The sequence below is a fragment of the Myxococcus sp. XM-1-1-1 genome (genome assembly GCF_020037095.1).
In the GTDB taxonomy this organism is placed as follows: Bacteria; Myxococcota; Myxococcia; order Myxococcales; family Myxococcaceae; genus Myxococcus; species Myxococcus fulvus.
Genome location: NZ_JAIQDH010000012.1, coordinates 172635 through 230305 on the forward strand (window position 1 = coordinate 172635; position 57671 = coordinate 230305).

Below are 57671 nucleotides of genomic sequence, written 5' to 3' on the forward strand. Positions count from 1 at the left end.
TCTGGAGCTGCTGCGGCAGGGACAGGCCCGCGGTGTGGTTCAACGCCACCGCGCGGCTGTCCGCCACCATCCGGTCGATGAACTTCAGCCGCTCGGGCTCGAGGGTGATGGAGCCGTAGCGCTCCTCGAGCATCTCGCGCTGGGCGGCCGGAAGGCGCGCGATCATGTCGTCGAGGATGTTGTCCTCGTGGAGCGCGACCACGCCCAGGCGCCAGCCGGTGCACCCGAAGTGCTTCGAGTACGAGTAGACGAGCAGCGTGTTGTGGGGCAGCTCCGCCGCGAGCGAGCGGAAGCCGTCCACGAACGTGCCGTACACGTCATCCGTCAGCAGCAGCAGGTCCGGCCGCTTCTTCCGGACGATGTCCACCAGCAGGTCCAGCGACTCACGCCGCATCGCCGTCGCGCCCGGGTTGCCGGGGTGGACCACGAAGAAGGCCTTGATGCGCGGGTCCTCCAGCTTGCGCAGCTCCGACTCCGGATACTGCCATGAGTGCCGCCCCTCCTCGGTCATCTCGCTCTGCCGGATGTCCACCGTGCGCAGGTCGAACTCCTCCAGGCGCGGAATCTCCAGGTAGGGCGTGAAGATGGGCGTGCCCAGGGCGATGGTGTCCCCCTTCTGGAGCAGGCCGTTCACCATCAGCGAGCGGAAGATGTACGTCATCGCCGCGGTGCCGCCCTCGACGGCGAACAGGTCGAAGCGCCCCGGCGGCGGACGGCCATCACACATCTCCTTCGCCAGATAGGACTGAACGATTCGCTCCGCGTGGACGAGCATCCGGTCCGGCACCGGATAGTTGTCGCCGATGGCCGCGTCGGTGAGCTCCCAGACGAACGCGTCCTCGTCGAAGCCCAGCTCGCGCACGCCGTGCTCCAGCGAGTCGCGCAGGAGCCTCACTGCCGCGCTGTCCTCCTGTGCGTCCAGGAAGCCGCGCAGCCGCCGGGCGATGCCCGGTGACTTCGGCATGCCCGCCAGCCCCACCTCGGGCTCGTTCCAGGTGCGGCGGCTCTCGCTCAGCGCGAACTGCCCCATCAGGAAGAACGCCTCGCGCGGCGTGGTGGCAATCCAGTTGGGGTTGCCCCGCCCCGCGTTGAGCATCACCGCCGCGCGCGTCTTCGCGGACTCGTCCGCCATCTCGATGAGCGTGTCCTTCAGCTCGAAGGGGCTGAGCTTGTGGAGCTCGCGGGGCGTGGTGGTGTCCGTCTGCTCCCTCACGCGCGTCTCCGTCTCGGTCCTCGTCTCCATGAGCCCCTCCTGCACGTTGGCGACAGGACGTTGTCCACGCGTGCACACGCCGCCAATCCGAAGGCGGACACGCCGCGGGCGCTCGCAGGTCCGGGTGCCTCCGAGCGCCCGGGGCCCCTCGGTCGCCCCGCCCCGCGGGGCCCGGTTGTCCCGCGCGACGAAGCCACCCAGCTTGCCGCCTGGGGCCACGAGCGTGCCCCTCCACCGGTGTGGACAGACGAAGAGCGAGGCGGCGGATGAGCGTGGATGTCGTCGGTGAAACCCAGGGCCTGCAGTCCCCCGTCTCGCGCAACGAGGTGGCGGAGAAGGACGCACCCGCCATGGACCTGGTGTGGATTCCGGGCGGCACCTACTGGATGGGCTCCGACCATCACTATCCCGAGGAGAAGCCCGCGCACCAGGTGACGGTCAGCGGCTTCTGGATGGACCGCCACACGGTGACCAACGCTGACTTCGCGCGCTTCGTCGAGGCCACCGGCTACGTCACCGTCGCCGAGCGTCCGCTGAATCCGGACGACTTCCCCGGCGCCACGCCGGAGCTGCTCGTGCCCGGCTCACTCGTCTTCCGCAAGACGGCCCGGCGCGTGAGCCTGAAGGACCTGACGCAGTGGTGGGCCTATACCCCCGGCGCCTGCTGGAAGACCCCGGAAGGGCCCGGCAGCACGTGGCTCGGCCGCGAGCGCCACCCGGTGGTCCACGTCGCCTATGAGGACGCGGAGGCCTACGCCACCTGGGCCGGCAAGGCCCTGCCCACCGAGGCCGAGTGGGAGCGCGCGGCCCGCGGCGGCCTGGACCGCAAGGTGTACGTCTGGGGCGACGAGTTCTCTCCGGGAGGCCAGCAGATGGCCAACATCTGGCAAGGAGAGTTCCCCTGGCAGAACCTGAACACCGATGGGTTCGAGGGGACCTCGCCAGTCGGGAGCTTCCCACCCAACGGGTATGGGCTCTTCGACATGGCGGGCAACGTGTGGGAGTGGACCTGCGACTGGTATCAGGAGCGCCACCAGGGCAACGGCGGCAAGGCGTGCTGCATCCCCGTCAACCCGCGCGGCCCCGCCTCCAGCGGCAAGAGCCTGGACCCGAGCCTTCCGCACGTGAGCATCCCCCGCCGCGTCCTCAAGGGCGGCAGCCACCTTTGCGCGTCCAACTACTGCCTGCGCTACCGCCCCGCCGCGCGCTCGCCGCAGTCCATCGACAGCGGAACCTCGCACATCGGATTCCGATGTGTCGTCCATGTCTCGGACGCGTGAGACGCCAACGTTCCGCCCGGAAAAAACGACCGGGTTCCGCTGGGTTGGGCCCCCCCTGTCGTGAACACGAAAGCCCTGCTAGTTTGCGCTCCCATTACAGAGCTGTGTTATCAGCAGATCCTGTTTCGCGAGTCAGCGACTGAAACAGCGGATTGGCCCAGGGGACACTCGAGTGAAGAGCGACGCGACACGGACACTGTTGGTGACTCGGGCGGACCTGCGCTGCATCGTGGAGGCAGTGGGTGCGGACGCGCTGATGGACGAGCTCATCCGCGCGCTCACCGACGCGCTGCGCACGTTCGACGGAGAGCTCACCGAGGTGCGCAAGCGGGATGGCTTCCTGACGGAGCATCCGCGCCAGCCCGGGTGTCTCGAGTGGATGCCGGTGATGCAGAAGGGCGGCGCCGTCACCGTGAAGATGGTGAGCTACAGCCCGTTCAACCCCGAGGAGCAGGGGCTGCCCACCATCATCGCGACCAACAGCCTGTATGACTCCAGGACGGGCCACCTGGTCGCGCTGATGGACGGCGTGTTCGCCACGGCGCTGCGCACGGGCGCGGCCTCCGCGGTGGCCACACGCTGCCTGGCCTCGCCGGACAGCCGCGTGCTGGGCCTGGTGGGCTGCGGCGCGCAGGCGGTGACGCAGCTGCACGCCATCAGCCGCGTGTTCCCGCTCACGGAGGTGCTCGCGTACGACACGAACCCGGAGGCGCAGGCGTCGCTCGCGCGTCGCACGGCGTTCCTCGGGCTGGACGTGAAGCAGGTGTCGCTTTCGGAGCTGGAGGAGCGCTCGGACATCATCTGCACCGCGACCTCCATCGCCGTGGGCGCCGGCCCCGTCATCTCCGGCAAGGCGCTCAAGCCGCACGTGCACGTCAACGCCGTGGGCTCGGACCTGCCGGGCAAGACGGAGCTGCCGCGCGCGCTCCTGGAGAAGAGCCTGGTGTGCCCGGACTTCACCGTGCAGGCGCTGGTGGAGGGCGAGTGCCAGCAGTTGAAGCCCGAGCAGGTGGGCCCGGACCTCGTCACGCTGGTGAAGAACCCGGACCGCTACGAGTCCTGGCGCCAGAAGGCCACCGTGTTCGACTCCACCGGGTACGCGCTGGAGGACCAGGTCGTCACCGCGCTGTTCCTGCGTCACGCGGAGCGGCTGGGGCTGGGCACGTCGGTGGGGCTGGAGACGGTGGGCGGCGACGCGCTGGACCCGTACTCGCTCCTGCACGAGCCGGGGGCCGCGGCCCGCGGCAACCTGCGCCGCGCCACGGGGAGCTGAAGCCACCGCCTCAGAGCTCCAGGAGGATCTTCCCGAAGCTCGCGTTGGATTCCATGTACCGGTGCGCGTCCGCCACGCGCGCCAGCGGGAAGGTGGTGTCGATGACCGCGCGCACGCGGCCGTCGACGAGCCGGGGCAGCCAGCGCTCGCGGAAGCGCTGGACGACGGCGACCTTGGCGGCCAGGGGCAGCGGACGCAGCGCCATGCCCTTGAGCTGGAGGCGGCGCAGCACCACCTGCTTCAGGTCCAGGTCGCCGCGGATTCCGTCCATCAACCCCACGAGCATCAGCGTGCCGCCGAAGCGCAGCGCGCGCAGGTTGCGGCCCAGCGCCGCGCCTCCGACGAAGTCCTCCACCACGTCCAGGCCGCGGCCCTTCGTCCACTCGGGCACCGCGTCCGCGAAGTTCTCCCGCGTGCGCACCACGCCCGCGGAGGCGCCCAACGCCAGACACCGGCGCAGCTTCTCGTCGCTGCCCACGGTGACGAAGACGGTGGCGCCCACCTCGCGCGCCACCTGGATGCACGCGGTGCCGATGCCGCTGCCCGCGGCGTGGATGAGCACGGACTGACCGGGCCCCAGTCCGCCCAGCTCGACGAGCGACTCGTGCGCGGTGCAGTACGCCTCGGGCGCGGCCGCGGCCTCGACGAAGGACCAGCCCTCCGGAATCGGGAGGGCCATCCCCTCCTCCATCAGGCACGCCTCCGCGTAGCCGCCGCCGTCCACCAGCCCGAAGACGCGCGCGCCGGGCTGGAAGGCGCGCACCTCGTGGCCCACGGCCTCCACCTCGCCCGCGACCTCGATGCCGAGCAAGGGACTGGTGACGCCGGGAGGCAGCGTGTAGCCGCCGGCGCGCTGGCTGGTGTCTCCGCGGTTGAGGGCGGAGGCGCGCACGCGCACGAGGAGCTGACGGGGGCCGGGGACGGGCCGGGGTCGGGTCTCCAGGTGGAGCTGCTCCGGACCGCCTGGAGTCCGCACGACGACCGCGGTCATCACCTCAGTAGTTCGCATCCACGTCCACGCCATGGCGCCGCAAGGGCACGAGGAAGGAGCGCTCGAAGGTCATCACGACGGTGCCGTCCGCCTTGAGGCCCCTGGTCTCCACGGTGACCACTCCCTGTTTCGCGCGAGAGCGGGACCTCCTCTTGGCCAGCACCCGGCTCTCCGCGTACAGGGTGTCCCCCACGAAGACGGGGGCCGTCAACCGGATGCGGTCCCACCCGAGGTTCGCCACGCCCTTGGCGCTGGTGCTGTTCAGACTCATCCCCCCGACGATGGCCAGGGTGACGAGGCTGGACATCAGCGGCCGCTTCCACTCGGTCTTGCTGGCGTAGACGGCGTCGATGTGGAGCGGGTGGGTGTTGAGGCTGAGCAGCGACTGCCACATGTTGTCCACGTCGGTGAGGGTGCGGCCGGGGCGGTGCTCGAAGACATCGCCCACCTCGAAGTCCTCGTAGAACAGCCCGTGTGTCTCGCGGTAGCGCTGCTTGCCCACCTTCTTGTGGGCGGCCACCATCTTCTTCATGAGTCCCCGCTCCCGGAGCCCGCGCGAAGGTGGACGGGCGCCATGGCCTCGTCATGCTGGACGCTCGCCAGCACCCGCCGCGCCACCGTCACGAGCGGGGGGCCAATCATGCTCCCTCCGACCACGTGGATGCCGCCCTTTCCGTCACCCGCCTGCGCGAGCACCCGGCGCGCGTGGGCCACCATCTGCGGCGTGGGCCGCAGCGCCGCGTGCACCACGCCCACCTGGTCCGGGTGGATGACGATCTTCCCGGTGTAGCCCAGCGCCCCCACCTTGCGCGTCTCCTCCTCCAGCCCCGACAGGTCTCCCAGGCCGAAGTACGGCGAGTCGATGGCGTTGAGCCCCGCGATGGCCGCCGCCATGGCGATGCGCGAGCGCGCATAGAGCATGGGCTCCCAGGACAGGGACACGCCCATCTGCGCGGACAGGTCCGCGGCGCCGAAGATGAGGCCGCGCAGGCGGGGCGCGGACAGGGCGATGGCGTCCACGGCCTCCACACCGCGCGCCGTCTCGATGATGGCCAGGAGCGACAGCTCCGGGAAGCGGTCTCCCAGGAGCGCGTCCAGCTGCTGGATTTCGGCGGGCGACTCCACCTTGGGCAGCAGCAGGGCATCCAGTCGCGCGTTGGAGTCCAGCAGCGCGAGCACGTCGCGCAGGCCCGCCTCGGTGCGCAGGCTGTTGATGCGCAGGCACAGCGGCCCGCGTGGGCGGGAGGAGGACAGATAGGACAGCGCCAGCCGGCGAGCCTCCGACTTCAGGGCGTGGGGGACACCGTCCTCCAGGTCGAGCAGTCCCATGTCCGCGCCCACCTCCACCGCCTTGTCGAAGCGGGAGGGGTCGATGGCGGGCGTCACCAGGAAGGACCTGCACTGCAAGGGCATGGTCATGATGCGAGTGGCTCCGAGGTCCCGGGCGCCGCCAGCTCCAGCACTGCGTCACACAGCCGCTGGAGGTCCTCGGTGGACAGGTTGGAGCGCAGCATGATGCGAAGCCCCGCCCGCCCCTTGGGGACGATGGGGAAGAACACGGCGGAGGAGTAGAAGCCCGCGGCCATCAACCGCCGCGAGCGCTCCACCGCCAGGGGCTCGGGCCCCACGTCGATGATCTTGATGGGGAAGTCCTCGCCCGCGGTCCGCGTGGGCACGCGCTCGTCGAAGTAGCGCACGTTGGCCCGGAGGGCGCGCTGTCGCTCGGCCAGGTCGGCGCCCCCGTGCAGCCGCGCCGAGGCCAGGCTCGCGCCGATGGCCGGAATCGACAGGCTCTGGGACCAGCCCAGCGGCCCCGCGAAGCGGCCCACCAGGTCCGCGTGCTGCTGGGGCCCCAGCATGACGGCCCCGCCCGCCGTGCCGAAGCCCTTGCCCAGCGAGCCGATGATGATGGTGCGCGAGTTGACCTCGCCGCCCATCGTCGCGCGCACGTAGCCCTCGCCCGACGCGCCGTAGATGGAGAGCGAGTGCGAGTCGTCGAAGTAGAGGAACAGCCCGTACTTGTCCTGCAGGTGGAACAGGTCCTTCACGATGGCCACGCCGCCCATGGAGTAGAAGCCGTCCGCCACGTACGCGACGCGCGCGTGCTTGCGGCAGAGGTCCTCCAGGAAGTCCAGGTCGTTGTGCGGCGCGGTGATGACGTGCGTCTCATCCGCGCAGATGGGCTTGATGAGGTTCATCGAGAAGTGCGCGGACTTGTCGAAGACCAGGATGGGCTTGTGCCCGTCGGGCAGCAGGTGGCCGGACGCGATGAGGGGCAGGAGGCCCGCGCTGGCGGAGCTGGCGGAGTTGGTGACGATGGTCTTCGCGCGCCAGCGGTGGCTCAATTCCTCCTCGAGCGCGTCCAGGTCCGCCAGCCGGATTCGCAGCCGGGAGATGGACATGCACAGGGTGCGCTCGCGCTGGAGCACGTCGATGGCGCCCTGGAGCACGTCCGGGTGCGAGTCCAGCCCCAGGTACGAGCACGAGCACATGTTGATGAACTCACGGCCATCCGGCAGTGCCAGCGTGCCGCGTCCGGTGTTGTGCACGGACAGGTCCAGCAGCCCCGCTTCCTTCGCCGACGTGAACGACGGGTTGCCGTGGCCGATCATCGACTCCGTGTTGCGATAGCGATTCTTGAGTTCCATGACGGCTCACTCCTGCCCTTCGAATCCTGGGATGACCGCGTCGATTCCGACCCGCATGTCCGGCGTCGCCAGCGCCGCGTCGAGGAGCGCGGAGAAGGCGTCACACAGTCGTCGTGCGGTGTCGGGCTCGAACAGGTCGGTGTTGAACTCCAGCAGCCCGGAGAACCCGTCCTCCTGCTCCTGGAGCGAGAGCGTCAGCTCGTAGATGGAGGCACCGCGATCCGACGGCATCGGCATCAAGGTCAGCTCCGGCAGTTCCAGCGATTCTGCGGGAGTGTTCTGGAGCACGAACATCACCTGGAAGAGCGGCGCCCGGTTCTGCTGTCGCTGGGGGACGAGGGTGTCCACCACCTGATCGATCGGCACCTCCTGGTGCGCGTAGGCGCCGAGGGTGACGTCGCGCACCCGGGCCAACAGCTGCCGGAAGGAGGGATTGCCGCGCACATCCACGTTCAGCGCGACGGTGTTGACGAACAGGCCGATGAGGGACTCCACCTCCGGGAGCGCGCGGTTCGCGATGGGAGAGCCGATGACCAGCTCCTCCTGTCGAGCCCGGCGGCAGAGCAAGGTGCCGAACAGGGACAGCAGCGCCATGAACGGCGTCACGCGCTCGCGCTGGCACAGCAGGTTGAGCGCGTCACTGCGCGCGCGGCCCAGCGACACGGGAATCCAGGTGCCGTTGAACGTGCGAGTGGGAGGACGGGGCTTGTCGAGAGGCAGCTCCAGCAGCTTCGGCGCCTTCGCCAGGGCGTTGCGCCAGTAGGACAGCCGGGACTCCAGCTCGACACCGGACAGCCAGCGGCGCTGCCAGGCCGCGTAGTCGGGGTATTGAATCACCAGCGGAGGCAGCGACGGCGCCGAGCCGCGCGCGAAGGCGGTGTAGAGGTGGACCACCTCGCGGGTGATGACGCTCTCGGACCAGCCATCCGAGAGGATGTGGTGCTTGCTGAAGATGAACAGGTACTCGTCGTCCGCCAGGCGGATCAGACCGCCGCGCACCAGGGGCCCCTGCGTGAGGTCGAAGGGCTTGCGCGCGTCCTCGGCGATGCGACGGAGGACTTCTTCTTCCCGGTCCTCGCGGGCCCGGAAGTCCTCCAGCGGCAGGTCGATTCGCAACGTCGCGGCGACCTTCTGGACGGGCTGACCGGCTTCCTCGGTGAAGGTGGTGCGCAGGGACTCGTGTCGGTCCACCAGGGCCTGGACCGCGGCCCGGAGCGCATCCGGATTCAGCGCGCCCTTGAAGCGGTACGCCGCGGGCTGGTTGTAGGCCGTGGACTGGGGGTTGGCCTTGAACAGCTTCCACAGGCGCTCCTGCGAATAGGACAGCGGCACCGACTTGTCGCGTGATGCGGGGACGATGGGGGGCAGGGTCGCCAGCGGCGCGCGCGGCGCGGCCTCGATGCGTCGGGCCAGCGCGGCCACGGACGGTGCCTCGAAGAGCGTCGTCAGGTGGATGTCCGCCTTGAGCCGATGGCGGATGCGCGCCACCACCTGTGTCGCCAGCAGCGAGTGACCGCCGAGGCTGAAGAAGCTGTCGGTGACGCTGACCCTCGGCAGCTTCAGCACCGACGCGAAGGCCTCCGCCAGCTGCGTCTCCAGCGTGTCCCTCGGCGCCACGAAGGGCGCCACGCCCCTCAGGCTCGCCAGGTCCGGCGCCGGCAGCTTCGCCCTCGCCACCTTCCCGCTCGGCGTCAGCGGCAGTGCCTCCAGTCGCACCAGCGCCGGCGGCACCATGTACTCCGGCAGCTTGCGCCCCAGTGCCTCCTTCAGCCCCTCCGGCTCCCACGCCGCCCCCGCCCTCGGCACCACGTACCCCACCAGCCTCCTGTCCCCCGGCGTCTCCTCGTGCACCCCCACCGCCGCGTCCTTCACTCCCTCCAACTCACGCAGCGCCGCCTCCACCTCCGCCAGCTCAATCCGGTATCCGCGCACCTTCACCTGCGCGTCCAACCGCCCCAGGAACTCCACCACCCCGTCGCTCCTCCACCTCGCCCTGTCTCCCGTCCGGTACAGCCTCGCCCCTACCTCCCGCGCATACCCGTCCGGCACGAAGCGCTTCGCCGTCAGCTCCGCCCTCTCGTGGTACCCCTGCGCCAGCTGCGCTCCTCCAATGTGCAGCTCTCCGGCCACCCCCACCGGACACAGCCTCCCCTTCTCATCCAGCACCAGCAGCTTCGTGTCCGGCAGCGGCACCCCAATCGGCGGCAGCCTCGGCCAGCTCCCCGCCGGCCCCTTCAGCCGGTACGCACTCACCACGTGCGTCTCCGACGGGCCGTACTGGTTCTCCAGCACGCACCCCGGCAGCTTCTCGAAGAAGGCCACCACCGCCGGCGTCACCTGCAGCTGCTCTCCCGCCGTCACCACCTCTCGCAGCGACTCCGGCACCCTCGCCCCGTGCGCCACCGCGTCCGCCAGCGCCTGCAGCGCCACGAAGGGCACGAAGAGTCTCTCCACCCCCTGGCTCGCCATGAAGTCCAGCAGCGCAGGCACGTCCTGCCTCAGCGCCGCGGGCGGCACCACCAGCGTCCCTCCCGCGCTCCACGTCGCGAAAATCTCCTGGAATGACACGTCGAAGCTCAGCGACGCGAACTGCAGCGTCCTCGCCTCCGCCTTCACCGAGTGCGCCCTCTGCCACAGCAGCAGGTTGCACAGCGCCGCGTGCGACAGCGCCACCCCCTTCGGCTTCCCCGTGCTCCCAGACGTGTACACCACGTAGCACGTGCCACCCGGTGGCACCGCCCTCGGCGGCGCAATCTCCGGCCTGCGCGCCACCTCCCCCGCCTCCTCGTCCACGCACAGCGCCTTCTTCTTCACCCCCGCCGGCAGTGCCCCCAGCTGACGCTTCGTCGTCAGCACCCGCGCCACTCCCCCATCCTCCACCATGTACTCCAGCCGCTCCGCCGGGTACTTCGCGTCCAGCGGCACGTACGCCGCCCCCGCCTTCAATATCCCCAACAGCCCCACCAGCTGCTCCAACGAGCGCTCCATGCACAACCCCACCCGCTCCCCCGCCCCCACTCCCAGCGCCCCCAGGTGCCACGCCAGCTGATTCGCCCGACGCTCCAGCTCCGCGTACGTCAGCGCCTCCCCTCCCCACACCACCGCCACCGCCTCCGGCGTCCTCCTCGCCTGTGCCTCCACCAGCTCGTGCGCGCAGACCTCCCAGCGAGGCCCCGTGCTCGTCGCGTTCCAGTCCTCCAGCACCAGACGGCGATCCGCGTCGGACACCAGCGGGAGCTCGGAGACGCGGTGGAGCGGATTGGCGACAGCGCCCTCGAGCAGTCGCTCCAGGTGCACGACGAATCGCTCGGCCGACGCGGGCTCGTACAAGTCCGTGCGGTACTCCAGCGTGCCCGTCAGGCCCGTGGGCGTCTCCCGGAGCATCAGCGTGAAGTCGAACTTGGACGTGCCGCTGTCCACGTCCATCGCCTCGAAGGAGAGCCCCGGCGTGGACAGCTCCATGGGCGGGGTGTTGAGCAACACCATCGCCACCTGGAAGAACGGCGTGTGTCCCGGCTGTCGCTCCGGCTGGAGCACCTCGACCAGCTTCTCGAAGGGCACGTCCTGGTGCGAGTACGCGCCCAGCGTCGTCTCCCGCACCCGCCCCAGCAGCTCGCGGAACGTCGGGTCTCCGTCCAGCCTCGTGCGCAGCACCAGCGTGTTCACGAAGAAGCCGATCAACCCCTCTGTCTCCATCTGCTGGCGCCCGGCGATGGGAGCCCCCACGCAGATGTCGTCCTGTCCCGAGTAGCGCGCCAGCAGCGCCTGCAACCCCGCGAGCAGGCCCATGAACAGCGTCGCCCCTTCCCGCTGGCACAGGCTGACGAGGGAGCGGGTGAGCTCACGCGAGAGGTCCACCTTGAGCACCGCGCCCGGGTTGCGAGCCTCCACGGGGCGCGGCCGGTCCGTCGGCAGCTCCAACATGGCGGGAACCCCGTCGAGCTGTTTGCGCCACCAGTTCAGCTGCCGCTCGAGCACATCGCCCTGGAGCCACTCGCGCTGCTGGACAGCGTAGTCCGCGTACTGGATCGCCAACTCGGGCAAGGGGGACCGCCGGCCTTCACTGAAGGCCTCGTAGAGCGTGACCACCTCGCGGATGAGCACGGCGATGGACCACGCGTCCGCGATGATGTGATGCAGCGTCACGAGGAGCAGATGCTCACGCGCCCCCAACCGGAGCAGCGCCGTGCGCAGCAACGGCCCGCGTGTCAGGTCGAAGGGGCGACGGGCCTCGGCCCACGCCCGGCGGTGTGCTTCAGTCTCTCGCTCCGACTCGGAGAGCGGGGCCAGGTCCTGCACCGAGAGCAGGATTCGCGGGGGCGCGCTCCGGGAGATGACCTGCATGGGCCTGCCCTCGCGCGACTGGAAGACGGTGCGCAGGGACTGGTGACGCCGCACCAGCTCCGTGAAGGCCTGCTCCAGCGCGGGCACATCCAGCGCGCCCTTGAGCCGCAGCGCCGCGGGGATGTTGTAGAGGGGGCTGCCGGGCCTGTACTGGTCCAGGAACCACAGTCGCTGCTGGGCAAAAGAGAGCATCTCTTCCTCCGTGTCGCCCTGCTCGTTCTCGTTTCGGAATCTCGTCCGCGCCCGCATCGGCGTCGGTGCGCGGCTCTCCAGCGGAGGCATCTCGGCCTCGATGCGTCGGGCCAGCGCGGCCACGGACGGCGCCTCGAAGAGCATGCGCAACGGGAGCTCCCTGCGCAGGTGATGACGGATGCGAGCCATCGCCTGTGTCGCCAGCAGCGAGTGGCCGCCGAGGCTGAAGAAGCTGTCGGTGACGCTGACCCTCGGCAGCTTCAGCACCGACGCGAAGGCCTCCGCCAGCTGCGTCTCCAGCGTGTCCCTCGGCGCCACGAAGGGCGCCACGCCCCTCAGGCTCGCCAGGTCCGGCGCCGGCAGCTTCGCCCTCGCCACCTTCCCGCTCGGCGTCAGCGGCAGTGCCTCCAGTCGCACCAGCGCCGGCGGCACCATGTACTCCGGCAGCTTGCGCCCCAGTGCCTCCTTCAGCCCCTCCGGCTCCCACGCCGCCCCCGCCCTCGGCACCACGTACCCCACCAGCCTCCTGTCCCCCGGCGTCTCCTCGTGCACCCCCACCGCCGCGTCCTTCACTCCCTCCAACTCACGCAGCGCCGCCTCCACCTCCGCCAGCTCAATCCGGTATCCGCGCACCTTCACCTGCGCGTCCAACCGCCCCAGGAACTCCACCACCCCGTCGCTCCTCCACCTCGCCCTGTCTCCCGTCCGGTACAGCCTCGCCCCTACCTCCCGCGCATACCCGTCCGGCACGAAGCGCTTCGCCGTCAGCTCCGCCCTCTCGTGGTACCCCTGCGCCAGCTGCGCTCCTCCAATGTGCAGCTCTCCGGCCACCCCCACCGGACACAGCCTCCCCTTCTCATCCAGCACCAGCAGCTTCGTGTCCGGCAGCGGCACCCCAATCGGCGGCAGCCTCGGCCAGCTCCCCGCCGGCCCCTTCAGCCGGTACGCACTCACCACGTGCGTCTCCGACGGGCCGTACTGGTTCTCCAGCACGCACCCCGGCAGCTTCTCGAAGAAGGCCACCACCGCCGGCGTCACCTGCAGCTGCTCTCCCGCCGTCACCACCTCTCGCAGCGACTCCGGCACCCTCGCCCCGTGCGCCACCGCGTCCGCCAGCGCCTGCAGCGCCACGAAGGGCACGAAGAGTCTCTCCACCCCCTGGCTCGCCATGAAGTCCAGCAGCGCAGGCACGTCCTGCCTCAGCGCCGCGGGCGGCACCACCAGCGTCCCTCCCGCGCTCCACGTCGCGAAAATCTCCTGGAATGACACGTCGAAGCTCAGCGACGCGAACTGCAGCGTCCTCGCCTCCGCCTTCACCGAGTGCGCCCTCTGCCACAGCAGCAGGTTGCACAGCGCCGCGTGCGACAGCGCCACCCCCTTCGGCTTCCCCGTGCTCCCAGACGTGTACACCACGTAGCACGTGCCACCCGGTGGCACCGCCCTCGGCGGCGCAATCTCCGGCCTGCGCGCCACCTCCCCCGCCTCCTCGTCCACGCACAGCGCCTTCTTCTTCACCCCCGCCGGCAGTGCCCCCAGCTGACGCTTCGTCGTCAGCACCCGCGCCACTCCCCCATCCTCCACCATGTACTCCAGCCGCTCCGCCGGGTACTTCGCGTCCAGCGGCACGTACGCCGCCCCCGCCTTCAATATCCCCAACAGCCCCACCAGCTGCTCCAACGAGCGCTCCATGCACAACCCCACCCGCTCCCCCGCCCCCACTCCCAGCGCCCCCAGGTGCCACGCCAGCTGATTCGCCCGACGCTCCAGCTCCGCGTACGTCAGCGCCTCCCCTCCCCACACCACCGCCACCGCCTCCGGCGTCCGCCTCGCCTGCGCCTCCACCAGCTCGTGCGCGCAGACCTCGACGCGAGTCTCCGACGGCGCGGGGTTCCAGCTCTCCAGCGCGAGCCGCCGGTCCGACTCCGTGAGGAGCGACAGTTCGGACAGCCGGACATCGGGCGCGAGCACCGCGCGCTCCATCAACCGCTCCAGGTGCGCGACGAGGCGCTCGGCCGACGCGGGCTCGTACAAGTCCGTGCGGTACTCCAGCGTGCCCGTGAGCCCCGCGGGGGACTCACTCAACGTCAGCGTGAAGTCGAACTTCGACGTGCCACTGTCGACATCGAGCGGACGGAAGCGCAGCCCCGGGCTCTCGAGCGCCGCCATGGGCGTGTTGACCAGCACCAGCGCGACCTCGAAGAAGGGCGTCCGCTTCGGCTGTCGCTCCGGCTGGAGCACCTCGACCAGCTTCTCGAAGGGCACGTCCTGGTGCGAGTACGCACCCAGCGTCGTCTCCCGAACCCGCTTCAGGAGCTCACGGAACGTCGGCTCCCCCTCCAGCTTCGTGCGCAGCACCAGCGTGTTCACGAAGAAGCCGATCAACCCCTCCGTGTCCGCGGAGGTCCTCCCCGCCACGGGAGCCCCCACGCAGATGTCGTCCTGCCCCGAGTAGCGCGCCAGCAGCGCCTGCAGCCCCGCGAGCAGGCCCATGAACAGCGTCGCGCCCTCCTGTCGGCAGAAGCCACGCAGCATCCGCACCAGCCCCACCGGCAGCGTCACCTTGATGACCGCGCCCGGGTTCGACGTGTCCTCGCCGCGAGGGTGGTCCGTCGGCAGCTCCAGCGAAGGAGGAGCTCCGTCCAGCTGCTTGCGCCACCACTCGACCTGACGCTCCAGCGCCTCGCCACGCAGCCGGTCGCCCTGCCGCACCGCGTGGTCCACGTACTGGATGGGGAGCTCGGGCAACGGGGACGCGCGGCCCGCGCTGAAGGCCTCGTAGAGCGCCACCATCTCCCGGATGAGCACCGCGATGGACCACGCGTCCGAGACGATGTGATGCATCGTCACCACCACCAGGTGCTCGCTCTCCTGGAGCCGCAGCAAGCGCGCGCGCAACAGCGGCCCTCGCACCAGGTCGAACGGCTTGCGCGCCTCCTCGCGCACCGCGCGCAGCCCCAGCGCCTCGCGCTCCGACGCGGGCAGGTAGCGCAGGTCCTCCACCTCCAGCGCCATCGGCGCGTTGCCCGCGTGCGCCACCACCTGCAACGGCCGCCCATCCCGCGCCGGGAATACCGTGCGCAGCGACTGGTGCCGACACACCAGCTCCGTGAAGGCCCGCTCCAACGCGGCCACATCGAGCGTGCCCTCCAACCGGATGGCCGCCGGCAGGTTGTAGAGCGCGCTGCCCGGCGCGTACTGGTCCAGGAACCACAGCCGCTGCTGCGCGAAGGACAACTCCGCCTGCCGCTCGCACGGCACCAGCGACGACGGCCGCTCCCGCGACGCGCGCACCGGCTCCAGCACCTCTCCGGGCCGCAGCGCCACCAACGCGTCGATGCGCCCCGCCAGCGCCTCCACCGTCCCCAGGTCGAACATCTCCTGGAGCGACACCTCCACGCGCATCACCGTCCGGATGCGTGACAACACCTGCGTCGCCAGCAACGAGTGGCCCCCCAGCTCGAAGAAGCCATCGAGCGCGCCCACTTGCTGAATGTTCAATACCTCACTCCAGATGAGCGCCACCGCGCGTTCGGTCTCGGTGCGGGGCTCCATCGCACGGGTGACGCTGCGCTCAACGCGGAGGTCCTGGGAGCGTGGCTGGGTCATGAGAGAGGGGCCTGGGAGGGGAGTCCAGGTAAAACATGTCTTACATACAAAACCGGTGTAATTGCACGCAGCCTCCCCACAAGGACGTGCGGTTCACACTTCCGAGCGTGGTGTGCGCGGGACCCGGGCTGAAGCGTTCGCGTCAGGGCACTCGGAAAATTGCCCCACACCTGGATACGCGACCCGTGCGGGCACGTCCGACGCGATGCGTGTGACGCGCCCGCACATGACTCGAGCGATCAACCAGGCTCAGCGCTGAACGGAGGCGCGCTTCACTCCGACGGGTTGACGATGACGTCCATCGTCCGGTGCATGCGCTCCAGCCCCAGGCTCACCAGCGCACGACGAATCTCCGCCTGTCCCCAGAAGAACTTGCGGAACACGTCACGGTCCAGGCGCAGCAACGTGCACGGCGTCAGCGTCTTCACCGTCGCCGTCGCGAGCCGTCCTCGCAGCAACGACACCTCGCCGAAGATGGCGCCCTCCCCCATGTCCGGATACGGGGTGACACGACCATCCGGGTGCGTGTGGAAGACAGCGCACCTGCCGCGCAGCAGGATGTAGAGCGCCTCGCCGGGGACGCCGCGCGTGAGCAGCGTCTCCCCCGCGCCGATGGAACAGGGCACCAGCGCGCTGCCCAATTGCGCCCACAGCTCCGGTGACAACCCGCGCAGCAGCGGGCTGCTCCGCAACGCATCTTCCAGCAACCGCTCGCGGCATCGCATCTCGACCACCGGCGCCTCCAGCCCGTGACGCGCGCCCATCAGCACCAGCCCCGTCCGGGTCAGCTCGCGTAGCACGGTGCGCTCCATCGTCACCACGCTCGCGGTCCGCGGACACTTCGTCATCAGCGCCAGCTCGCCGAAGAAGTGCCCCCCCGACAGCTGCCCCACCATGCGCGCCTCGGCGCCGGCGGGCTCCCGGTACACCCCCACCCGCCCCTCCAGGATGACGAACATCGACGAGCCCGGGTCTCCCTCGCGCACCCCCCCCCGCCCCGCCGGCAGGAACCGCGTCCACACGGGGAGTGGAGCCCGCCCCACCGGCTCCCGGTCTCTTGAAGGGATGGTCGGCACCGCCGGAGGCCCCTCTCCGTCATTCTCGGGGTTCCGAGAATCCGGAGACACGACTGGCAATGCGGTGGACCGGCTCATCGTCATGCCCCCCTCGGACACAGAGTGGATACGTATGACAGACGTCTCCACCGTCCGGAATTGTCGTTGGGAAGAAAACTTCCTCCCAGCAGCCCACCGGTACTACGGGATTCCCACATGCATTTCCCGCCCGCCGCGGGACGCCAACCCCCATCCCTTCCCTCGGGAGGACGGCCCGGCCGAGGCTTTGTTGACGGTTGCCGCCGGGTCCTCGGGCGTCAAACGAAACAACGCGGGGATGACAGACACCACCGCCCCACGTCCCGGTGATGGAAGACAACCTCACACCGGAAGGCGCCCCGAAATACTCCGCAACCTTCGCGCACCGTGTCACCACCCTTGACACCTTCGTTTGCGCATGGCACTTAGACGTCCAATAACGATAATGAGAACCATTCTCATTATCCCACTCTCTGGACGGACCCTCGGGCCCAGGACGAAGGAGACGGACTCGATGGGAGACACACCGCGGGTGGCACTGGTGACGGGCGCGGCGCGGGGCATCGGCGCCGAGGTCGCGCGGGTGCTGGCCCCCGAGGCGACCATCGCCGCCCTCGACACGAACGCCGAGGGGCTGCTGGCGCTGGTGGCGGAGCTGCGGGCGCGGGGCCAGAAGGCCAGCGCGTGGCCGGTCAGCGTCAGTGACGCCGCGGCGGTGGAGACGGCGGTCGAGCGCATCGAGAAGGAGCTGGGCCCCATCCACATCCTGGTGAACGTGGCGGGCGTGCTGCGCATGTCCTCCATCGTGGACCTGAGCGACGAGGACTGGGCGACGACCTTCGGGGTGAACACGAACGGCGTGTTCCATGTCTCGCGCGCGGTGGCGCGTCGCATGGTCCCCCGGCGCGAGGGGGTCATCGTCACCGTGGCCTCCAACGCCTCCAGCACGCCCCGGCTGCGGATGGGCGCCTACGCCGCGTCCAAGGCCGCCTCCACCATGTTCACCAAGTGCCTGGGCCTGGAGCTGGCGCAATACGGCATCCGTTGCAACGTGGTGTCTCCGGGCTCCACGGACACCGACATGCAGCGGGGCATGTGGAAGGACGCCAACGGCGCCCAGGCCGTCATCGCCGGCTCCTCCGAGAGCTTCCGCGTCGGCATCCCGCTCAAGCGCATCGCCGACCCGCGAGACATCGCCCACGCGGTGCAGTTCCTGGTGTCGGACCGCGCGCGCCACATCACCCTGCACGACCTGTGTGTCGACGGCGGCGCCACCCTGGGCACCTGAGCACGTGCCCGCCCCCGCCGGGCACCCGTGGTTCTCTGTTCGACTTGTTACCTTTGTTTCACGATTGAAACAGTGGAAGGCCACGGGAGTCGCGTCCGATGCGTGCTCCGGGTCCTCCGCGACTGGAGGTTGGCTGTGAAGACGACCGAAGTGGCACCCCAGAAGCTGGCGGCGCAGTTGCTCGAGAGCTACGAGGCCGGCTCCTCCTTCTTCTTCGCCTCGCCACGCCGGACGTTGTTGGCGCGGGGCACCTTCGCCACGGTGCCGCACGTGGGCGGCCAGAGCTCGCTGGAGCGGCTGGGCGAGCGCGTGGCCAAGGTGCTGAGCGACGCGCGCCAGGCGGACCATGACATCCCGGTGGCGGTGGGCGCGGTGCCCTTCGTCGGCCGCGCGCCCGCGCAGCTCGTGGTGCCGATGACGCTCCAGCGCGCCGGCCCGCTCGTGTTCGACGACGTGGCCATGCCGCACCCCGTCCTCCCGCAGAGCTACACGGTGCGCCCGGTGCCGGAGCCCGCCGCGTACCTGGACGGCGTGGCCCAGGCGCTCAAGCTCATGCAGAGCGGTCCCCTGCGCAAGGTGGTGCTGTCGCGCTCGCTGCACCTGAGCGCCACCACGCCCATCGACCTGCAGCGGCTGCTGCACAACCTGGCCCGCCGCAACCCGTCCGGCTTCACCTTCGCCGTGGACCTGCCCGGCGCCAGCGCGGGCGAGGGCCGGCGCACGCTCATCGGCGCGAGCCCCGAGCTGCTCGTGTCTCGCAACGGGATGCAGGTGGTGGCCAACCCGCTGGCGGGCTCCGCCGCGCGCAGCCCGGACCCCGTCGAGGACCAGGCCCGGGCGGCCCGCCTCCTCGAGTCCCCCAAGGATCTGCATGAGCACGCGGTGGTCATCGACGCGGTGGCGGAGGCGATGCGTCCGTTCTGCAAGACGCTGGAGGTGCCGGCCCGGCCGTCGCTCGTCAGCACGCAGACGATGTGGCACCTGTCCAGCCGCATCGTCGGGGAGATCGCCGACCCGTCCATCTCCTCGCTGACGCTGGCGATGGCGCTGCACCCCACGCCGGCCGTCTGCGGCTTCCCCACGGAGCTGGCGCACGAGGCCATCGGCCACATCGAGCCGTTCGACCGGGGCTACTTCACGGGCACCGTGGGCTGGTGCGACGCCAACGGCGACGGGCAGTGGGCGGTGACCATCCGGTGCGCGGAGGCGGACGAGAGCTCGCTGCGGCTGTTCGCGGGCGCGGGCATCGTCGCGGGCTCCAAGCCGGAGTCGGAGCTGGCGGAGACCGAGGCCAAGTTCCGCACCATGCTCCAGGCCATGGGCCTGGGCCAGGGCGCCGAGGTGAAGCCATGAGCACGACCGCGTCCCGGCTCTCCGGCTGCCCCACCTGGCCGGAGGACTATGCCGCGCGCTACCGCTCCGCGGGCTACTGGCGCGGGGAGACCTTCGGCAAGCTCCTGCGCGAGCGCGCCGAGCGCCACGGCGACCTCACCGCGCTGGTCTCCGGCGCCGAGCGGCTCACGTACCGGCAGCTCGACGCGCGCGTGGACCAGCTCGCCGCGGGCCTGCACGGCCTGGGCATCCGCGCGCAGGACCGGGTGGTGGTGCAGCTGCCCAACATCGCCGCGTTCTACGAGGTGTGCTTCGCGCTGTTCCGGCTGGGCGCCCTGCCCGTCTTCGCCCTGCCCGCGCACCGCGGCTCGGAGATCGGCTACTTCTGCGAGTTCACCGAGGCGGTCGCCTACGTCATCGCGGACCGCCACGGCGGCTTCGACTACCGCAACCTCGCCTCCGCCGTGCAGGCGAAGACGCCCACGCTCAAGCACGTCCTCGTCGTGGGCGACGCGGGCCCCTTCACCTCGCTGGAGAGCCTGTACGCCGCTCAACCCGTGGCGCTGACCGAGCCCCGCCCCGACGACGTCGCCTTCTTCCAGCTGTCCGGCGGCAGCACGGGCGTGCCCAAGCTCATCCCGCGCACGCACGACGACTACATCTACAGCCTCCGGGCCAGCGCGGAGATCTGCCAGCTCGACACCTCCAGCGTGTACCTGTGCGCGCTGCCGGCGGCGCACAACTTCCCCATGAGCTCGCCGGGCGTGTTCGGCACGTTCTACGCGGGTGGCACCGCGGTGCTGGCCCTGCACCCCAGCCCCGACGTGGCCTTCCCCCTCATCGAGAAGGAGAAGGTCACCATCACCGCCCTGGTGCCGCCCCTGGCCATGGTGTGGATGGACTCGGCCAAGGCGCGCCGGCATGACCTGTCCAGCCTGCGCGTGCTCCAGGTGGGCGGCGCCAGGTTCAGCGCCGAGGCCGCCGCGCGCGTGAAGCCCACGCTGGGCTGCACCGTGCAGCAGGTCTTCGGCATGGCCGAGGGCCTGGTCAACTACACGCGCCTGGACGACTCCGAGGAGCGCATCGTCAACACCCAGGGCCGCCCCATCTGCGTGGACGACGAGCTTCGCATCGTCGACGAGGACGGGCAGGACGTCGCGGTGGGCGAGACGGGCCAGTTGCTCACGCGCGGGCCGTACACCATCCGCGGTTACTACAAGGCGGAGACACACAACGCGCGCGCCTTCACCCCCGACGGCTTCTACTGCACCGGAGACCTGGTACGCATGACGGCGGACGGCTACCTGGTGGTCGAGGGCCGCGCGAAGGATCAGATCAACCGCGGCGGTGACAAGGTGGCGGCCGAAGAGGTGGAGAACCACCTGCTGGCGCACCCCGCGGTCCACGACGCCGCCGTCGTGTCCATGCCGGATGCGTTCCTGGGCGAGCGCACCTGCGCGTTCGTCATCCCGCGCGGCACGCCGCCTCCGGCCACGTCGCTCACCGCGTTCCTGCGGGAGCGGGGCCTGGCGGCCTTCAAGATTCCGGACCGGGTCGAGTTCCTCGACGCGTTCCCCAAGACGGGCGTCGGCAAGGTCAGCAAGAAGGCGCTGCGCGAGAAGCTCAGTCAGCCCAACGCGCCCCGCTGAAGCCCACTCCCCCACGTCCGCACCAGAAAGGCTCTTCCCCCATGGCGCTCCCCGCCATCTCCCCCTACCCGATGCCCGGCGCCGCCGACCTGCCCAAGAACAAGGTCGCCTGGAAGCTCGAGCCGAAGCGCGCGGTGCTGCTCATCCACGACATGCAGCACTACTTCGTGAACGCCTTCACGCCGGGCCAGTCGCCCGTGAAGGAGCTGGTCCCCAACATCCAGCGGCTGCGCCAGCACGCCCACTCGATGGGCATCCCCGTGGCGTACTCCGCGCAGCCCGGAGGCCAGACGCCGGAGCAGCGCGGGCTCCTGCTGGACTTCTGGGGGGGCGGCATCCCCGACGCCCCGGAGCAGAAGAAGATCATCGACGAGCTGACGCCCACCCACGTCGACCTCCAGCTCACCAAGTGGACCTACAGCGCGTTCCGCCGCACGGACCTGCTGAACACGATGCGCGCGCTCGGGAGGGATCAGCTCATCATCTGCGGCATCTACGCGCACATCGGCTGCCTGCAGACGGCCAGCGACGGCTTCATGAGCCACATCCAGCCCTTCCTCGTCGCGGACGCGCTGGGTGACTTCTCGCTCGACCACCACCACCTCGCGCTCAACTACGCCGCGAAGCTGTGCGCGGTCACCACCACCACGCAGCAGGTCCTGGAGATGCTGGGCGCGCCCGGGCCGACGACGCTCCCGCGCCTGACCCGGCAGCAGATTCGCGCGGAGGTCGCGGAGATGCTCCAGCAGTCGGTGCAGGAGGTGGATGAGGACGCGAACCTGCTCGAGCTCGGCCTGGACTCCATCCGCCTGATGAGCCTGGTGGAGCGCTGGAGGAGCTACGGCTTCGAGTCCTCCTTCGTGGAGCTGGCCGAACGCCCCACGCTGACCGAGTGGTACTCGATGCTCGGCGCCATGACGCTCCCGCTCCCGGACGCCAGCAGCGTCCAGGTGTCCGCCCGCTCGTAGTGCACCGCTGACGGAGCGAGGCCTCCCCCACCTCGCTCCCGCTCGACGTCCCCCCAGAAGGATCTGGCGATGCCCGAATCACACGCCGCACCCTGGCCGCTCTCCGCGGCGCAGCACGGAATCTGGGTCGGTCAGCAGCTCGACCTCGCCAGCCCCATCTACAACGCCGGCGAGTGCATCGAGCTGCGCGGCGCCATCGACCCCGCGCACTTCGAGGCCGCCGTCCGGCAGACCGTCTCCGAGGCCGAGGCCCTCCACGCGCGCTTTGAGACCACCGAGGCGGGCCCCTCGCAGCAGGTCACGCCGCGGGTGGACTGGGCGCTCCAGCACGTCGACCTGACGTCCGCCGAGGACCCGTGGGCCGCCGCCCAGGCGTGGATGCGCGAGGACCTGACGCGCACCGTGGACCTCACCCGTGGTCCCCTCTTCGCGCAGGTCCTGTTCAAGGCCGGCCCCGAGCGCTGGTTCTGGTTCCAGCGCGTCCACCACATCGCGATGGACGGGTTCGGCTTCTCGCTGCTCGCCCGCCGCGTGGCGGACCTCTACACCTCGCGCGTCACGGGGAAGGCCGCGCCCGCGGGCTTCGGCCCCCTGCGCCCCGTGCTGGACGAGGACGCCGCGTACCGCGCGGGGCCGCAGCTCGAGAAGGACCGTGAGTTCTGGGTCGGCCGGCTCACGGACGCGCCCTTGCCGGTGACGCTGGCCCCGCCCGCGCCCATGTCCGCCACCTTCGTCCGCGCCACGCGGCAGCTCGAGAAGGTCGACGTAGAGCGGATGCAGGCCGTGGCGAAGCAGGTGGGCCTGACGTGGCCGGACCTGGTGCTCGCCGCGGCCGCCGCGTGGATCCACCAGCGCACGGGCGCGCCCGAGGTGGTGCTGGGGCTGCCGGTGATGACGCGGCTGGGCTCGGCGGCGATCCGCGTGCCGTGCATGGCGATGAACATCGTGCCCCTGCGCGTGCCCGTGGCGGCGGACGCCTCGCTCGCGTCGCTGGCGCGCGACATCGCCGCGGAGCTGAAGGCGTCCCGGCCGCACCTGCGCTACCGCTACGAGCAGCTGCGCCGCGACCTGCGCCGCGTGGGTGGTCAGCGCAAGCTGTTCGGGCCCGTGGTCAACATCATGCCGTTCGACTACGGCCTGCGCTTCGCGGGGCTGCCCGGCATCGCGCACAACATCTCCGCGGGCCCGGTGGAGGACCTCTCCATCGGCATGTACGCCCGCTCCGACGGCGGCGGCCTGCGCGTCGACTTCGACGCGAACCCCTCCTGCTACGACGCGCGCACGGTGGACAGCCACCAGCGCGAGTTCCTCCAGGCGCTCGACACCTGGCTGGGCGCGCCGGATGCGCCCGTGCGTGGCCAGGGCGCGGGGGTATCCTCCGCCGAGGCCTCGCTGCTCGACGGCGGCCCGCTCCCCACGGCGCCCCGGCCCGTCCTCGAGCTGATGGAGCAGCAGGTCCGCGAGCAGCCGGACGCCATCGCCGTGGAGCACGGCGGGTTCCGGCTCACATACCGCGAGCTGTGGGAGTCCTCCGGAGCGCTCGCGGCCCGGCTCACCGAGCAGGGCGCGCGCGCCGACACCCCCGTGGCGGTGAAGGTGCCTCGCGGGCTCGACGCCATCATCGCGTCCTTGGGCATCCTCCGCGCCGGCGCGGGCTACCTGCCGCTCGACCCGAACGGCCCCGCGTCCCGCGCCTCGGCCATCCTCGAGGACGCCACGCCCTCGCTGCTCGTGCTCCCCTCCGATGCCGTCGAGGCCACCGATGCGAGCCCTCGCGCCTCGGGGCACCTGGACATCCAGCGGCGCGACGTCGCCGTCGCCGAGCAGCCCACGCGCGCCGCCGGTGAGCACCTGGCGTACGTCATCTACACGTCCGGCTCCACGGGCCAGCCCAACGGCGTGCAGATTTCCCACGACGCACTCGCGCACTTCGTCGCGGGTGCCACGCACCGCTACCGCTTCACCCGCGAGGACCGGGTCCTCCAGTTCGCGCCGCTGCACTTCGACGCCAGCGTGGAGGAGGTCTTCCTGACGTTATGTGTGGGTGGACGCCTGGTGCTGCGCACCGACGAGATGCTCCAGTCGGTGCCGCGCCTGCTCGAGGCCTGCGCGGCCCACGGCATCACCGTGCTCGACCTGCCCACCGCCTTCTGGCACGAGCTGGCCTATGCCGTGTCCACGGGCGCGGCGAAGCTGCCCTCCTCCCTGCGCACGGTCATCATCGGCGGCGAGGCCGCGCTCCCGGAGCGGGTCGCCCGCTGGCGCGCCAAGGTGGGCCCGAGCGTGGAGTTGCTCAACACCTACGGCCCCACCGAGGCCACGGTGGTGGCGACGGTGGCCTCGCTCAGCGATGCGAAGGCCCCCACGTCCGAGCTGCCGATGGCCGACGTGCGCGCGGACACGACGACCTCGCGCGGTGAAGCGAACGCCCCCGCGTCCGAGCGTGACGAGGTCGCCATCAGCGTGCCGCCGCCCGGCATGCGCTCGGACACGACGACCTTGCGCGCTGACGCGAATGGCTCCGCGTCCGACCGTGACGAGGTCCCCATCGGCGTGCCGCCGCCCGGCATGCGCTCGGACACGACGACCTCGCTCGCTGACGCGAACGGCCTCACGTCCGATCGTGACGAGGTCCCCATCGGCGTGCCGCTGCCCGGCGTGCGCGCGACGCTGGTGGACGCGCACGGTCGCATCGTCGCCCGGGGCTCCGAGGGCGAGCTGTGCCTGTTGGGTGGCGCGCTCGCGCGCGGCTACCTGGGACGCCCGGAGCTGGACAAGGCCCGCTTCATCTCGCTGGCCGCGCTGCCCGGCCAGCCCCGCGCCTACCGCACCGGCGACAAGGCTCGGATGCGCGAGGACGGACAGCTGGTCTTCGTCGGCCGCGTGGACGACGAGCTGAAGATCAGCGGCCACCGCATCGACCCCGCCGAGGTGGAGACGGTGCTGCTCGGCCACCCCGGCGTGCGCGAGGCCGCCGTGGTGGGCCAGACGCTCCCGGGTGGCGCTCGCCGGCTGTGCGCGCACATCGTCGCGGAGTCACCGGCACCGTCCGCCGCGGACCTGCGCAAGCACCTGCTCGCGAACCTGCCGGCCCCCATGGTGCCCGGCGCCATCGTGTTCGTGGAGCGACTGCCTCGCACCAGCACCGGGAAGATCGACCGCGCCGAGCTGCGCAAGGCAGCCGTGGTCGACCCCGCCACCCAGACGGCGCAGGCCACCACGGAGCTTGAGCGCGTGGTGCTGGGCATCTGGGAGGAAGTCCTGGGAGCCACGGGCCTCACCGCGCAGGACGACTTCTTCGACCGCGGCGGCCAGTCCCTCCAGAGCATCCAGGTGGCCAACCGCCTGGGCATCGCCCTGGGACGCGAGGTCCCCGTCGCCACGGTGTTCCGCTACCCGACGGCCGCCGCGCTCGCCCAGGCGCTGGAGCACGGCGAGTCCAGCGGCCACGACACCTCCGGCCCGAGCACGACGATGCTCGCGGACGCCGAGCTGTCCGAGGACATCGTCCCCCGCCTCGCGCCTCCCGCGACGACGGGAGCCGCGCGCACCTTCGAGGCGCTGTTCCCCGAGCCCCGCCAGGTGCTGCTCACCGGCGCCACCGGCTTCGTCGGCGCGCACCTGCTCGACCAGCTCCTGCGCCAGACCCAGGCGCGCGTGGTGTGCCTGGTGCGCGCCAAGGACGAAGCCCAGGCCCTGGAGCGCATCCGCGCGGCGATGACGTCACAGCGGCTGTCGACCGAGGGCCTCGGCGAGCGCGTCCTCGCGCTCCCGTCGGACCTCACCCAGCCCTCGCTCGGGCTCAATAGCGCGCGTTTCCATGGGCTCGCGGCCGAGTGCGACGTCATCCTGCACAACGCCGCCGTGGTGAGCGTGGTGCGAGAGTACGGCAGCCTCCAGGCCGTCAACGTCCGGGGCACGCGCGAGCTGCTGCGGCTGGCCGCCGCCGTGCGGCCCAAGCCCTTCCACTACGTGTCCACGCTGGCCGTGGCGCCCCAGGCCGACGTCAGCCCCGAGGTGCCCGAGGACTTCGTGCCCGCGCACCCCGGCCTGCGCGACGGCTACCAGCAGAGCAAGTGGGTCGCGGAGCGGCTCGTGCAACAGGCGTCCGAGCGCGGCCTGCCCGTCGCCGTGTACCGGCTGGGCCGCGTCGTCGGCGCCACCGACACCGCCATCGTCAACCCGCAGGACCTGGTCTGGCGAATCCTCCTGGCGGGCATCCCCGCCCGCACGCTGCCGATGCTCGAGGTGGGCGAGACGTGGACGCCGGTCGACTACGTGGCGCGCGCCATCGTCAAGCTGTCGCGCACGGCCACGCCCGGCACGGTGTTCAACGTCACGCCCGTCCCCGACGTGCGCCTGCCGGACCTGTTCCGCTGGGTGCGCGAGTACGGCTACCCCGTGGACCTGCTCCCCGTCCCCCAGTGGCGCGCCCAGGTCGCCGAGCGCGCGGGCACCGCCGACAACACCACCACGCTGGCCTTCTTCGACCTGCGATCCAGTGACGCCCAGCCCGCGTTCGGCCTGGGGCCCATCCGCTGTCAGCGCCTCCATCACGCCCTGGAGGGCACGGCCATCACCTGCCCCCCCGCGGACCGCCCCCTCTTCTTCCGATACCTCGCCTACTGCGTCGCGAACGGCCTGCTGCCGGCGACGCCCGGCACCCCTCTGGAAACGGCCCCCTCCCGATGAACCGAACCTGGAACCCCCGCACCTGGCGGCAGAAGCCCGTGAAGTACATGCCGGAGGACTATCCGGACGCGCGCGCCCTCACGCAGGTCGAGGATGAGCTGTCCCGGCTGCCCCTGCTGGTGAACCCCGCGGAGACGCGCCGGCTCGCCTCCGCCCTGGCCCAGGTCGCCCAGGGCAAGGCCTTCCTGCTCCAGGGCGGCGACTGCGCGGAGAGCTTCAAGGAGTTCACCTCCGACAACATCCGCGACACCTTCCGCCTCATCCTCCAGATGGCGCTGGTGCTCACGTTCGCCGGCGGCAGGCCCGTGGTGAAGGTGGGCCGCATCGCCGGCCAGTTCGCCAAGCCGCGCTCCAGCCCCGTGGAGACGCTCGACGGCGTCACCCTCCCCGCGTATCGCGGCGACATCATCAACGGCATGGACTTCGACGCCGCGGAGCGCACGCCCGACCCCAAGCGCCTGCTCAAGGCCTACCACCAGTCCTCCGCCACGCTGAACCTGCTCCGGGCCTATGCCCAGAGCGGTTACGCGGACCTGTGCAACCTGCACCAGTGGTCGCTCGACTCCGTCGCCGGCACGCCCGGCGCCGACAACTACCGCAAGCTCGCCGACTCCATCTTCGAGTCGCTGTGCTTCATCAACGCGCTCAGCCCCACCGCCGAGCACAACGCGCCGTCCCCCATCCCCGTGGACCTGTTCACCAGCCACGAGGCCCTGCTCCTCAACTTCGAGGAGACGATGACCCGCCAGGAGTCCTCCAGCGGCCACTGGTACGACGGCTCCGCCCACATGCTCTGGATTGGCGAGCGCACCCGCCAGCTCGACGGCGGCCACGTCGAGTTCATGCGCGGCATCCGTAACCCCATTGGCGTCAAGTGCGGCCCCACGATGGAGCCCGATGACCTGCTGCGCCTGATGGACGCCCTCAACCCGGACGCCCTCCCAGGCCGCCTCACACTCATCGGCCGCTTCGGCTCCGACAAGGTCGCCGACTGCCTGCCCCGCCTCATGACCGCCACCCGCCGCGACGGCCGCCCCGTCATCTGGTCCATCGACCCGATGCACGGCAACACCCACAAGGCCAGCAACGGCTACAAGACGCGCGCCTTCGACCGCATCCTCTCCGAGGTGAAGACCTTCCTGGAGGTCGCCGCCGCCGAGAGCGTCCACGCCGGCGGCATGCACCTGGAGATGACCGGCCAGAACGTCACCGAGTGCCTGGGCGGCCCGCTCGCCGTCACCGAGGACGACCTCCACAGCCGCTACCACACGCACTGCGACCCTCGCCTGAACGGAGACCAGGCGCTCCAGCTCTCCTTCATGGTCGCGGAAAAGCTCCGGGACATGAAGTCTCCCCATGCCCGTGCAGCCTGACTCAACCCCCAACCCTTGACATCACTGGCACCCCGGGAATAAACGGCCTCGAAAATGAAAATGCGAACCATTTTCATAATCCGCACCCGGCGTGGAGCGGGGCGCGTGTTCCAGGGCGCGGCGTTGCTGGCGTGCCTGGCCGCGCCGCTGCCCGTGTGGGCGCAGGTCGACGGTGGGCCCCCTCCTGGCGCGGAGGCACCACCGCCGTCAGTGGTGCCGCCGAAGCTGGTGACCTTCATCGAGGCGCCCTACCCAGCCGAGGCGGAGCAGGCCGGGCTGGAGGCCACCGTCCGGCTGAAGCTGACGCTGGATGACCAGGGCGGCGTCATCGAGGCGCAGGTCCTGGAACCCCAGGGCCACGGCTTCGACGAGGCGGCGAAGGATGCCGCGCTGCGCTTCCGCTTCGAGCCCGCGCGACGTGACGGAGTCGCCGTCCCCTCGCGCATCGCCTACAGCTACGAGTTCCGGCTCCCCGTCACCCCCGAGCCCACCGTGGTGACGGAGGCTCCCAGCCAGGCGCGCGACGTCGCTTCCGAGCCGACCGCATCGGAGGAGCCCGCGCCGCAGGGGCCTTCCTCTCCGGGCGAGCCCACCGAGCCACCGCCGGTCATCACCACCGCGCCCGTGGACGTCACCCAGGAGGCCATCGAAGTCACGGTGGAGGGCGAGTCCGTGGCGAACCGTCGGCGGCGATCCGCCGAGTCGGTGAAGGTCATCGAGACGGAGAACCTCCAGCGCGAGGCCGTGGACATGGCCCAGGCGCTGGCGCGCACCGAGGGCGTCGACGTGCGGCGTGGAGGGGGCCTGGGCAGCCGCGCGCGCTTCTCGCTGGCGGGCCTGTCCGAGGACCAGGTGCGCTTCTTCATCGACGGCGTCCCGCTGGAGCTCGCCGGCTTCGGCCCGGACTTCGCGAACGTGCCCGTCAACCTGGTCCAGCGCATGGAGCTGTACCAGGGCGTGGTGCCGGCGCGCTTCGGCGCGGACGCGCTGGGGGGCGCGGTGCACATCGTCACCTCGGAGAACCTCCAGCGCACGGGCGCCTCGGCCTCGTATGAGCTGGGCTCGTTCGAGACGCACCGGGTGACGGCGAGCGCGCAGCACGGCACCGACTCCGGGATGTTCGTCCGCGCCAGCGGCTTCTTCGACTCCAGCCCCAACGACTACCGGGTGGACGTGAAGGTGGACGACGCCGAGGGCCGCATCCACGACGCGCGCCTGCCGCGCTTCCATGACGCCTTCCGCGCGGGCGGCGGCGGCGTGGAGGTCGGCGTGCTGAACCGGCCCTGGGCCCGCAGGCTCAGCCTGCGCGTCTTCGGCTCGGCCTCCACCAAGGAGGTCCAGCACGACGCCACCATGAGCAACGCGTATGGCGACGTCGACACGAGCAACCGCTCCGGTGGCGCCACGCTCCGCTTCGAGCAGCTCGCCGGGCGCGACCTCGTGCTGGACGCCGTGGGGGGTTACGTCTACCGCCGCGCCTCGCTGACGGACCTGGGCTCCTGCGCCTACGACTGGTTCGGCCGCTGCATCCTCACCCTGCCCCAGCCCGGGGAGCTTCAGTCCCGCGCCATCGACCGGCGGGTGGGACAGCACACGGCCTTCGTCCGGGCCAACGCCGGGTGGACCTTCGCCCCGAACCAGATGCTGCGCCTGGCCGTGGCGCCCACGTACGTGACGCGCGCCGGAGAGGACCGCGCGCTGGCGCGGCTGGGACAGCAGGACCCGCTCAGGGGGGACCGCGGCCTGTTCAACCTGGTGACGGGGCTCGAGCACGAGCTCGATGCACTCGACGAGCGGCTGGAGAACATCGCCTTCGCCAAGAGCTACGTGCAGCTGGCGCGCGCGGAGCGCATCAGCGCCAGCGGCGCCTTCGCACCCGTCGACCGGGACACCTTCAACTTCGGCGTGGGCGACTCGCTGCGCTACCACGTCACGCCCCGGCTCACCGCCAAGGCCGCGTACGAGTGGGCCACGCGCCTGCCCGGCCCCGATGAGATCTTCGGCGACGGCATGCTCATCGACTCCAATCTCACCCTGGAGCCGGAGACCAGCCACAACGTCAACCTGGAGCTCGCGTTCGACAGCGGCGAGACGCCCCGGGGCACGTTCCGCGGCGGCGCGCTGGGCTTCGCCCGCCTCACCGACCAGTTCATCATGCCCATCGGCCGCGAGGGCTACTTCACCTACCAGAACGTCTTCGCGGCCCGCATCCTGGGCGCCACGGGCGCGGCGGGGTGGACCTCGCCAGGCCAGTACCTCTCGCTGGATGGCAACGCGACCTTCCAGGACATCCGCAACGCCTCCTCCGAGGGCAACTTCGGCGCGTTCGACGGACAGCGCCTGCCCGGCCGGCCCTCGCTCCTGGCCAACGGCAGCGCCCGCCTCCAGCTGAGCGGCCTGGCCTCCGCGCGCGACGAGCTGTCGCTGTCCTGGCACACCCGCTTCGTCAACACCTTCTACCGGGGCTGGGAGGGGCTGGGCAGCAAGGACTCGAAGTCGCGCATCCCCTCGCAGCTGCTGCACTCGCTCGCCGTCACGTACGTCACGCGGACCGCTCGCGCGACGCTGAGCTGGACGGTCGACGTGCGCAACCTCACCGATGCCACCGCCATGGACTTCTACGGCGTGCAACGCCCCGGCCGCGGCGTGTCCGCCAAGATGGTCGCCGAGCTCTGACTCAGTCCCCACGCTTCATCTCGCAACGTCGTGAAAGGAAATCCCCCCATGAAGGTCCGTTCGTTCTTCCCCCTGCCGCGCATCACCGCCGCGGCGCTCGCGCTGTCGCTCTTCACGGGCTGCGGTGACGACGAGGACTCCGACGAGGCCGACTACGACGGCCCGCTCTACGCCGCCATCACCCAGTCGAGCGTCGACGGCGAGGCCATCAGCTACGTGGCGCTGCTGCGCTCGGTCGACCAGACCGAGAAGATCTCCCTCAAGGACGCCGTGGAGATTCCCGGCCGCGCGCTCGGCTCCGGCGTCCGCAAGGCGGGCGTGCTGTTCGTCAGCCACAGCGAGGAGGCCAAGGTCGAGCGGTTCAAGATCACCTCCAAGGGCAAGCTCAAGTCCGATGGCGAGGTCAGCTTCAAGGGCCGCGGCATCGACAACATCGAGGAGTACCAGCACCAGTTCCAGTTCATCTCGGACACCAAGGCGTACTTCGTGGACGCCCACACGGCGCAGATCATCGTGTGGAACCCCACCGCGATGTCCGTGACGAGCGCCATCCCCCTGCCGGGCCTGGCCATCGAGGGCGCGCTCACGTCCTTCTCCACCATGCCGGTGCGCGTGGGCACCCGCCTCATCATCCCCATCGCCTGGCGCCCCAGCGCGGACATCGCCGTCATCAACCAGGCCGGCGTGGTGGTCATCGACACCACGAACGACTCGGTCAAGGTCGTCACGGACAACCGCTGCGGCTGGGTGCGTGACAGCGTCGTCGGCCCGGACAACCAGGTGTACCTGGCCACCGAGGCGTACGGCTCCGCCGTCAACCGCCTGAAGGGCGCGGACAAGGCCGCGACGCCCTGCCTCATCCGCTTCAACCCGGAGAGCGGCGCGTTCGACGCGAACTTCTACCGCGAGCTGTCGGGGCTGACCAACGGCACCACCACGGGCTCGCTGCTGCGCGGCCCCAACGGCACCGCCTACCTGCGCGTGCTGGACGAGCAGGGCTACACGGTGGACCCGGAGGCCCACCCGCGCCTGGTCGCCAGCGCCCCGGCCTGGAAGTTCTGGCAGCTCAACCTGAGCACCTTCACCGCCACCGCGGTGAACACACTCCCCGCCTCCTCCGGCAGCACGTTCCTCTACGAGGCGGACGACAACCGCCTGCTCTTCACCGAGTTCACCAACAACTCCTCGCTCACCCACTTCCGTGAGCTCACGGACCAGAGCGGCAAGCTGGTCTTCAGCTCCGACGGCCTCATCTTCTCGTTCCTGCAACTGCGCTGAAGTCCTGGCGGGCTGACCCCGGAGGCACCGGCTTCACACAGGCTGCCTCCGGGGCTGCACCGCGCCCCACCGACGACCTCGAGGACCCGACCCATGCACATCGTCGAAATCGTCAAGGATGTCTTCATCCACTGGGGCGCCAACTGGGTGCTCTGGCTCCTGTTCGCGCTGTCGCTGGTGAGCCTGGGCATCATCCTCGAGCGCTGGTGGTTGTTCCGCACCAAGCAGGACCGGGTCCGCGAGCTGTCCGGCGCGCTGGAGGCGACGCTGTCCACGGGCGACTTCCCCGCCGCCATCTCCAAGCTGGAGAAGCGCACGTCGGTGGGCGCCACCGTGGCGCGCGCGGGCTTGAGGCTGGCGCCGCAGGGCATGACGGCCGCGGAGAAGGGCATGCAGAGCGCGCTCGCCATCGAGCGCTCCACGCTGGAGAACCGGCTGGCCTTCCTGGGCACGCTGGGCAACAACGCGCCGTTCATCGGCCTGTTCGGCACCGTCATCGGCGTGCTGCTGGCCTTCGAGGCGCTGAGCAAGACGCAGGGCGCGCCCTCCGGCACCAGCCAGGTCGCCTCCAACGCGGTGATGGGCAGCATCGCCGAGGCGCTGGTGGCCACCGCCGTCGGCATCGGCGTGGCCCTGCCCGCCGTCGCCGCCTACAACTACTTCCAGCGCCGCATCGCCAGCATCCTCGCGGACGCGGAGGCGCTGACCAACCTGGTGCTGGCCTACGTCTCCGCCCGTGAGCGGAACGGAGGCGCCTGAGCATGGCCGGCGGAACGCAGCCTCGCGGTGGGTTGATCGAGGGCATCAACGTCACGCCCCTCGTGGACATCATGCTGGTGCTGCTCATCATCTTCATGGTCACCGCGCGCCTGGTGGACAGCCCCGCCGTGCCCCTGGACCTTCCCAAGGCGGCCCAGAGCGAGCACGTGCAGACGGTCTACGCGGTGGCGCTCACCTCCACGGGCCAGGTGCTGGTGAACGGCGAGGAGGTCTCCGACGTCGCGCTGCGGGACGGCGCGCGCCAGGCGCTGGCGAAGGACGCGGAGCTGCGCGCGGTCATCCAGGCGGACGGCGCCGTCCCCCATCGCCGGGTCATCTTCGTGCTGGACCAGCTCAAGGAGGCGGGGCTCACCAAGGTCGCGTTCGGCACCGTGCGTCCGGAGCCCACCGAGGCCCCCCCCACGGCGGAGGACGGGCATGTCACTCCCTGAGCCCGCGCCTCGTCGCGACGACGACATTGCGAGCATCATCCTGGGACCGCCGCCCCCGCGACGCGGCCGCCATGGCCTCGCGTGGACGCTGCTCATCTCCAGCCTCGTGCACGCCACCGTGGGAGTCGTGGCCTGGCACGGCTGGAAGTCCTCCTCCGAGCGACGGCCGCCCGTGGCCACCGCGCGCAAGCAGGTGATCCAGGTGGACCACGAGGTGGACCTGAATCCCCCGCCGCCCCCGCCTCCCCAACGCGTCGCCCGCGCGGACCCGCCGGCGCCGCGCGTGAAGACGCCGAGCCCCGCTCCGCGAGACTCCGCCCGCCCCGCCCCCGCCGAGCCCGCTCGGGCGGGCGCCGTGGTGACGGCGAAGGAGCCCGCCGCGCCGCTCGACTTCACCGGGTTCGACATGACGACCGGCGATGCCCCGCGCTACGCGGGCGGTGTGACGGCCTCCACGGGCCGCTCCACCACGGCCGTCAACACGGTGCCCGCGGGCGACAGCGAGGGCACGGGCACCGGTGGAAGCCGGGCGCGCGCCATCCAGCTGTCGGCGCGCAGCTGGAGCTGCCCCTGGCCGAAGGAAGCCGACACGCTGCGCATCGATGACCAGACGGTGGTGCTGCGCGTCTCCGTGGATGTGCATGGCGAGGTGACGTCCGCCGAGCTCGTTTCGGACCCGGGGCATGGCTTCGGCCAGGCCGCGCTCGCGTGTGCGCGCAAGGCGCGCTTCGACACCGCGTTGGACCGCGAGGGTCGTCCCCACGCCGCTGTCTCCCCTCCGATCCGGGTGCGCTTCGTGCGCCCCTAGACGCTCGCCCGCGCGACCGACGCGGGCCCGTGAAGATGGAGTCTTTCGTGAACGCCGCTTCTCCACCCCGTCAGGAGCGAGTGCTGGCCCTGCTGCTCGCGGGGGTCCAGTTCAGCCACCTGCTGGACTTCATGATCATCATGCCGCTGGGGCCGGAGTTCATCCGGCGCTTCGGCCTGACCACGGCGCGGTTCGGCGCGATGGTCTCCTCGTACACCCTGGCCTCCGCGGCCATGGGCGTGCTGGGGCTGTTCTGGTTGGACAGGTTCGACCGCAAGCGCACGCTGCTGGCCATCTACGCGGGGTTCATCGTCGCCACCGCGGCCTGCGGCTTCGCGTCGGGGTTCGTGTCGCTGCTGGTGGCGCGCTCGCTGGCGGGGGCCTGCGCGGGGCTGATGGGCGCGGTCATCATGGCCATCATCGCGGACGTCGTGCCGGGTGAGCGCCGGGGTCGGGCCATCGGCACGGTGATGTCCGCGCTCGGCCTGTCCGCCGTGGCCGGGGTGCCGCTGGGCCTGGGAATCGCGAACCTGTTCGGCTGGCGCTCGCCGTTCTTCGCCATCTGCGCGCTGGCGCTCGTGATGTGGCTGGGCTTGTGGCGCGTGCTCCCGCCCGTCGTGCAGCACCTGACGCGCGGCGCCCACGAGCCCCGGGGCAATCCACTGGCGACGCTGGCGTCTCCGGGCGTGGCGCTGGGCTGGGTGCTGACCTTCTTCGTGGTGTTCGCCAGCTTCCTGCTGATTCCGTACCTGGGCACCTTCATGGTGGGCAACCTGGGCCTCGCGCAGACGGACCTGCCGTGGGTGTACCTGGGCGGCGGCGCGGGCACGTTGGTGGCGGCGAAGCTGGTGGGCCGCTTCACGGACCGCCTGGGCGCGGGGCGGATGCTCGGGTGGCTCCTGGTGGGCACCGTGGGCCCGCACCTCTTGTTCACCCACCTGTCCTCGTCCTCGCTGCCGGTGGTGACGGCCGCCTTCGTGCTCTTCATGGCGGTGACGTCCACGCGCGCCATCCCGACCATCGCGCTGGTGTCATCGCGCGTGCCGCCCTCGCTGCGCGGCCGGTTCCTCGCCGTCAACATGGCCGCGAGCGACGGCGCCTCGGGGCTCGCCGCGTGGGTGAGCGGCCTCCTCATCTCCACCGCTCCGGACGGCGCGCTCGTCGGCTTCGGGCAGGTGGGGTGGATGGCCGTGGCCGTGACGCTCCTGTCGCTCGGCCTGCTGTGGACGTTCGGCCGGAGCGCGGTGGCCCTGAAGACGGCGACGACGTGAGCCTCGAACCTTCTCCCTGGAACGCAGCACCCGAAGCACCTCGACCCAAAGGAAGCCCCATGGACATGCCCACCCAGAAGCACCCGTCCCTCCCTCGCCCCATCCAGGGTGAGATGAGGCTGGAGCGCTCGAACCAGTTCCTCGCCGAGGCGCGCAAGACGGTCCCCGGCGTCACCCAGTCGATGATGAAGAAGCCGGAGCACTTCGCCCCCGGCTCCTTCCCCGTGTTCCTCGCCAGGGGCCGGGGCGCGCTGGTGGAGGACGTGGACGGCCAGGAGTACATCGACTTCATCAGCGGCCTCGGCGCCAACATGCTGGGCCACAACCACCCCGCGGTGGTGGACACGATTCGCAAGCACCTGGAGGAAGGGGTCCTCCACTCACTGCCCACGCCCGTCGAGGTGACGTCCATCCAGGCCCTGCTGGACCTGGTGCCGGGCGCGGAGCAGGCGCGCTTCTTCAAGACGGGCGCGGACGCCACGTCCGCGGCGGTGCGCCTGTCGCGCTACGTGACGGGCAAGGAGCGCATCATCACGGTCGGCTACAACGGCTGGCACGACCACTTCATGTTCGACACGCCGGGAGTGCCGGCCGCCATCGCGGGCCTGACGACGCGCCTGCCGCTCTTCACACCGCCGGACGAGGCGGTGCTGCTGTCCACCATCGAGAAGCAGGCCGGCCAGCTGGCGGCGGTGATCCTCTCCATCCCGTACAACCGCGTGCTGTCCGCGGACTTCATGAAGCAGGTGCGCGCGGCGTGCACGGCGCACAACGTGATGTTCGTGATGGACGAGGTGGTGACGGGCTTCCGTCTGGCGCTGGGCGGCGCGCAGGAGTTCTTCGGCGTGAGGGCGGACATCTGCTGCATGTCCAAGAGCATCGCCGCGGGCATGCCGCTGTCGGCCATCTCCGGCCCGGAGAAGTACCTCTCCAAGCTCGCGGACCTCCAGGTCTCCACCACCTTCGGCGGTGAGCTGTTGACGCTGGCCGTGTGCGAGGCGGTGCTCAAGCACTACAAGCAGAACGACCCGGCGAAGCACGTCTCGCACCTGGGCCGCAGGCTGCGCGAGGGCATCAACCAGAAGGCGGAGGCGGCGGGCTCGTCGCTGCGCGTGGTGGGCTACGACGCCATCCCCTTCTTCCGCTACTCGCCCGACATGGCCGAGCACGCGAAGCGGATGACGCCGTTCCAGGGTGGCATGGCCCGTCGCGGCATCCTGCTGCGCCGGGACGTGAACTTCATCGGCGCGGCGCACACCGAGGAGCAGATCGACTACACGGTGGAGATGGCGGGCGAGGTGCTGCGCTCGCTCGCGAAGCCCGCGTAAGGCTCGCCTTCGGGGAGGCCGGAGTGCCTGGCCTCCCCGAGGGGTGTCTCACTTGGAATCGTGGATGTGGTCCGCGTGGCCGCGCTTCCAGTATCCGGTGACGCGGACCCAGCTCTTCTGCGTGCCGCGCTCGTTGAGCAGGTGCTCGCGGATGGTGCGCATCTCCGATGACTCTCCCGACACCCAGGCGAAGTAGTCGCCGGGCGGGAAGTCGAGTTCGCGGATGGCCTTGTGGAGCAGGCCGGTGGAGCCCGCCTCGGCGCCGTTGCGGTGCAGCCAGGTGAGCGTCACGTTGGCGCGGGTGGTGAGCGGCTGCTCCTCGCTGGCGTCGGCCACCTCGACGAAGACGATGGCGCGGGCGCCCTCGGGCAGCTCCTCCAGCCTGCGGGCGATGGCGGGGATGGCGGTCTCATCGCCGGCGAGCAGGTACCAGTCGAAGTCATTGGAGACGAAGAGCGAGCCGCGCGGGCCGCCGACGCCGAGCATGTCGCCGGGCTTCGCCTGGGCGGCCCACGAAGATGCGGGGCCGGAGCCGTGGAGGACGAAGTCCAGGTCCAGCTCGCCAGTGGTGGAGTCGTAGCGGCGCGGCGTGTAGTCGCGCGAGTCGGGCTTCTTCTCACCGGGCTGGAGCTGGGGGCCGGTGGGGCCCATGGTCGGAATCACGGGCCGGCGCTTGCCCTGCTCCGGGAACAGGACCTTCACATGGTCATCGGCCCCTTCGCTGTGGAAGCCCTCGATGTCCTGGCCGCCCAGGGTGATGCGCACCACATGCGGGGTGACGGGCGTCACCCGCAGCACCTCCAGGCAGCGGAACTTCACGGGGAACGGGCCCCGTCGGTACACCTTCTCGGTCACGCTCGTCGTCACGTGCTCTCCTTCACCTTTCATTTCAATATTGACTCGCAATTTCAGCGACGCAACTGAAATCGCTCGCTCGCCGGGGCGGGCGATTGGCTGCCTGACGGGTGCCGCTCGCGGGGCGTTCCGCCATCGAGCTCGGAGGTGCCCCTGACCTGGCGAGGGAATCGCGCCCCCCGCCGCTCGCCGACACATCCAGACACCCTGTCTGCGATTCAACGAGCGCCAAAGCCACACACCCACGACAGATGTCACCATGGACTCCCCTGGGGAACAGGCGACTCTCTCGACTTCATGATTTGCCCAATCATAGGATGTCCTGGCGATGCAATCCCTTGCGACGCAGGATGCGCCCGTGACGCCTGGGCAATCCTGCCGCAAAGCGTTGCAGCGCACTCCAACCCGATGAGTCCGCCACACCCCAGGAAAAAACTTCATGTTCAAGACCCACATCATCCGTTCGACCATGCTCGCGGCAGCGACCCTCCTCTCGACCAGCTGCGGCGTGGCGGCTCCCGAAGAAAGCCTGGAGTCTGACGCGACCAGCACCCGTGGCGATGCGCTCGGCGGCGCCGAGTTCTGGCATGACTTTCGCGCATACAGCGGAGCTTCCCCCGAGTGTAATGGCTTCAATGTCTCCGAAGGTCGAGGCCTGGGCCAGTGGACGAGCCAGATTCGCCTCGACACCGACTCCCGGCCGCAGGGGTGCTGGCAGAAGTTCGGCATCCAGGACCCGTATGGTGAGCTGAGCGGGCTGATGCTGACGGTCAGCTTCTATGGACAGGGAAGCCCGACTGCCAGCGGGCAGTGCGACAACCCCGGGACTTACGTCGTTCCCATCGGCCCGACGCTCGACTGGACCGGTCCCTGGGGAATCGACACCACCGATGCCTATGGCGGATGCGTGCAGACGTTCAGCATCTCCGGCCGCGATGACATCGCACTCGATGTGCGCTTCGACGCCGACCGCCACAATGGCCAGTGCCAGAACGCGGGGCTGCACACGGTGACGTCGATCAACCCCGTCTCCCTCACGCTCGACATGGACAACCGTTATGGCGGTTGCTACCAGACCTTCCGGCTCCGGAAGATGACGTGCGGGGACAACGTCTGTGAGTCAGGTGAGCTCTGCCCGGCTGACTGCATGATTTGCGGTGACGGTATCTGCAATGGCTCGGAGACCCGGGCGACGTGCCCGGAGGATTGCTTCCCGCAGGGGCCTGGCAACTGCGCGATCTACTGCCCGCCCGAGATTCCGTGACGAAGGCGACGCGGAGGGGGGCCTCATGCCCCTCTCCGCACGCTGTCTCCACACCCGCGCGTGGACGTGCTACCCACCGGGTCCATGCCACGCCCCCCTCGAACCGCTCCCCCGCCCAAGGGACCGGCGCCCACCGTCGCCCCCGCCGCACCGCTGCCTGCTGGCGCCCCGTTCACCTGGCGCTCGGAGAGCGATGAGCCCTCTCCTGCCCGACTGCACCCGGTGGACGACCGGCTCAGCGCGGACACGGCGCTCAAGCGGGTCCGCCGAGGCGAGTTCCTGCTGTACTCCGGCGACTTCCACAACGCGAAGCAGTTGCTGGGCGCGCTGGGCCGCCGACTGGAGCGCGCGTCGAACGCCCGCACGCCCCTGGAGGCGTTCCGCGCCGAGCGCCGCGCGCGGCAACTGGAGCACGAGACGCTGTCGCGCATCGTCGTGTCACTCGACCGCGACTACCGGCTCGCACTCTCACGCGCCCCCGACGTCGCCCTGGCCTGCCGACAGGTCTGGGGCGAGCCCGAGACGGAGTTCACCGTCGTCCCCCTCAAGCAACTGCTCGGCATGCTCGGGGCCGCGGAGTGGCGGCGCAAGGGATTGTCGGTGCCCGGCCTCACCGGCCTCATCCATCCGCACTACGGCGTGTACCTGCCCACGCGCACCGACTACGTGGAGCTGCTCCTCTCGCTCCCCACGCTGAAGGGCCCTCGCGTGTTCGACATCGGCACGGGCACGGGTGTGCTCTCGTTCCTCCTCCTCCAGCGAGGCGCCTCGTCCGTGCAGGCGACGGACATCGACTCCCGCGCGGTGGCCTGTGCCCGGGAGAACGCGGAGCGGCTGGGGCTGCGCAAGTCCTTCCAGGTCACCGAGGGGGACCTCTTCCCGGAGGGCAAGGCGGACCTCGTGGTGTGCAACCCGCCGTGGATTCCGGAGCCCCCGAAGAACCGCGTGGACCGCGCGGTGTTCGACGAGGACAACCAGTTCCTGCGGCGCTTCCTCGAAGGGCTCCCAGACGCGCTCACGCCCGGCGGCGAGGGGCTGCTCATCCTCTCCGACCTCGCGGTCCTGCTCGGCCTGCGCCCCCAGGGATGGCTCCAGGAGCAGTTCGCCCGCTGCGGCCTGACGGTGAAGTGGAGCCGCTCGACCGCGGCCCGACACTCCAAGTCCAAGGACACCTCGGACCCGCTGCACATGGCGCGCTCTCGTGAGATCACCACCCTCTACTGCCTCACGCGCGCCGCGGGGTGAGCGGACACCCGACGCGGAATGCAGCGCCTCGCCGGCGAGGCGCGCCGTGGCGCGAGCCTCAGCCCTCGAGGTCTTCGGGCGTGACGCCGACGGCCTCGAGGTCCAGGTCCTCCAGCGGAATCCGCTGGATGTGCTCCCGGGGCTCATACTTGGGATTGAGCTTGTCGCGGTACTTCTCCGAGCCGCTCTCGTACGTCACCCACAGCTCGCCATCGATGATGTTGAAGCCCTGGGCATACGGGTCGATGCGCCCGTTGCTGATGTCCTTGCGCTCGGAGATGTCCGCGGTGAAGGAGTTCGGGGTGCCCTCGAACGGCTGGTAGACCAGCTTCTGGTCGCCGGTGGTGAACAGCAGCGCCCCGTCGACCACCGTCATGCCCTGCGCGCGGTCCGGCGCGCGGATGGGGCCCTGGCGCGAGCCCTCGATGATCTCCCCGGTCTTCTCGTCGATCTCGTAGCGCCACACGGCGCCCGCCTTGCCATCGCCGTCCTTGCTGTACGAGCCGACGTACGCGTAGCCATCGCTCACCGTCATGTAGCTGCCGGCGGACACCAGGCCGATGCCCGTCGCCGGGTCCGTCAGCCCGTCGCCGCTGGGGACCTCCGTCACCTGGAAGGCCGGCACCTCGGCGCCCGGCTTCGCGTTCTCGATGTCCTCGCGCCGGTAGACGTAGAGGTGATGGGTGTCGGAGACGTAGACGAACTCACCGTCCGTGGAGACACCGCCACCATGAGAGGGCGCCCCGGCCTCGGGGTTGGAGCTGGAGCCCCCCAGGCGGACCTGCTGCGCCTCCACGCCCGAGTCCTTGTCCTGGAGCGAGAGCAGCACGCCACTGCCATCGGCGTAGTAGGTCGTGAGCACCTGGTCGCGCTTCGCGTCGTAGCCCTGCCCCTGCGGCGTCCAACCGGCGTCCAGGTGCAGCAGCTTCGGGCCGACCGACTGCGCGGCCCCCGCGTCCGTCGCCACGGCGCTCGCCCCCTCGGGCGCGGCGGTGCGCGCCGGGCTGTGCCCCGTGAGGTTCACGAGCTCGGGCTTCGCGCGCTCCAGGGCGTCCTGGGAGAAAGGGCTCACGGCGGGGAGCGGCGTCGCCGGGGACGCGACGGGCTCCGTCGTACGGGCCTGGGTGGGGATGGAAACGGTCCGAGGGGAGATGGGGCTGACCACGGGGAGGCCTCCGGATGAACGGATGCCCCCCGCACCATGGACGCGGGGGGCCAGACTCCCACCATACGCGATATCGCCCCCGATGGTTACACACCCCCAGCAGGGTCCACGCCGGGGCGTCCGCTCAAGCGCTCTCGGCGAGGGCGACGGGCTGCTCCTGTCGAGGCGCGGCCGTCCCCTTCTTGCGGCGCAGCTGCGCGGCCTCGTGGGCGCGGCGGATGCGGCGGGTCGCCATCTCCGCGGTGTACGCGGGCGCGAGCGACAGGAAGCGACTGCCCTCCAGCCGACTCCCCTCCTGGTACACGATGCGCTGCTCGACGAAGCGTCCGAGCAGCGCCGCGACCTCGTCCTGGGTCGCGCGCCCGGTCTCGATGAACTCCTCGCGGAGGTCCTCCCAGCGTTGGATCTCCATGCAGGCCATGTAGACGTCCCGCTCCAGTCCCCGCAGCACGATGTTGTTCAGCATCCCGCTGCGCGTGTCGTAGAGCCGCATCGAGTCGCCGCTGTCAAGGTACGTCAGCAGGTGCCGGTACTGCGTCTCCTTCGCCGCCGCGTAGGCCCGCCCCCACTTCCGGCATGCGTCGTAGACGCTGCTCCAGTCCGTGGGCGTGCTCGGGCTGTCATACGAGAGGTCGAGCAGCGAGATGCGCTGATAGACCTCCTCCGGCAACCCCACCTTGTAGAAGTCCGCGTTGCGGATGTTCGACAGGCCGTACTCCTGGCTCAGCGTGTCGATGGTCGCGCCCCGCCCCAGCCAGAAGCGGTTCGGGTTCAGCGGGGTGTAGAGCAGCGCGTAGTCCAGGATGGTCTGCGTCGTCTCCTCCACCTCCTCCTGCCGCGCGCCCGGGAAGTCCGTCAACAGGTTCGCGCTGTTGAGGATGCCCAGCTCGTGGCAGACCTTCATCGCCTGCAGGTTGGCGATGACCGACGTCCCCTTGCCAATCCGCTTCAGGTACGAATTGGACAGCCCCTCGATGCCGAACTGCACGTAGCGCACGCCCGCCTCCCAGAGCCGCAAGAGCTCGTAGGGCCGGACGCTGGCGCGCATCTCATAGAAGATGACGAAGTCCTTCCCGGTGTCGATGACCCGGTCCGCGAACTCCTCGATGCCCTTGGCGCGGATGATGTTGTCCAGGAAGAAGAGCACGTTCGTCTGGTAGCGCCCGTTCAGCGCCAGGATGTCCGTCACCACGCGCTCGGCGCTCTTCTCGCGGTAGCCATTCCACTGCACGTTCAGGTTGCAGAAGAAGCACGTGGCCTTCGGGTTCCCCGTGCGCTTGGCCCGGTCCCACCAACACCCGCGCGAGCCCTCGATGGTGAGGAACCACAGGAGGTTCCCCTCCTCCGCCTTGCGCGCATACTCGTCGTAATCCGGCAGCGGGAGCGCATTGATGTTGGGCACCTCCCAGAGCTGCGCGCCGCCCGCGAGCTCCCCCGCCGTGGCCCGCGAGATGACGCCCTTGATGCCCCGCATCTCCGTCTGCCCCTCGCGCAGCTGACGCACCAGCGCGAGCAGCGGCTGCTCCCCTTCTCCCTGGATGATGTAGTCCAGGAAGTCGAACTCCTTCAGCAGCGACGGCCCCACCTGGTTGGAGATGGTCGACCCGCCCAGCAACGTCTTCGTGGCGGGCGAGCGCTGCTTGATGCGCTGACAGAGCGAGAGGTTCGCGAAGAGCTGACCGAAGCAGGTCGTGAGGCCCACCACGTCGAAGCGCCCCGCCAGCGCGTCCGCCAGCCGGTCCAGGTGCGCCTCCAGCCGGGCGGTGAGCGTGTCGAAGACTTCTTCCCACGTCGACGCCTCCCCGAAGTGGGCCGGGGACACGATGGCGCCGGGCCCCGTCAATGCCTCTCCGGTCGCCTCCATCCGCTTGACGAAGAAGTCACGCACCCGTTGCTTCTGCTGCGGGAAGAGGCACGGCGTGTACAACATCTCTCCGACCTCATACGAGTTCTGGGAGATGAGGTCATAGAACGCCAGCCCGATCTCGTTCGCCACCTCGAGATAGGCGGAGCGGCACTCCACCTCCACCGTCGGCTCCTGCTGACGCAGGTACGCGGACAGCGCCCCCATCGCCGAGGAGGGATGCCGATGGAGCGACCAGGGGAGTGCAACGAGACCGATTCGCATGAGGGGCCTCTGCATTGACTTCGTATTGACTTCCATCCCATTCAATCAAATCATCAAGCCTAGCGCATATTCCGGCATATACCCGGATAGCCTGACCAAGACTGTCTATCCATAAATTTACAGCCATCACCCGCATCGAGGGGAGGCGTCCATGACGCTCAGAATCGAACCGTTTGGAAGCGGCAGTGGCCGGCTCGTCCACCGGGAGGGTCCGGACGACATCCTCCAGCTGCCCGCGGAGGAGCTCATCGCGCTCTTCAAGTCCGCGGGCCTGGTCATCTTCCGGGGCTTCACCACCAGCCCGCAGGTGATGCATGACTTTGCGGGTCGCTTCAGCACGCGCTTCAACCGGGACCGCCTGCGCCCCGTCGTCGCCGGGAGCGACGGCTACGTGCAGATGGTGACCGAGGGCATGGGCTACGTGGAGCCCCACGCCGAGCAGGCCAACTCCCCCTTCCGTCCGGACGCGCTCTGGTTCTGCTGCAGCGTCCCCGCCGCGGAGGGCGGCGAGACGCTCGCCTGGGACGGGGTCCGCCTCTGGGAGAAGCTCCGCCCGGAGCTCAAGCAGCTCTTCCGGAACAAGAAGCTGCGATTCTTCCAGCGATACTCCAACGACAAATGGCAGCGCTTCATGGGGAATGGCGCCACCCTGGCCGACGTTCAGACCACCTTGGATGGAATTGAGGGTGTCTCCTATTACGTCAGCCCAGACGATTCCATCTACCTCGAATATGTCTGTCCCGCGGTGGTGAAGACCCGTTACGGAGGGCAGGACGCGTTCGCGAACAGCCTGTTGTCGGAGCGCAAGAATACACTGGGGGACCTGATGTCTTTCGATGACGGCTCGGCCATCTCGGACGACCTCGTCTCCGAGGTCCAGGAGGCGATGAAGGAGCTGGAGGACGCCATCGCCTGGCATCCGGGGGACCTGGCGTTCATCGACAACTCCCGCTACCTGCACGGTCGCAATGCCTACACGGACACGCGGCGGAAGATCTTCTCCAGCCTCAGCTTCCTCAACTTCTAGGCACGTCCACCCCTGGCGTTCTTCCCAAGGAGTCGCAGCCCGTGGAGTCACTCGAGCCCACCAGCGACGCCGGGGCCGCGGTCGCCATCATCGGAATGGCGGGGCGGTTCCCGGGTTGCGCGGACATCGCTTCGTTCTGGCGCGCACTGAAGGCGGGCACGGAGACGCTCACGTTCTTCTCCGACGAGGAGCTGCGCGCCCGCGGTGTCCCGCCCGCATCGCTGGCCTCGCCGCACTATGTGCGGGCGAAGGGGGTGCTCGCCGGCGCGGAGCTGTTCGACGCGGCGTTCTTCGGCTTCAGTCCGCGCGAGGCCGAGCTGACGGACCCGCAGCAGCGGGTGTTCCTGGAGGTCGCGTGGTCGGCGCTGGAACACGCGGGCTACACCTCGGACACCCACGCGGGCACCGTGGGCGTGTACGCGGGCGCGGGCTGGCCCAGCTACCTGCTGTTCAACCTCGCGACGCATCCCCACCTGCTCGGACCGGAGACGGGGCACCAGGTCCTGCTGGGCAACGACAAGGACAACCTGGCGACGCGGGTCTCCTTCAAGCTGAACCTCAAGGGGCCCAGCCTCACGCTGCAGACGGGCTGCTCGACGTCTCTGGTGGCCACGGCGGTAGCGCACCAGGCGCTGCTCACGTACCAGTGTGATCTGGCGCTGGCGGGCGGCGTCTCCATCACCGTTCCGCAGACGGGCTACCTGCACCAGCCCGGCAGCATCTTCTCGCCGGACGGACACTGTCGCGCGTTCGACGCGCGGGCCCAGGGCACCGTCATCGGGAACGGCGCGGCGGTCGTCATCCTCAAGCGGCTGGAGGACGCGCTCGCGGATGGGGACAGCATCTACGCGGTCATCAAGTCCGCGGTCATCAACAACGATGGCGCGACGAAGGCGGGCTACACGGCGCCGAGCATCGACGGGCAGGCGGCCGCCATCATGGAGGCCCACGCCTCCGCGGGGGTCGACGCCCGGAGCATCACCTACGTGGAGGCCCACGGCACGGGCACCACCGTCGGAGACCCCATCGAGGTCGCCGCGCTGACACAGGCGTTCCGCGCCAGCACGGAAGCCACGTCGTTCTGCGCGCTCGGCTCGGTGAAGACCAACGTCGGGCACCTGGACGCGGCGGCGGGTGTCACGGGGCTCATCAAGACCACCCTCGCCCTCCAGCATGGGCAGCTGCCGCCGAGCCTGCACTTCGAGACGCCCAACCCGCGCATCGACTTCGCCAGCACGCCCTTCTTCGTCAACACCACGCTCACCGCGTGGAAGCCCCAGGGGTTCCCCCGGCGCGCCGGCGTCAGCTCCTTCGGCCTGGGCGGTACGAATGCCCACGCCATCCTGGAGGAGCCTCCCGTCACCACGCGCACCAAGCCCGTCGCGGGGCCGCACCTGCTCGTGCTCTCCGCGAAGACGAGCGAGGCGCTGGAGCAGGCGACAACGAACCTGGCCCATCACCTGGACGCGCATCCGGAACTGGAGCTCGCGGACGTGGCCTACACGCTCCAGGTCGGACGCAAGCCCTTCGCGCATCGCCGCGTGTTGGTGTGCCACGGCCTCGCTGACGCGGCCTCCGCGCTGGGCACGCGCGACGCACGGCGCGTGCGCACCCGGCATACGGAGTCTCCGGCCCGGGGCGTCGCGTTCCTCTTCAGCGGACAAGGCAGCCAGCACGTCGGCATGGCACGCGAGCTCCACCGGACGGAGCCGACGTTCCGGGAGCACGCGGACCGGTGCTTCGACCTGCTCCGGAGTCGCCACGGTGTGGATCTCCAGGCCCTGCTCTACCCGCCGGACTCGCAGCGCGAGCTCGCGGCCGAGAAGCTGAAGCGCACGGAGAATGCCCAGCCCGCGCTCTTCGTCATCGAGTACGCCCTCGCGCGGATGTGGATGGCCTGGGGCCTGCGGATGGACGCGGCCATCGGCCACAGCTTGGGGGAGTACGTCGCCGCGACGCTGGCGGGCGTGTTCTCGCTGGAGGACGCCCTGGCGCTGGTCGTCGCTCGGGGCCGCCTGATGCAGGCGCTCCCGCCCGGCGCCATGCTCGCCGTCCCACTGTCGGAGCAGGAGCTGACACCGCTGCTGGGAGGCACACGCCTCAGCCTGGCCGCCGTCAACGCGCCCTCGTCCTGCGTCGTCTCGGGGACGACGGAGGATATCGCGGCGCTGCGACAGCAGCTCGATTCACGCGGGCTCGGCGGCAGTCTCCTGGAGACCTCGCACGCGTTCCACTCGGAGATGATGGAGCCGGTGCTGGCGCCCTTCGCGGCGCAGCTCCGACGCCTGCGCCTCGACGCGCCCCGGACGCCCATCGTCTCGAACCTCACCGGCACGTGGCTGACGGCCGCCCAGGCGACGGACCCCGACTACTGGGTCCAGCACCTGCGGCGCACGGTGCGCTTCTCCGCGGGTGTCGGTGTGTTGTTCGAGGACCGGCAGCGAGCACTCCTCGAGGTCGGCCCTGGCAGGACGTTGACCCAGCTCGTCAGGAAGCATCCCGGACGCGCGCCCGCGCAGGCGGTGTTCTCGTCCCTGCCGCATCCTCGAGAGCAGACGTCGGACCTCTCGTTCGTGCTCGACACGCTCGGGCAGCTCTGGATGGAGGGGCTCTCGGTGGACTGGCCCAGGGCGCAGCGGGACGCACGTCCCCGCCGTGTCCCCCTGCCGACGTACCCCTTCGAGCGTCAGCGCTATTGGATCGACCCGGCTCGCGCGGAGGCCACCGAGGCGCCCACGCACTGGCAGCCCGTGCTGGAGGCTGCGCGTGCCCAGGCGGAGAAAGAGCTCGCGGGCTTCGATGCCTCCTCGCATCAGCTCGACAAGCACAGCCTGGACGCGGCCTGCACCGCGTACATGAACGTGACGCTGCGCGCGCTCGGGGCCTTCCCCGATTCGAGCGCGGCGTACACGCGCGAGGAGCTCCTCGGACAGTGCCGGGTCATCGGCCGGTACGAGCAGCTCTTGTCCCGATGGCTGCGACTGCTCGTGGAGGCAGGGCAGCTCGAACAGGACACGACGGGGCGCTATCGGTCGCTGCGCCCGTGTTCCCTTGAAACGGTGCAGTCACGGGTGAGGAACGCGGAGGAACGTTGGGCGAGGACGCCGCAGGTGGTGGACCTCATCCGCCGCTGTGGCGACGCACTGAGGGACGTCCTGCGCGGGGAGCAGTCACCGACGGAGCTGTTCGCGTCCATCCTGGAGGGCTCGGCCGAGAAGGCGCAGACGGAGTTCGGGCTGAAGACGTACTACCGAGGCATCCTGCGCGCCGGTGTGGAGCGACTGGTGCGGCAGCTCGGGCCCACCACGAAGCTCCGGGTGCTGGAGATTGGTGGCGGCACGGGCATCGCGACCACGGAGTTGCTCCCCATCCTGCCGCGCGAGCGCACCGAGTACACGTTCACCGACGTGGCGCCGCTGTTCCTGTCCCAGGCGAAGCGGAAGTTCAGCGCCTGGCCGTTCATGAAATACGTCCCGCTGGACATCGAGCGCGCGCCCGAGGCGCAGGGGCTTCCCCTGGAGTCGTTCGACGTCATCGTCGCCGTCAACGTGCTCCACGCGACGCGCAACCTGCGCACCACGCTCGCGCACGTGCGCTCGCTCCTCGCGCCCGGAGGTCTGCTGCTCCTGGGCGAGCTGACCGAGCCCACACCGGACTTCGCCATCACCTACAGCCTGATGATGAATCCGGTCGAGGACCCGGAGCGAGACCAGGGCAACCCCTTCTACACGCCCGCGCAGTGGAGCGCGGTCCTCGGGGCCAGTGGGTTCAGCAGGACTGCGGCCGCGCCTGACGTGGATGTCCTCGGACAACACGCACTGCTCGCTCAGGCCTCTTCATCACCGCTCTCGGGACAGTCGGTGGCGCCGGCCTTCACGGAGTCGACGCGGCTCGCGGGCGAGGCAGAGCCTCGCGCGGCCTCGGGACTCACGAAGAAGGCCGACGTGGGCGACTGGTTCTACGTACCCTCATGGAAGCGGGTGCCCCGTCATGAGCCGTCGGCCCTGGGTGAGGCCGGGCACTGGCTGCTCTTCGTCGACGCGCTGGGCGTGGGCGACGCGCTGGCGGAGCGACTGGGCAACGCCTGCATCACGGTGCGGGCCGGTACCGGCTTCCACCAGGACGGGCCGAATCGATTCACCATCGACCCGAAGGCGCCCGCCGACTACGACGCGCTCCTCGGCGCGGTCCAGGGACAGGGAATCACCCCGAGCAGGATGGTGCACCTGTGGAGTGTCACCGCCTCCGAGACCGCCACGGTGGGCCTCGCGGCGGTCGAGCAGGCGCGAGTGCTCGGACTCGACAGCCTGCTCCTACTGGCCAAGACCCTGGGCACGCGAGGCGTCACGGACGCGCTCCGGCTCTGGGTCGTGTCCAACGACCTGCATGAGGTCCACGGCGACGAGGTGGCTCCGGAGAAGGCCCTGCTGCTCGCGCCGTGCAAGGTCATCCCGCTGGAGTATCCGAACATCCAGTGCACCAGCGTGGACCTCGCGGTGCCGACCCGAGCGGGGCTCGAGGACCCGGTGACGCAGCTCCTGGAGGAGCTCCAGGCCACGTCATCGGAGGCCATCGTCGCGTATCGAGGCCCCCATCGTTGGGTGCGGACGCTCGAGCCGGTCCGATTGGAGGCCCCACCCGAGCCTCCGCCGGTGCTGCGAAAGCACGGCGTCTACCTGCTCACCGGCGGCCTGGGAAAGGTGGGCCTCACGCTGGCCGAGTACCTGGCGCGCGCCGTCCAGGCGAAGCTCGTGCTGACGCAGCGCTCCCCCTTCCCGGACCCGAGGGAGTGGGACGCGTGGCTGTCCGCGCATCCCAAGGAGGACCCGACCCACCGTCACATCCTCGCGCTGCGCGAGCTGGAGAAGCTGGGCTCCGAGGTCCTGGTCCTCCGCGCGGACGTCGCCGACGCCGAGCAGATGAGGACGGCGCGCTCACGCGCCAACGAGCGCTTCGGTCCCATCCAGGGCGTCATCCACTCGGCCGGCGTGCTCGGTGACGGCGCCATCCAGCAGAAGTCACCCGGGGAGCTGTCGCGCGTGCTCGCGCCGAAGGTGCTGGGGACGCTGGTCCTGCACGACCTCTTCGCGGACGCGCCGCTCGACTTCTTCCTCCTCTTCTCCTCGCTCTCGGCCATCGAGCCGGGGTTCGGCCAGGTCGCGTACTCGGCGGCGAACAACTTCCTCGACGCGTTCGTCCACGGCCGGAGTGCGCGCGCCCATCGCCGCGTGGCGTGCATCAGCTGGGACGTGTGGCGGGGCGAGGGCATGGCCTACGACGCGCGCGCGCCGCGGGTACTCCAGAAGCTGAAGGAGGAGGACTTCGACCAGCGCGGCATCCTGCACCACGAGGGAGTCGAGGTCTTCCGCCGGGTCCTGGGGTCCAGGCTCCCGCACGTGCTCGTCTCCACGTCCGACTACCTCCAGGTGATGAAGACGCGCGGGCGCGACCTCTCCGAGCTCTACCTGGAGGCCCTGGGCGGGACGTCCCTGCACGCGCGACCGAAGCTGGGCAACACCTACGAGCGACCACGAGGAGAGACCGAGGAGTCGCTCGCCCCCCTGTGGCAGGAGCTGCTCGGCATCGACGGCATCGGCGCGACGGACGACTTCTTCGAGCTGGGCGGGGACTCGCTCATCGGCACGCAGCTCATCTCCCGGGTAAACAGGAGCTTCGGCGTCAAGCTGTCCACGAAGAGCATCTACACGCACCCCACCCTCCGAGGCATGTCGACGGCCATCGACGAGGCGCTCATCGGCACGGTGAGCGCGGACAAGCTCGCTGAGATCCTGAGGAAGCTCGATGGCGACAAGTGAGCCCGGGTCGGGCCGCGAGCACCCGACCTTCGTCGACCTGCTGGAGCATCGGGCGGAGCACCAGCCCGAACGGCTCGCGTTCTCCTTCCTGGGGGACGACACGGCCCAGGGCGCGTCGCTGACCTACGAGCTCCTCGCCAGGAAGGCGAAGGCCATCGCGGCCACGCTCCGGGACTCGAGTCACGTCGGAGACCGCGCGCTCCTGCTCTACCCCTCCGGCCTGGACTTCATCGCCGCGTTCTTCGGCTGCCTGTACGCGGGCGTCGTGCCCGTGCCCGCCTATCCGCCCCGGCGCAACCAGAAGGTCCAACGCCTCCGGTCCATCCTTTTGGATTCGGAGCCCACCGCCATCCTCACGCTGTCCCCGCTCGCCAACGGCATCCGCGCGCACTTCGCGGAGCAGCCCGAGTTCGCGCGAATGAGGCTGCTGTCGACCGACGAGGTCGAGGACTCGCGCGCGACCGCCTGGCGCACTCCCGCCCTGGAGGGAGGCACGCTCGCCTTCCTCCAGTACACGTCGGGGTCCACGTCGACGCCCAAGGGCGTGATGGTCAGCCACGCGAACCTCCTCCACAACTCCGGGCAGATCCGCCGGGCCTTCGGGCTCGGCCCCCAGGACGTGTCGGTGACGTGGCTGCCGAGCTTCCACGACATGGGGCTCATCGACGGGATCCTGCAGCCGATCTACGCGGGGTTCCCCGCGCACCTCATGTCCCCCACGTCGTTCCTGCAGCAGCCCATCCGCTGGCTGAAGGCCATCTCGGACCTGCGCGCGACACACTGCGGAGGGCCGAACTTCGCCTACGAGCACTGCGTGCGAAGGACGACGCCCGAGCAGCGAGCGGGGCTGGACCTGAGCTGCTGGACCATGGCCTACAACGGCGCGGAGCCCATCCGCCGCGCCACCCTGGACGCGTTCGCTGAGACCTTCGCCCCGCAGGGCTTCAGCCCTCGGAGCTTCTATCCCTGCTACGGCCTGGCCGAAGTCACATTGATGGTCACCGGAGGGCTCGTCGAGGCGCCGCCTGTCTACTGTGACGTGGACACCGAGCGACTGGAGCGACACGAGGTCGCGCCCGCGTCCGAGGGAGACAAGGCGACGTCGCTGGTCGGCTCGGGGCGGGTCCATCCCGGCACGACGGTGGTCATCGTCGACCCCGAGTCCCGGACCCGCCGCGGCGCGGACGAGATTGGCGAGGTCTGGGTCTCGGGTGGAAGCGTCGCCATGGGCTACTGGCGGAACGCGGCGAAGACGGAAGAGAGCTTCCACGCCCACCTCGCCGACACGGGAGAAGGACCGTTCCTGCGAACCGGAGACCTGGGGTTCTTCCGAGGCGAGGAGCTCTTCGTCACGGGCCGCCTCAAGGACCTGCTCATCATCCGGGGGCGCAACCACTATCCCCAGGACCTGGAGCTGACCGTCGCCCGGAGTCATCCCGCGCTGCGGCCCGATGGAGGCGCGGCGTTCTCCATCGTCGTGGACGGCACCGAGCGGTTGGTCATCGCGCAGGAGGTCGAGCGCGTCGCGCTGCGCAAGGCGAACGTCGAAGAGGTCATCGCGGCCATCCGTCACGCCATCGCCGAGCACCACGAGTTGCAGGCGCACGCCGTCATCCTGCTCAAGCCCGGGCAGCTCCCGAAGACCTCGAGCGGCAAGATCCAACGAAGCGCATGTCGCGCGCGCTTCCTCGAAGGGACCTTCGAGTCCATCGGCGACAGCGTCCTCGCCTCTGACCCCATCGAGACGCCGAGGACCGTCCTCGCACGGGAGGAGCTGCTCACGCTCCCCAGGCTGACCGGGTGGCTCCAGCAGGTCGTCGCGCAGGTCCTGCGCCTGCCCGTCTCGCAGGTCGATTCCACCCGAACACTCCTTCAGCTCGGAACGGACTCCCTCGCCGCGACGGAGCTCCAACACCGGTTCGAGACGGAGCTCGGCGTGAGCGTCTCGCTGGTCCTGTTCCTCCAGGACAGCACGCTGGAGCAGCTCGCCGCGCACCTCCTGGAGGTCCTGGGCAACACATCGACACCCGTCACCGAGCCATCCATCACGCTCGAGTCGTCCGTTCAGCCCACCCATCCGCTCTCGCGCGGACAACAGGCGCTGTGGTTCCTCCATCAACTGGCCCCGGAGAGCGCGGCCTACAACGTGTCGTTCGCGGTGCGCATCGTCTCCGACCTGGATGTGGAGAGGCTGAAGGAGGCACTCGGACTCCTGACCCAGAGACACTCCGCGCTCCGCACGTCATTCGAGACGATGTCGGGCCAGCCCCTGGCGCGCGTGCACGAAGCCCCCCCGCTGGACTTCGCGAACCTCGACGCCAGGGACTGGAGTCAGGACACGATCGACAAGGCGGTGCTGGAGCACACCCACCGTCCCTTCGACACACGAGTCGCGCCGCTCCTGCGAACCCGGCTGTTCCACAGGGCCGCTGGAGACCACGTCCTGGTGCTGACCGCGCATCACCTGGTGACCGACTTCTGGTCGCTCGTGGTGCTGCTGGACGAACTGGCTGTCGTGTACTCCGACCTCAGGGCCCGACGCCCGGTCTCCCTCCCACCCGTCCTCGCGCAGCCTTCGCATCACGCGAAGTGGCAGGCGGAGCAGCTGTCGGGCCCCGCCGGCGAAGACCTCTGGCGATACTGGCGGGAGCAGCTGGCCGGAGCCCGACAGGTCCTCGCGCTTCCGACGGACAGGCCCCGCCCGCCGGTGCAGAGCTTCCGGGGCGCGGTGCACCTCTCCCGCTGGGAAGGCGACCTCGTCGCGGGCGTGAGGGCGCTCGCGGCCTCGCACGGCGCGACGCCGTACATGGTGCTGCTCGCGGCCTACCAACTCCTGCTCCACCGCTACTCGGGGCAGGACGACCTGCTCGTGGGGACCTCGGTGACGGGGCGGACCCGCTCCGAGCTGGCGGGCACCGTGGGCTATCTCGTGAACCAGCTCGCGCTCCGTGCACGGCTCACGGGCAACCCCACCTTCGAGGACGTCCTGCGGCAGGTCCGACAGACGGTCCTGGGGGCCCTGGCCCATCAGGAGTACCCGCTGGCCCTGCTCGTGGAGCGCCTGCAGCCCGAGCGAGACACGAGCCGCTCGCCGCTCTTCCAGACGATGTTCGTGCTGGAGAAGCCGCACCGCCAGCAAGCCATCGCGGCCCTGGTGACAGGCACTCCGGGGGCCTCCGCCGTCCTGGGGGACCTCACCCTCGCATCGGTGGCGCTGGAGCAGCACACGGCGCAGTTCGACCTGACGCTCAAGCTGACCGACGGCAGCGAGACGATGACGGCGGCCTGGGAGTACAGCAGCGACCTGTTCGACGCGGCGACGGTGCGGCGCATGGACGACCACCTGCGGGCCCTGCTCGTGGCCATCATCGAGGACCCGCGCCAGCGTGTGGAGGACCTCTCGCTGCTGAGCACCGTCGAGCGACGGCGCATCCTCGTGGAGTGGAACGACACCCGCATCCCCATCTCCGAGGAGCCGTGTTTCCACGAGCGCTTCGAGGCCCAGGCCGCGCGGACCCCGGACGCCATCGCGCTCGTTCAGGGTGACGTGGAGGTCACCTACCGCCAGCTCAACGAGAGCGCCAACCAGGTCGCCCGGCACCTGGTGCGGCTCGGCGCGGGACCGGAGAAGCTCGTCGGCCTCTGTCTCCCGCGCTCCATCGACCTGGTGGTCGGGCTGCTCGGTGTGCTCAAGGCCGGCGGCGCCTACGTCCCGTTGGATCCGTCGTACCCCCCGCAGCGACTGGCGTACATGTTGGAGGACGCGCAGGTCACGGTGTTGCTCACGCACCACGCGCTCCTGTCGCGACTGCCGGAGACCCGCGCGAAGGTCGTCCGCCTGGACTCGGATTGGGATGAACTGGCGAGGAACGGACGCGAGAACCTGGGGCGCCAGGCCACGCCTGCGAATCTGGCGTACATCATCTACACCTCGGGTTCGACCGGGCGCCCCAAGGGCGCGCTCATCGAGCACCGCGGGCTGACGAACTATCTCGCCTGGTGCACCCGAGCCTACGAGGTCGCGAACGGCGACGGTGCGCCCGTCATCACCTCCATCGGCTTCGACGCCACCATCACCGGGCTCTTCGCGCCGCTCTGGGTGGGCCGCAAGGTCATCCTCGTGCGGGAGCAGGAGGAACTCGCCGCGCTCGTGGAGCTGCTCCGGGAGCAACGCGACTTCAGCCTCGTCAAGCTGACGCCCGCGCATCTCGACGTGCTGCGAAGCTCCCTCCCGGCGAAGTGCGCCGAAGGGGCAACACGCACCTTCGTCATCGGCGGCGAGGCCCTCTCACGCGAGAGCCTGGGCTTCTGGCGGACACACGCCCCCTCGACGAGGCTCATCAACGAGTACGGCCCGACGGAGACCGTGGTCGGCTGCTGCGTCCATGAAGTCACCGACCTCGACTTCGCCGCGGGCACCGTGCCTATCGGCCGGCCCATCGCGAACACGCGGCTCTACGTGCTGGACGGCCACCTGCGCCCCGTCCCCATCGGAGTGCCCGGCGAACTCCACATCGCCGGAGCCGGAGTGGCGCGCGGCTACCTGCGCCGCCCCGAGCTGACCGCGGAGCGCTTCCTGCCGGACCCCTTCCATCCCGAGCCCGGCGAGCGGATGTACAAGACGGGCGACCTCGCGCGCTATCTACCGGACGGCACGCTGGAATTCCTGGGGCGCATCGACGACCAGGTGAAGCTGCGCGGCTTCCGCATCGAGCTCGGAGAGATTGAAGCAGCCCTGCGCCAGCACCCCGAGGTCCTCGATGCCGCCGTCGCAGTGCGTGCCGAGGCCCAGGGTGACAAGCGGCTGGTCGCGTATCTCGTCTGGAAGACGTCCACCGCGCGGCCCGGAGTCGTGGAGCTGCGACGCTTCCTCGCCGACTCACTGCCGCCTTACATGGTGCCCTCGGCTTTCGTGACGCTCGCGGCACTGCCGCTGACGTCGCATGGGAAGGTCGATCGACGCGCCCTGCCCGCTCCGGACACCTCGCGCCCGGAGCTGGCCGCTGCCTACGTCCTCCCCGGCACGGAGCTGGAGCAGACGCTCGCGGCGCTCTGGAGGTCCCTGCTCCGGGTCGACCGCGTGGGCGTGGACGACAACTTCTTCGAGCTGGGAGGCCACTCCCTCCTCGCGACCCAGATGCACCACCAGCTCCAGGAGACGCTGAAGCGCGAGCTCCCGCTCGTGCAGCTCTTCCAGCACCCGACCATCCGCTCCCTCGCGGCCTACCTGAGCCGAGGCGACGAGAGCGCCACCGACAACACCGACCTGCAGCGCATCCAGGACCGCATCCGGAAGCAGAAGCGAGCGCTCGACCTGAACCGCCGGAAGAAGGACCGGTCGTAGCTCGCCCCTCACACCCTCACGAAGCGAACCTTCCCATGACCGCGACCAAGGACACCCTCGAGCTGCTCAACAGCCTTTCGCCGGAGAAGCGCGCGCAGGTTCTCAAGTCCCTGAAGCAGGAGGCACTCCAGACGCAGTCGCCGCGCATCACCCGGCGCGTGGACCCGCAGGCGCCGGTCCCCGTCTCGCTCGCGCAGAACAGGCTCTGGTTGTTCGAGCAGCTCCGCCCCGGTGGCCACGCCTACAACGAGGTGTCCGCGCTGCGCCTCGAAGGGACGCTCGACGTCGCGGTCCTCGAGCAAAGCCTCCAGGAGATCGTCCGCCGCCACGAGGTCCTGCGCACCTCCTTCGCCGAGGGCGCCGAGGGCCCCGTCCAGATCATCACTCCCACGGTGGCGACGCGGCTGCACGTCGTCGACCTGGCTGGGCTCGCGGAGGCGGAGCAGTCCCGAGAACTCCAACGGTTGATCGACGCCGAGTCCCGCCGTCCCTTCGACCTCATGAAGGGCGCGCTGCTGCGGACCACGCTGTTCCAGTTGGGAGCGCGCAAGAGCGTGCTGCTCACGGTGGTGCACCACATCGTCCTCGACGGCTGGTCCATCGGCGTCTTCCAGCGAGAGCTCGCGGAGCTGTACCGGGAGCTGAGCGCGGGCCGACCGTCTCCGCTGCGCGAGCTGCCCATCCAGTACGCGGACTACGCGGTGTGGCAGCGCCAGTGGATGAAGGACGACGTGCTCCAGCGGCAGCTCGAGTACTGGACGCGGCAACTGAAGGACGCGCCGCCCCTGCTGACGCTGCCCTTCGCGAATCCTCGCCCGGAGACAGAGCGCTTCGCGGGGGCGCGGGAGTACTTCACGCTGGATGAGCAGGTCAGCAAGGGACTGTCCGCGCTGAGCCGCCGCCTGAACGCGAGCCTCTTCATGACGTTGCTCGCGACCTTCCAGACGCTGTTGCACCGGTACACGGGTCAGACGGACATCCCCGTGGGCACGGTGGTGGCCAACCGCGAGCAGCCGGAGCTGGAGCAGCTCATCGGCTTCTTCGTGAACACCCTCGTCCTGCGCGGGGACCTGGGTGGCAACCCTCGCTTCGAGGAGCTGGTGGAGCGCACGCGCGCCACGGCGCTCGCCGCGTTCGAGCACCAGTCGCTGCCCTTCGAGAAGCTGGTGGACGCGCTCAAGCCCGAGCGCTCCCTCGGCTACAACCCGTTGTTCCAGGTCATGTTCATCCTGCAGAACATGCCGGCGTCGGACCTGACGCTGCCGGGGCTGACGCTCTCGCCCCTGGAGATTGGGAGCGTCACCGCGAAGTACGACCTGACGCTGGTGATGGACGAGACGCCCCACGGGCTGCACGCCCACTGGGAGTACAACAGCGACCTGTTCGACGCCGACACCATCCGTCGCATGAGCGGCCACCTGGCGGTGCTGCTGCGCGCGGTGGTCGAGAATGCGACGCGGCCCCTCGCGGAGCTGCCCCTGCTGCCCGAGGCCGAGGAGCGGCGGCTGCTCGTCGAGTGGAACCAGACGCAGCCGGCCGCGGTCCCCCTGGCGCCGTCACTGCATCGGCTCGTCGAGGACCAGACCACCCGGACACCCGAGGCCGTCGCCGTGGCCCATGCCGGTCAGCGCCTGAGCTACCGCGAGCTGGATGAGCGGGCCAACCAGCTCGCGCACCACCTGCGGGGCTTGGGCGTCGGACCGGGGAAGCTCGTCGGCGTCTGCCTGCAGCGCGCTCCGGAGCTGCTCGTGGCGCTGCTCGGTGTGCTGAAGGCCGGTGGCGCCTACGTGCCGTTGGACCCGTCGTATCCCCCGCTGCGCCTGGGCTTCATGCTCGAGGACTCGAAGGCCGCGGTCTTGGTGACCCAGGACTCGCTGCGCACGCGGTTCGCCACGCATGGTGCGCAGGTGGTCTGCGTGGACGGGAGCGACCTCGCGAGACAGGGCAAGGAGCGCCCCACGCCGCTGGCCGGTGAGAACGACCTGGCGTACGTCATCTACACGTCCGGCTCCACCGGCATGCCCAAGGGCGTGCAGGTGACGCACCGGAACGTGGTGCACTCCACCATCGCGAGGTGGACGTACTACCGCGAGCCCGTGAGCAGTTTCCTGCTGCTGTCGTCCTACGCATTCGACAGCTCCGTGGCCGGCATCTTCTGGACGCTGAGCCAGGGAGGCACGCTCGTGCTTCCCGAGGGCGATGGCCTGCCCGACCTCGGCGTGCTCGGCGGGTTGATCTCCGCGCATCGGGTGTCGCACCTGCTGTGCATCCCGTCGGTGTACTCGCTCCTGTTGCAACAGGCCCGCCCCGAG

The 57671-nt window shown here is 70.1% G+C and carries 31 protein-coding genes (2 of these 31 cut by a window edge); 21 read left to right on the plus strand and 10 right to left on the minus strand.

The window, feature by feature from the left end:
* Positions 1–1243: the 5' portion of an aspartate 4-decarboxylase gene (gene aspD / locus K8640_RS23550; RefSeq protein ID WP_223749089.1), read on the minus strand. 425 nt of this gene lie to the left of the window's left edge; only the first 1243 of its 1668 coding nucleotides appear in the window; it begins with the start codon at positions 1241–1243; the stop codon falls past the left edge of the window.
* A 236-nt stretch (positions 1244–1479) separates the two neighbouring features.
* Between aspD and K8640_RS23555 the strand changes: the two genes are divergently transcribed.
* Complete coding sequence (locus tag K8640_RS23555; RefSeq protein WP_223749090.1) at positions 1480–2493, plus strand: formylglycine-generating enzyme family protein; 1014 nt, start codon at positions 1480–1482, stop codon at positions 2491–2493.
* 202 nt (positions 2494–2695) lie between these two features.
* Positions 2696–3766, plus strand: a complete 1071-nt coding sequence (locus tag K8640_RS23560; RefSeq protein ID WP_223749091.1) for an ornithine cyclodeaminase family protein — start codon at positions 2696–2698, stop codon at positions 3764–3766.
* A 10-nt stretch (positions 3767–3776) separates the two neighbouring features.
* Here K8640_RS23560 and K8640_RS23565 read toward each other — a convergent pair whose 3' ends face one another.
* From K8640_RS23565 to K8640_RS23590, 6 genes are all read right to left on the minus strand, one after another.
* Entirely contained in the window at positions 3777–4775 is a 999-nt protein-coding gene (locus K8640_RS23565; protein WP_223749092.1) for an NAD(P)H-quinone oxidoreductase, read from the minus strand.
* Positions 4762–5289, minus strand: a complete 528-nt coding sequence (locus K8640_RS23570; protein ID WP_223749093.1) for a MaoC/PaaZ C-terminal domain-containing protein — start codon at positions 5287–5289, stop codon at positions 4762–4764. Before K8640_RS23570 ends, K8640_RS23565 begins: the two co-directional genes overlap by 14 nt.
* Positions 5286–6176 carry an aldolase/citrate lyase family protein gene (locus K8640_RS23575; RefSeq protein WP_141331190.1) on the minus strand — a complete coding sequence of 297 codons (891 nt, stop codon included), beginning with the start codon at positions 6174–6176 and terminating at the stop codon, positions 5286–5288. The genes K8640_RS23570 and K8640_RS23575 overlap by 4 nt, the downstream gene beginning before the upstream one ends.
* The gene (locus K8640_RS23580; RefSeq protein WP_141331188.1) at positions 6173–7405 is read right to left on the minus strand and encodes an aminotransferase class I/II-fold pyridoxal phosphate-dependent enzyme; all 1233 of its coding nucleotides are present in this window, start codon (positions 7403–7405) and stop codon (positions 6173–6175) included. The genes K8640_RS23575 and K8640_RS23580 overlap by 4 nt, the downstream gene beginning before the upstream one ends.
* Before the next feature lie 6 nt (positions 7406–7411).
* Positions 7412–15547 (minus strand): amino acid adenylation domain-containing protein, encoded by an 8136-nt coding sequence (locus K8640_RS23585; RefSeq protein ID WP_370640384.1) that lies wholly within the window; start codon positions 15545–15547, stop codon positions 7412–7414.
* 272 nt (positions 15548–15819) lie between these two features.
* Positions 15820–16569, minus strand: coding sequence for a cyclic nucleotide-binding domain-containing protein (locus tag K8640_RS23590; RefSeq protein WP_223749094.1), 750 nt, complete (start codon positions 16567–16569; stop codon positions 15820–15822).
* A 586-nt stretch (positions 16570–17155) separates the two neighbouring features.
* On the opposite strand from K8640_RS23590, the gene K8640_RS23595 reads away from it, so the two are divergent.
* The 13 genes from K8640_RS23595 to mxcL all read left to right on the plus strand — a co-directional run bounded on the left by K8640_RS23595 (position 17156) and on the right by mxcL (position 36515).
* Entirely contained in the window at positions 17156–17929 is a 774-nt protein-coding gene (locus K8640_RS23595; protein WP_223749095.1) for a 2,3-dihydro-2,3-dihydroxybenzoate dehydrogenase, read from the plus strand.
* A gap of 135 nt (positions 17930–18064) precedes the next feature.
* Positions 18065–19282: an isochorismate synthase DhbC gene (gene dhbC, locus K8640_RS23600; RefSeq protein ID WP_223749096.1), complete on the plus strand. Its 1218-nt coding sequence runs from the start codon at positions 18065–18067 to the stop codon at positions 19280–19282.
* Positions 19279–20910 carry a (2,3-dihydroxybenzoyl)adenylate synthase gene (locus K8640_RS23605; RefSeq protein WP_223749097.1) on the plus strand — a complete coding sequence of 544 codons (1632 nt, stop codon included), beginning with the start codon at positions 19279–19281 and terminating at the stop codon, positions 20908–20910. The genes dhbC and K8640_RS23605 overlap by 4 nt, the downstream gene beginning before the upstream one ends.
* A 41-nt stretch (positions 20911–20951) precedes the next feature.
* A complete protein-coding gene (locus K8640_RS23610; protein ID WP_223749098.1) occupies positions 20952–21878 on the plus strand; it encodes an isochorismatase family protein in 927 nt (308 codons plus the stop codon).
* 69 nt (positions 21879–21947) lie between these two features.
* The gene (locus K8640_RS23615; protein ID WP_223749099.1) at positions 21948–26570 is read left to right on the plus strand and encodes a thioester reductase domain-containing protein; all 4623 of its coding nucleotides are present in this window, start codon (positions 21948–21950) and stop codon (positions 26568–26570) included.
* Positions 26567–27943 carry a class II 3-deoxy-7-phosphoheptulonate synthase gene (locus tag K8640_RS23620; protein ID WP_223749100.1) on the plus strand — a complete coding sequence of 459 codons (1377 nt, stop codon included), beginning with the start codon at positions 26567–26569 and terminating at the stop codon, positions 27941–27943. Before K8640_RS23615 ends, K8640_RS23620 begins: the two co-directional genes overlap by 4 nt.
* A 105-nt stretch (positions 27944–28048) precedes the next feature.
* Complete coding sequence (mxcH, locus tag K8640_RS23625; protein WP_223749101.1) at positions 28049–30619, plus strand: TonB-dependent siderophore myxochelin receptor MxcH; 2571 nt, start codon at positions 28049–28051, stop codon at positions 30617–30619.
* Between the two features lie 48 nt (positions 30620–30667).
* Complete coding sequence (locus K8640_RS23630) at positions 30668–31897, plus strand: hypothetical protein (RefSeq protein WP_223749102.1); 1230 nt, start codon at positions 30668–30670, stop codon at positions 31895–31897.
* A gap of 93 nt (positions 31898–31990) precedes the next feature.
* Positions 31991–32656: a MotA/TolQ/ExbB proton channel family protein gene (locus tag K8640_RS23635; protein WP_223749103.1), complete on the plus strand. Its 666-nt coding sequence runs from the start codon at positions 31991–31993 to the stop codon at positions 32654–32656.
* A gap of 2 nt (positions 32657–32658) precedes the next feature.
* Positions 32659–33108 (plus strand): biopolymer transporter ExbD, encoded by a 450-nt coding sequence (locus tag K8640_RS23640; protein WP_223749104.1) that lies wholly within the window; start codon positions 32659–32661, stop codon positions 33106–33108.
* Positions 33095–33916 (plus strand): TonB family protein, encoded by an 822-nt coding sequence (locus tag K8640_RS23645; protein WP_223749105.1) that lies wholly within the window; start codon positions 33095–33097, stop codon positions 33914–33916. Before K8640_RS23640 ends, K8640_RS23645 begins: the two co-directional genes overlap by 14 nt.
* Before the next feature lie 47 nt (positions 33917–33963).
* A complete protein-coding gene (mxcK, locus tag K8640_RS23650; RefSeq protein WP_223749106.1) occupies positions 33964–35187 on the plus strand; it encodes a myxochelin export MFS transporter MxcK in 1224 nt (407 codons plus the stop codon).
* A gap of 59 nt (positions 35188–35246) precedes the next feature.
* Positions 35247–36515 carry a myxochelin B biosynthesis transaminase MxcL gene (mxcL, locus tag K8640_RS23655; RefSeq protein ID WP_223749107.1) on the plus strand — a complete coding sequence of 423 codons (1269 nt, stop codon included), beginning with the start codon at positions 35247–35249 and terminating at the stop codon, positions 36513–36515.
* A 48-nt stretch (positions 36516–36563) separates the two neighbouring features.
* Here the strand turns inward: mxcL and K8640_RS23660 are convergent, their stop codons facing one another.
* Positions 36564–37403, minus strand: coding sequence for a siderophore-interacting protein (locus tag K8640_RS23660; RefSeq protein WP_223749108.1), 840 nt, complete (start codon positions 37401–37403; stop codon positions 36564–36566).
* A gap of 406 nt (positions 37404–37809) precedes the next feature.
* Here K8640_RS23660 and K8640_RS23665 point away from each other — a divergent pair, with 406 nt between their 5' ends.
* Positions 37810–38634 (plus strand): hypothetical protein, encoded by an 825-nt coding sequence (locus K8640_RS23665; protein WP_223749109.1) that lies wholly within the window; start codon positions 37810–37812, stop codon positions 38632–38634.
* Between the two features lie 84 nt (positions 38635–38718).
* Positions 38719–39879: a class I SAM-dependent methyltransferase gene (locus K8640_RS23670; protein ID WP_255653384.1), complete on the plus strand. Its 1161-nt coding sequence runs from the start codon at positions 38719–38721 to the stop codon at positions 39877–39879.
* Positions 39880–39937: 58 nt separating this feature from the next.
* Here K8640_RS23670 and K8640_RS23675 read toward each other — a convergent pair whose 3' ends face one another.
* Both K8640_RS23675 and K8640_RS23680 read right to left on the minus strand, forming a co-directional pair.
* Complete coding sequence (locus K8640_RS23675) at positions 39938–40951, minus strand: hypothetical protein (RefSeq protein ID WP_223749111.1); 1014 nt, start codon at positions 40949–40951, stop codon at positions 39938–39940.
* Positions 40952–41168: 217 nt separating this feature from the next.
* Positions 41169–43172, minus strand: coding sequence for a RiPP maturation radical SAM C-methyltransferase (locus tag K8640_RS23680; protein ID WP_223749112.1), 2004 nt, complete (start codon positions 43170–43172; stop codon positions 41169–41171).
* A gap of 151 nt (positions 43173–43323) precedes the next feature.
* Between K8640_RS23680 and K8640_RS23685 the strand changes: the two genes are divergently transcribed.
* The 4 genes in view from K8640_RS23685 to K8640_RS23700 are tightly spaced (at most 41 nt apart) and all read left to right on the plus strand, a layout consistent with a single transcriptional unit that may run on beyond the window.
* Positions 43324–44199 (plus strand): TauD/TfdA family dioxygenase, encoded by an 876-nt coding sequence (locus tag K8640_RS23685; protein WP_223749113.1) that lies wholly within the window; start codon positions 43324–43326, stop codon positions 44197–44199.
* Between the two features lie 41 nt (positions 44200–44240).
* The gene (locus K8640_RS23690) at positions 44241–50015 is read left to right on the plus strand and encodes a type I polyketide synthase (protein ID WP_223749114.1); all 5775 of its coding nucleotides are present in this window, start codon (positions 44241–44243) and stop codon (positions 50013–50015) included.
* Positions 50002–55359 (plus strand): non-ribosomal peptide synthetase, encoded by a 5358-nt coding sequence (locus K8640_RS23695; RefSeq protein ID WP_223749115.1) that lies wholly within the window; start codon positions 50002–50004, stop codon positions 55357–55359. Before K8640_RS23690 ends, K8640_RS23695 begins: the two co-directional genes overlap by 14 nt.
* A gap of 35 nt (positions 55360–55394) precedes the next feature.
* Positions 55395–57671 carry the 5' portion of a non-ribosomal peptide synthetase gene (locus K8640_RS23700; RefSeq protein WP_223749116.1) on the plus strand. The gene runs 984 nt beyond the window's last position, so 2277 of the gene's 3261 nt are visible here — the first part of the coding sequence; its start codon is at positions 55395–55397; the stop codon falls past the right edge of the window.

Coding starts and splice junctions, on each gene's coding strand:
- K8640_RS23555 (WP_223749090.1), top strand. CDS start 1,480: ATGAGCGTGGATGTCGTCGGTGAAACCCAGGGCCTGCAGTCCCCCGTC.
- K8640_RS23565 (WP_223749092.1), bottom strand. CDS start 4,775: ATGCGAACTACTGAGGTGATGACCGCGGTCGTCGTGCGGACTCCAGGC.
- K8640_RS23570 (WP_223749093.1), bottom strand. CDS start 5,289: ATGAAGAAGATGGTGGCCGCCCACAAGAAGGTGGGCAAGCAGCGCTAC.
- K8640_RS23575 (WP_141331190.1), bottom strand. CDS start 6,176: ATGACCATGCCCTTGCAGTGCAGGTCCTTCCTGGTGACGCCCGCCATC.
- K8640_RS23580 (WP_141331188.1), bottom strand. CDS start 7,405: ATGGAACTCAAGAATCGCTATCGCAACACGGAGTCGATGATCGGCCAC.
- K8640_RS23585 (WP_370640384.1), bottom strand. CDS start 15,547: ATGACCCAGCCACGCTCCCAGGACCTCCGCGTTGAGCGCAGCGTCACC.
- K8640_RS23595 (WP_223749095.1), top strand. CDS start 17,156: ATGGGAGACACACCGCGGGTGGCACTGGTGACGGGCGCGGCGCGGGGC.
- K8640_RS23605 (WP_223749097.1), top strand. CDS start 19,279: ATGAGCACGACCGCGTCCCGGCTCTCCGGCTGCCCCACCTGGCCGGAG.
- K8640_RS23610 (WP_223749098.1), top strand. CDS start 20,952: ATGGCGCTCCCCGCCATCTCCCCCTACCCGATGCCCGGCGCCGCCGAC.
- K8640_RS23615 (WP_223749099.1), top strand. CDS start 21,948: ATGCCCGAATCACACGCCGCACCCTGGCCGCTCTCCGCGGCGCAGCAC.
- K8640_RS23620 (WP_223749100.1), top strand. CDS start 26,567: ATGAACCGAACCTGGAACCCCCGCACCTGGCGGCAGAAGCCCGTGAAG.
- K8640_RS23630 (WP_223749102.1), top strand. CDS start 30,668: ATGAAGGTCCGTTCGTTCTTCCCCCTGCCGCGCATCACCGCCGCGGCG.
- K8640_RS23635 (WP_223749103.1), top strand. CDS start 31,991: ATGCACATCGTCGAAATCGTCAAGGATGTCTTCATCCACTGGGGCGCC.
- K8640_RS23640 (WP_223749104.1), top strand. CDS start 32,659: ATGGCCGGCGGAACGCAGCCTCGCGGTGGGTTGATCGAGGGCATCAAC.
- K8640_RS23645 (WP_223749105.1), top strand. CDS start 33,095: ATGTCACTCCCTGAGCCCGCGCCTCGTCGCGACGACGACATTGCGAGC.
- mxcL (WP_223749107.1), top strand. CDS start 35,247: ATGGACATGCCCACCCAGAAGCACCCGTCCCTCCCTCGCCCCATCCAG.
- K8640_RS23660 (WP_223749108.1), bottom strand. CDS start 37,403: ATGAAAGGTGAAGGAGAGCACGTGACGACGAGCGTGACCGAGAAGGTG.
- K8640_RS23665 (WP_223749109.1), top strand. CDS start 37,810: ATGTTCAAGACCCACATCATCCGTTCGACCATGCTCGCGGCAGCGACC.
- K8640_RS23670 (WP_255653384.1), top strand. CDS start 38,719: ATGCCACGCCCCCCTCGAACCGCTCCCCCGCCCAAGGGACCGGCGCCC.
- K8640_RS23680 (WP_223749112.1), bottom strand. CDS start 43,172: ATGCGAATCGGTCTCGTTGCACTCCCCTGGTCGCTCCATCGGCATCCC.
- K8640_RS23685 (WP_223749113.1), top strand. CDS start 43,324: ATGACGCTCAGAATCGAACCGTTTGGAAGCGGCAGTGGCCGGCTCGTC.
- K8640_RS23695 (WP_223749115.1), top strand. CDS start 50,002: ATGGCGACAAGTGAGCCCGGGTCGGGCCGCGAGCACCCGACCTTCGTC.